At 61.7% G+C, this 57,525-nt stretch carries 51 protein-coding genes, 1 tRNA gene and 2 pseudogenes (2 of these 54 only partly in view); 25 read left to right on the top strand and 29 right to left on the bottom strand.

Annotation, left to right across the window (positions count from 1 at the left end; genetic code table 11):
• A protein-coding gene (locus CP556_RS18865; protein ID WP_098727017.1) for a HalOD1 output domain-containing protein crosses the window boundary here: on the top strand, positions 1 to 163 show its 3' portion. It extends 146 nt beyond the left edge of the window; the window shows 163 of its 309 coding nt (coding positions 147–309); its start codon lies beyond the left edge, outside the window; it ends in the stop codon at positions 161 to 163.
• A gap of 82 nt (positions 164 to 245) precedes the next feature.
• Here the strand turns inward: CP556_RS18865 and CP556_RS18860 are convergent, their stop codons facing one another.
• Positions 246 to 677: a universal stress protein gene (locus tag CP556_RS18860; protein WP_098727016.1), complete on the bottom strand. Its 432-nt coding sequence runs from the start codon at positions 675 to 677 to the stop codon at positions 246 to 248.
• Between the two features lie 285 nt (positions 678 to 962).
• A complete protein-coding gene (locus CP556_RS18855) occupies positions 963 to 1,937 on the bottom strand; it encodes a D-2-hydroxyacid dehydrogenase (protein ID WP_098727481.1) in 975 nt (324 codons plus the stop codon).
• A 210-nt stretch (positions 1,938 to 2,147) separates the two neighbouring features.
• Here CP556_RS18855 and CP556_RS26815 point away from each other — a divergent pair, with 210 nt between their 5' ends.
• From CP556_RS26815 to CP556_RS18845, 3 genes are all read left to right on the top strand, one after another.
• A complete protein-coding gene (locus CP556_RS26815; protein WP_255291504.1) occupies positions 2,148 to 2,276 on the top strand; it encodes a hypothetical protein in 129 nt (42 codons plus the stop codon).
• Between the two features lie 148 nt (positions 2,277 to 2,424).
• Positions 2,425 to 3,816, top strand: a complete 1,392-nt coding sequence (locus CP556_RS18850) for an NAD(P)/FAD-dependent oxidoreductase (protein ID WP_098727015.1) — start codon at positions 2,425 to 2,427, stop codon at positions 3,814 to 3,816.
• 165 nt (positions 3,817 to 3,981) lie between these two features.
• Positions 3,982 to 4,890, top strand: a complete 909-nt coding sequence (locus CP556_RS18845) for a cytochrome c oxidase subunit 3 (protein ID WP_098727014.1) — start codon at positions 3,982 to 3,984, stop codon at positions 4,888 to 4,890.
• Between the two features lie 46 nt (positions 4,891 to 4,936).
• On the opposite strand, the gene CP556_RS18840 is transcribed toward CP556_RS18845, so the two are convergent.
• Positions 4,937 to 5,119, bottom strand: coding sequence for a hypothetical protein (locus tag CP556_RS18840; protein ID WP_098727013.1), 183 nt, complete (start codon positions 5,117 to 5,119; stop codon positions 4,937 to 4,939).
• A 263-nt stretch (positions 5,120 to 5,382) separates the two neighbouring features.
• Between CP556_RS18840 and CP556_RS18835 the strand changes: the two genes are divergently transcribed.
• Positions 5,383 to 6,225 (top strand): manganese catalase, encoded by an 843-nt coding sequence (locus CP556_RS18835; RefSeq protein ID WP_098727012.1) that lies wholly within the window; start codon positions 5,383 to 5,385, stop codon positions 6,223 to 6,225.
• Between the two features lie 102 nt (positions 6,226 to 6,327).
• Here the strand turns inward: CP556_RS18835 and CP556_RS18830 are convergent, their stop codons facing one another.
• Together CP556_RS18830 and CP556_RS18825 are read right to left on the bottom strand one after the other, a co-directional pair.
• Positions 6,328 to 6,948 (bottom strand): DUF7979 domain-containing protein, encoded by a 621-nt coding sequence (locus CP556_RS18830; protein WP_176548245.1) that lies wholly within the window; start codon positions 6,946 to 6,948, stop codon positions 6,328 to 6,330.
• Positions 6,945 to 9,233 carry a DUF6789 family protein gene (locus CP556_RS18825; RefSeq protein WP_098727011.1) on the bottom strand — a complete coding sequence of 763 codons (2,289 nt, stop codon included), beginning with the start codon at positions 9,231 to 9,233 and terminating at the stop codon, positions 6,945 to 6,947. The genes CP556_RS18830 and CP556_RS18825 overlap by 4 nt, the downstream gene beginning before the upstream one ends.
• Positions 9,234 to 9,451: 218 nt before the next feature.
• On the opposite strand from CP556_RS18825, the gene coxB reads away from it, so the two are divergent.
• Positions 9,452 to 10,225 (top strand): cytochrome c oxidase subunit II, encoded by a 774-nt coding sequence (coxB, locus tag CP556_RS18820; protein WP_098727010.1) that lies wholly within the window; start codon positions 9,452 to 9,454, stop codon positions 10,223 to 10,225.
• 506 nt (positions 10,226 to 10,731) lie between these two features.
• On the opposite strand, the gene CP556_RS18815 is transcribed toward coxB, so the two are convergent.
• Positions 10,732 to 11,541 carry an undecaprenyl-diphosphate phosphatase gene (locus CP556_RS18815; RefSeq protein WP_098727009.1) on the bottom strand — a complete coding sequence of 270 codons (810 nt, stop codon included), beginning with the start codon at positions 11,539 to 11,541 and terminating at the stop codon, positions 10,732 to 10,734.
• An 82-nt stretch (positions 11,542 to 11,623) separates the two neighbouring features.
• Positions 11,624 to 12,661 carry a sugar transferase gene (locus tag CP556_RS18810; protein ID WP_255291503.1) on the bottom strand — a complete coding sequence of 346 codons (1,038 nt, stop codon included), beginning with the start codon at positions 12,659 to 12,661 and terminating at the stop codon, positions 11,624 to 11,626.
• Between the two features lie 859 nt (positions 12,662 to 13,520).
• Between CP556_RS18810 and CP556_RS18805 the strand changes: the two genes are divergently transcribed.
• The 3 genes from CP556_RS18805 (at position 13,521) to CP556_RS18795 (ending at position 17,296) form a co-directional block, all read left to right on the top strand.
• Entirely contained in the window at positions 13,521 to 14,939 is a 1,419-nt protein-coding gene (locus CP556_RS18805; protein ID WP_098727008.1) for an O-antigen ligase family protein, read from the top strand.
• Between the two features lie 275 nt (positions 14,940 to 15,214).
• Positions 15,215 to 16,324: a glycosyltransferase gene (locus CP556_RS18800; RefSeq protein ID WP_098727007.1), complete on the top strand. Its 1,110-nt coding sequence runs from the start codon at positions 15,215 to 15,217 to the stop codon at positions 16,322 to 16,324.
• Positions 16,325 to 16,534: 210 nt separating this feature from the next.
• Positions 16,535 to 17,296, top strand: coding sequence for a LamB/YcsF family protein (locus tag CP556_RS18795; RefSeq protein WP_098727478.1), 762 nt, complete (start codon positions 16,535 to 16,537; stop codon positions 17,294 to 17,296).
• Positions 17,297 to 17,354: 58 nt separating this feature from the next.
• Here the strand turns inward: CP556_RS18795 and CP556_RS18790 are convergent, their stop codons facing one another.
• The 3 genes from CP556_RS18790 to CP556_RS18780 are packed head-to-tail and all read right to left on the bottom strand — an operon-like array spanning position 17,355 to position 20,595.
• Entirely contained in the window at positions 17,355 to 18,710 is a 1,356-nt protein-coding gene (locus CP556_RS18790) for an acetyl-CoA carboxylase biotin carboxylase subunit (RefSeq protein ID WP_098727006.1), read from the bottom strand.
• 17 nt (positions 18,711 to 18,727) lie between these two features.
• Positions 18,728 to 19,693 carry a 5-oxoprolinase subunit C family protein gene (locus CP556_RS18785; RefSeq protein WP_098727005.1) on the bottom strand — a complete coding sequence of 322 codons (966 nt, stop codon included), beginning with the start codon at positions 19,691 to 19,693 and terminating at the stop codon, positions 18,728 to 18,730.
• Entirely contained in the window at positions 19,693 to 20,595 is a 903-nt protein-coding gene (locus tag CP556_RS18780) for a 5-oxoprolinase subunit B family protein (protein ID WP_098727004.1), read from the bottom strand. Before CP556_RS18780 ends, CP556_RS18785 begins: the two co-directional genes overlap by 1 nt.
• 186 nt (positions 20,596 to 20,781) lie before the next feature.
• On the opposite strand from CP556_RS18780, the gene CP556_RS18775 reads away from it, so the two are divergent.
• Positions 20,782 to 21,027 carry an acetyl-CoA carboxylase gene (locus tag CP556_RS18775; protein WP_098727003.1) on the top strand — a complete coding sequence of 82 codons (246 nt, stop codon included), beginning with the start codon at positions 20,782 to 20,784 and terminating at the stop codon, positions 21,025 to 21,027.
• Between the two features lie 455 nt (positions 21,028 to 21,482).
• Here the strand turns inward: CP556_RS18775 and CP556_RS18770 are convergent, their stop codons facing one another.
• Positions 21,483 to 23,165 (bottom strand): acetate--CoA ligase, encoded by a 1,683-nt coding sequence (locus tag CP556_RS18770; RefSeq protein WP_098727002.1) that lies wholly within the window; start codon positions 23,163 to 23,165, stop codon positions 21,483 to 21,485.
• Between the two features lie 224 nt (positions 23,166 to 23,389).
• Complete coding sequence (locus CP556_RS25475; protein WP_141551715.1) at positions 23,390 to 23,785, bottom strand: DUF8081 domain-containing protein; 396 nt, start codon at positions 23,783 to 23,785, stop codon at positions 23,390 to 23,392.
• Between the two features lie 151 nt (positions 23,786 to 23,936).
• On the opposite strand from CP556_RS25475, the pseudogene CP556_RS18765 reads away from it, so the two are divergent.
• Positions 23,937 to 24,606: pseudogene (locus CP556_RS18765) on the top strand (ADP-ribosylglycohydrolase family protein).
• 178 nt (positions 24,607 to 24,784) lie between these two features.
• Positions 24,785 to 25,507: a class I SAM-dependent methyltransferase gene (locus tag CP556_RS18760; protein WP_098727001.1), complete on the top strand. Its 723-nt coding sequence runs from the start codon at positions 24,785 to 24,787 to the stop codon at positions 25,505 to 25,507.
• Positions 25,508 to 25,947: 440 nt separating this feature from the next.
• Here the strand turns inward: CP556_RS18760 and CP556_RS18755 are convergent, their stop codons facing one another.
• On the bottom strand, positions 25,948 to 27,279 hold the full coding sequence (locus tag CP556_RS18755) for a hemolysin family protein (protein ID WP_098727000.1): 1,332 nt from the start codon (positions 27,277 to 27,279) through the stop codon (positions 25,948 to 25,950).
• Positions 27,280 to 27,621: 342 nt separating this feature from the next.
• Positions 27,622 to 28,008, bottom strand: a pseudogene (locus CP556_RS18750) (DUF234 domain-containing protein); the annotation flags it as partial.
• A 398-nt stretch (positions 28,009 to 28,406) separates the two neighbouring features.
• Here CP556_RS18750 and CP556_RS18740 point away from each other — a divergent pair.
• On the top strand, positions 28,407 to 29,405 hold the full coding sequence (locus CP556_RS18740; protein WP_098726998.1) for an LLM class flavin-dependent oxidoreductase: 999 nt from the start codon (positions 28,407 to 28,409) through the stop codon (positions 29,403 to 29,405).
• 270 nt (positions 29,406 to 29,675) lie between these two features.
• On the opposite strand, the gene CP556_RS18735 is transcribed toward CP556_RS18740, so the two are convergent.
• From CP556_RS18735 to CP556_RS18720, 3 genes are all read right to left on the bottom strand, one after another.
• A complete protein-coding gene (locus tag CP556_RS18735) occupies positions 29,676 to 30,425 on the bottom strand; it encodes a cyclase family protein (RefSeq protein ID WP_098726997.1) in 750 nt (249 codons plus the stop codon).
• The gene (locus tag CP556_RS18730; protein WP_098726996.1) at positions 30,422 to 30,745 is read right to left on the bottom strand and encodes a hypothetical protein; all 324 of its coding nucleotides are present in this window, start codon (positions 30,743 to 30,745) and stop codon (positions 30,422 to 30,424) included. Before CP556_RS18730 ends, CP556_RS18735 begins: the two co-directional genes overlap by 4 nt.
• Positions 30,746 to 31,197: 452 nt before the next feature.
• Entirely contained in the window at positions 31,198 to 31,827 is a 630-nt protein-coding gene (locus CP556_RS18720; RefSeq protein WP_141551714.1) for an MBL fold metallo-hydrolase, read from the bottom strand.
• Between the two features lie 162 nt (positions 31,828 to 31,989).
• Here CP556_RS18720 and CP556_RS18715 point away from each other — a divergent pair, with 162 nt between their 5' ends.
• Positions 31,990 to 32,592, top strand: coding sequence for a PaaI family thioesterase (locus CP556_RS18715; protein WP_098726993.1), 603 nt, complete (start codon positions 31,990 to 31,992; stop codon positions 32,590 to 32,592).
• A gap of 314 nt (positions 32,593 to 32,906) precedes the next feature.
• Here the strand turns inward: CP556_RS18715 and CP556_RS18710 are convergent.
• Both CP556_RS18710 and CP556_RS18705 read right to left on the bottom strand, forming a co-directional pair.
• A tRNA-Glu gene (locus CP556_RS18710) sits at positions 32,907 to 32,981 on the bottom strand.
• Between the two features lie 175 nt (positions 32,982 to 33,156).
• Positions 33,157 to 34,410 (bottom strand): helix-turn-helix transcriptional regulator, encoded by a 1,254-nt coding sequence (locus tag CP556_RS18705; RefSeq protein WP_098726992.1) that lies wholly within the window; start codon positions 34,408 to 34,410, stop codon positions 33,157 to 33,159.
• A gap of 208 nt (positions 34,411 to 34,618) precedes the next feature.
• Between CP556_RS18705 and CP556_RS18700 the strand changes: the two genes are divergently transcribed.
• Positions 34,619 to 35,197: an MBL fold metallo-hydrolase gene (locus CP556_RS18700; protein WP_098726991.1), complete on the top strand. Its 579-nt coding sequence runs from the start codon at positions 34,619 to 34,621 to the stop codon at positions 35,195 to 35,197.
• A gap of 71 nt (positions 35,198 to 35,268) precedes the next feature.
• Here the strand turns inward: CP556_RS18700 and CP556_RS18695 are convergent, their stop codons facing one another.
• From CP556_RS18695 to CP556_RS18685, 3 genes are read right to left on the bottom strand one after another with little or no spacing between them, the layout of a single operon-like run.
• Positions 35,269 to 36,105: an ATPase gene (locus CP556_RS18695; RefSeq protein WP_098726990.1), complete on the bottom strand. Its 837-nt coding sequence runs from the start codon at positions 36,103 to 36,105 to the stop codon at positions 35,269 to 35,271.
• Complete coding sequence (locus CP556_RS18690) at positions 36,102 to 36,368, bottom strand: DUF5827 family protein (protein ID WP_098726989.1); 267 nt, start codon at positions 36,366 to 36,368, stop codon at positions 36,102 to 36,104. The genes CP556_RS18695 and CP556_RS18690 overlap by 4 nt, the downstream gene beginning before the upstream one ends.
• A gap of 57 nt (positions 36,369 to 36,425) precedes the next feature.
• On the bottom strand, positions 36,426 to 37,061 hold the full coding sequence (locus CP556_RS18685) for an IS6 family transposase (protein WP_098726988.1): 636 nt from the start codon (positions 37,059 to 37,061) through the stop codon (positions 36,426 to 36,428).
• A 197-nt stretch (positions 37,062 to 37,258) separates the two neighbouring features.
• On the opposite strand from CP556_RS18685, the gene CP556_RS18680 reads away from it, so the two are divergent.
• Positions 37,259 to 39,040 carry a sensor histidine kinase gene (locus CP556_RS18680; protein ID WP_098726987.1) on the top strand — a complete coding sequence of 594 codons (1,782 nt, stop codon included), beginning with the start codon at positions 37,259 to 37,261 and terminating at the stop codon, positions 39,038 to 39,040.
• A gap of 85 nt (positions 39,041 to 39,125) precedes the next feature.
• Entirely contained in the window at positions 39,126 to 40,889 is a 1,764-nt protein-coding gene (locus CP556_RS18675) for a sensor histidine kinase (protein ID WP_098726986.1), read from the top strand.
• 96 nt (positions 40,890 to 40,985) lie between these two features.
• Here the strand turns inward: CP556_RS18675 and CP556_RS18670 are convergent, their stop codons facing one another.
• Positions 40,986 to 42,125, bottom strand: a complete 1,140-nt coding sequence (locus tag CP556_RS18670; protein ID WP_098726985.1) for an RNA ligase — start codon at positions 42,123 to 42,125, stop codon at positions 40,986 to 40,988.
• A 127-nt stretch (positions 42,126 to 42,252) separates the two neighbouring features.
• On the opposite strand from CP556_RS18670, the gene CP556_RS18665 reads away from it, so the two are divergent.
• Positions 42,253 to 42,942 (top strand): RNA ligase partner protein, encoded by a 690-nt coding sequence (locus tag CP556_RS18665; protein WP_098726984.1) that lies wholly within the window; start codon positions 42,253 to 42,255, stop codon positions 42,940 to 42,942.
• An 80-nt stretch (positions 42,943 to 43,022) separates the two neighbouring features.
• Here the strand turns inward: CP556_RS18665 and CP556_RS18660 are convergent, their stop codons facing one another.
• Positions 43,023 to 43,895: a UbiA family prenyltransferase gene (locus tag CP556_RS18660; RefSeq protein WP_098726983.1), complete on the bottom strand. Its 873-nt coding sequence runs from the start codon at positions 43,893 to 43,895 to the stop codon at positions 43,023 to 43,025.
• 335 nt (positions 43,896 to 44,230) lie between these two features.
• Between CP556_RS18660 and sucC the strand changes: the two genes are divergently transcribed.
• Both sucC and sucD read left to right on the top strand, forming a co-directional pair.
• Positions 44,231 to 45,382: an ADP-forming succinate--CoA ligase subunit beta gene (gene sucC, locus CP556_RS18655; protein WP_098726982.1), complete on the top strand. Its 1,152-nt coding sequence runs from the start codon at positions 44,231 to 44,233 to the stop codon at positions 45,380 to 45,382.
• Positions 45,379 to 46,251, top strand: coding sequence for a succinate--CoA ligase subunit alpha (gene sucD / locus CP556_RS18650; protein WP_098726981.1), 873 nt, complete (start codon positions 45,379 to 45,381; stop codon positions 46,249 to 46,251). Before sucC ends, sucD begins: the two co-directional genes overlap by 4 nt.
• Positions 46,252 to 46,676: 425 nt before the next feature.
• On the opposite strand, the gene CP556_RS18645 is transcribed toward sucD, so the two are convergent.
• Together CP556_RS18645 and CP556_RS18640 are read right to left on the bottom strand one after the other, a co-directional pair.
• On the bottom strand, positions 46,677 to 47,558 hold the full coding sequence (locus CP556_RS18645; RefSeq protein WP_098726980.1) for a hypothetical protein: 882 nt from the start codon (positions 47,556 to 47,558) through the stop codon (positions 46,677 to 46,679).
• 371 nt (positions 47,559 to 47,929) lie between these two features.
• A complete protein-coding gene (locus CP556_RS18640; protein ID WP_098726979.1) occupies positions 47,930 to 48,829 on the bottom strand; it encodes a haloalkane dehalogenase in 900 nt (299 codons plus the stop codon).
• A gap of 200 nt (positions 48,830 to 49,029) precedes the next feature.
• Here CP556_RS18640 and bioB point away from each other — a divergent pair, with 200 nt between their 5' ends.
• From bioB to bioD, 4 genes are all read left to right on the top strand, one after another.
• Positions 49,030 to 50,133 (top strand): biotin synthase BioB, encoded by a 1,104-nt coding sequence (gene bioB / locus CP556_RS18635; RefSeq protein WP_098726978.1) that lies wholly within the window; start codon positions 49,030 to 49,032, stop codon positions 50,131 to 50,133.
• A 25-nt stretch (positions 50,134 to 50,158) separates the two neighbouring features.
• Positions 50,159 to 51,211, top strand: coding sequence for a (S)-8-amino-7-oxononanoate synthase BioU (gene bioU / locus CP556_RS18630; RefSeq protein ID WP_098727477.1), 1,053 nt, complete (start codon positions 50,159 to 50,161; stop codon positions 51,209 to 51,211).
• Between the two features lie 152 nt (positions 51,212 to 51,363).
• Positions 51,364 to 52,587, top strand: coding sequence for an aminotransferase class I/II-fold pyridoxal phosphate-dependent enzyme (locus CP556_RS18625; RefSeq protein ID WP_098726977.1), 1,224 nt, complete (start codon positions 51,364 to 51,366; stop codon positions 52,585 to 52,587).
• Positions 52,584 to 53,291: a dethiobiotin synthase gene (gene bioD / locus CP556_RS18620; RefSeq protein ID WP_098726976.1), complete on the top strand. Its 708-nt coding sequence runs from the start codon at positions 52,584 to 52,586 to the stop codon at positions 53,289 to 53,291. Before CP556_RS18625 ends, bioD begins: the two co-directional genes overlap by 4 nt.
• 13 nt (positions 53,292 to 53,304) lie before the next feature.
• On the opposite strand, the gene CP556_RS18615 is transcribed toward bioD, so the two are convergent.
• Together CP556_RS18615 and CP556_RS18610 are read right to left on the bottom strand one after the other, a co-directional pair.
• Positions 53,305 to 53,502: a hypothetical protein gene (locus CP556_RS18615; RefSeq protein ID WP_098726975.1), complete on the bottom strand. Its 198-nt coding sequence runs from the start codon at positions 53,500 to 53,502 to the stop codon at positions 53,305 to 53,307.
• A 186-nt stretch (positions 53,503 to 53,688) separates the two neighbouring features.
• Positions 53,689 to 55,188: a replication factor C large subunit gene (locus CP556_RS18610; RefSeq protein ID WP_098726974.1), complete on the bottom strand. Its 1,500-nt coding sequence runs from the start codon at positions 55,186 to 55,188 to the stop codon at positions 53,689 to 53,691.
• Positions 55,189 to 55,360: 172 nt separating this feature from the next.
• On the opposite strand from CP556_RS18610, the gene CP556_RS18605 reads away from it, so the two are divergent.
• Positions 55,361 to 56,875 (top strand): glutamate-cysteine ligase family protein, encoded by a 1,515-nt coding sequence (locus CP556_RS18605; protein WP_098726973.1) that lies wholly within the window; start codon positions 55,361 to 55,363, stop codon positions 56,873 to 56,875.
• A 100-nt stretch (positions 56,876 to 56,975) separates the two neighbouring features.
• Here the strand turns inward: CP556_RS18605 and CP556_RS18600 are convergent, their stop codons facing one another.
• Positions 56,976 to 57,525: the 3' portion of a hypothetical protein gene (locus tag CP556_RS18600; RefSeq protein ID WP_098726972.1), read on the bottom strand. Its footprint extends 452 nt past the window's final position; 550 of the gene's 1,002 nt are visible here — the last part of the coding sequence; its start codon lies beyond the right edge, outside the window; its stop codon occupies positions 56,976 to 56,978.

Genomic DNA, 57,525 nt, shown 5'->3' with positions numbered 1-57,525 from the left:
GTTCGGACCGCTGTACGACGTGGTCGACCCGTCCGCGCTCGATTCGCTGTTCCAGCCGATGGGAACGGCCGACCGATCCGCCTGCTGCGTCACATTCGAGTACGCCGACTATCGAGTTACGGTCGACCAGACCGGCTGGGTCGTCCTCGCCGATCGGCAGTAATCGACTCGAGACGAAGACTGACCGCCGAGAAGAAACGAAGCAGGGTGGTGTGGAGGCGGGAGACGGGGCGGTATAGTAGTCGCTAGTCGTCGGTTCGCGGCAGCGCGACGACGGGAACCGACGCCCGCCTCACTAGCCGACGGGCCACATCGCCGGTGAGCAGTTCCACGAACCGGTTTCCCTTCCGAGGTGCAAAGACCACGGCGTCGACCGCTCGCTCCGACGCCGCGTCCATGATCGTCTCGACGACATCGGTCCCGAAGAGGATCACCGTCTCGACCGTTCCGGCCGACCCCTCGAGCGGCCCCTGAGTGCGCTCGAAAATATCCCGAGCGTACTCCTCGCGCTGTTCGACGGAGGCCTTGTCGGGCGCACCGCCGGCCTTCTCGATTACGTTGACGACGAGCACCGTACTCGAGGGTGAAAGGTGCGGCGCGAGCGCCACAGCCGTTCGCTCCCCGTCGTCCGGATCGGCGACGGGAACCAGAACTGTTCCATCGACTGTCAGTGTCATCGTTTTTCCTCCGCTCGCGTGCGAACGGTCGGTAGTATCAGTTCCATACGTGTACTTCGCAGCAGACGGTGAACTACCCCACCCTACTCGCTCACCGCTGACGCGGTTCGCTCCTTGAGCTGAATTGAGACGCTGTATCCCCTCCCTGCTCGCGCCTTCGGCGCTCGCTGAGGAAGGGGGATTAGCGTCTCAATTCAGCTAAAAAAGTGAATTAGGTCGCGGGGGCGGACGGATGACGGCACCGTTCGAGTTGGGTAGGTGACGGAACCGTTCGGCCGTCACCGATCAGGGGAGAACCTGATTCTCGAGATCGGCGTCGGCCCCGTCGTCGTCGATCCGCGTGACGTTTTCGGCGACGATATCGGCCAGCCGGTCGTAGTACTTCGGCGTGTGACCCGCGTTGTGGGGCGTAATCTGGACGTTTTCGAATGTCCAGAGCGGGTGCTCCTCGGGCAGCGGTTCGGGATCGGTCACGTCAAGCGACGCGCCGCGGATCCAGTTCGACCGCAGGGCCTCGACCAGCGCGTCCGTCTCGACGACCGGGCCGCGAGCCACGTTGACCAGCACGGCGTCGGGATCGATCGTCACGAACGCCTCGTGGTCGAGCAGACCGCGGGTCGTCTCCGTCAGCGGACAGGCGAGCACGAGGTAGTCCGTGCGCGCGAGCGCGTCGTCGAACGCCGCGCCCTCGAATCCGATCACCTCGTCGGTCGGGCCGCCCTTCTCGGGCGTGTAGCGCACGCCGATCGTCTCGACGCCGAACGGCTCGAGCCGATCGCAGACCGCCCGTCCGATCGCGCCCAGTCCGACGACGGTGACCGTCGATCCCTGCAGTTCGCGGGCCCTGTAATGTCGCCACTCGCGGCGGCGCTGGCGGCGCGCACCGACGTGGAACCGTCGGGTGAAGTGCAAAATCGACCCCAGCACGTGCTCGCCGATGTTCGGCCCGTGGACGCCCGAAGCGTTCGTCACCGCGACGCCTCGTTCCTCGAGTTTCTCGAGGGGAAGGTGGCCGGTCCCCGCGTACGCACAGGCGAAGACTGAGAGGTTCTCGGCCGCGTCGAGTAGGTCCGCCTCGAGGGTCATGCCGGTGACGAACGTCGCGTCCCGGATCGCATCGCGCTCCTCGGCCGGCGTGCGCGCGAGCGCGACGGTGTGGTCCGGCAGTCGGTCGCGAATCGCGTCGGCGTACTGTTCGATCGGAATGCCGTGAGTCCCCTTCCGGAGGACGAGCACGTCCGGCGCGGCAGTATCACTCATGTCCGTGGACTCGTCCAGTGCGATCAAAAACGTTCGTCTCGCGGCACCGTGCTCGATGTGAGAGACGGATTTCTCAGCGGTCAGGCGTGGGAAACCCGCGTTCGGTATCGTAGCCACTGCAAGGTCTAGGGCCCTCCAGGCCGGTCTCCGACCGCGAGCCGAGTAATCAGATCATCATGTTTAAGCGGGGGAGATGCGAAGTTGATTGCAATGCCTTCAGACGAGTTCCTCGATGGCGAAACGCTTACCGGACGGCAGGCGGCGATCATCTTCTTCGGGTTCCTCGGTTTCATCATCCTCTCCGGAGTCCTGCTGGTGCTTCTCAGGGGCTTCTTCTAACGTCGACGAACCGATCTAACCGTTCACCGATGCCGCAGTAGTAGTCATCTAATTGGCACCACTGCAGATGGACCGATTCGACAAGCGGTCCACTACGCAGACATTCGCCTCGCAGTTTTTATAATGGCTCACTGAGTCTTCACGGCGTATGGAACGCGTAGACGTCGCGATCGTCGGCGGCGGCCCCGCTGGTGCGTCCGCGGCCGAGCAAGCCGCGGCCCACGGTGCCGAAACGGTGCTCTTCGAGCAGGGAGTGCCTCGAGAGGACCGGGATGGACCGGGGCCGGACTCGACCGACGCCGCCGGGATGCTCGACTACTGGATCGACATCATGGAGTTCGACTACCGGGAGATTCCCGACGAGGTCATTCACCGGGAGCTCGAGGCCACGGAGTTCGTCGGCCCGAACAGCAGCGTCGAGTTGCGAACGACCGGGATGGAGGCCAACTACCCCAAGTTCGGGTACACCTTCCACCGCGCGCGCATGGACGACTGGCTCTACGAGCGCGCGACCGATGCGGGTGCCGACCTACGCGTCGGGACCGGCGTCAAGGATCTCGAGACCGATCTGCGAGCGTCCGGTCCACAGGGGCCGACCCACACGCTGACACTCTCGAACGGCGACGAACTTGAGGCCCAGTACGTCGTCCTCGCGGACGGCCCGCAGCGGCGGATCACGCTCGACGCGCTCGACCAGTTCACGGCCCCCGGCCGGAGCGTCTCCGATTACCTCTCGCCGCCGGACGCGAATCACATCGCCTATCAGGAGTATCGAGAGTTCCCCCCCGAACTGTTCGCGGAGTTCGAGGACCGACTCAAATTCTGGTGGGGGTACATGCCCGGCGAGACCGCCTACCCGTGGGTGTTCCCGAACGACGGCACGGTCGCCCGCGTCGGCCTGACGATGCCCATCGGGATGGACCTCGCCGACGTGGAGAATCCCGGCTCCTACAAGCTCCTGCGACCGGACGACGACCGGATCCCATCTGGTGCCGAGTACATCAACCGCCTCCTCGAGCAGGAGTACGGCGACGAGTACGATATCGAGGAGGACATTCCGCGCGTCGAAGACCGCGGGAAGTCAAAGGGGACCGAGACGTATCCGATCTCCTCGACGCGCCCGATCGAGTCGCCCGTCGGCGCGAACATCGCCGTCGCCGGCGGCGCGATGGGGACGACCTCGGCGTTCCACGAGGGTGGCTACCACGTCGCCGTCCGCACCGGCAAGATCGCCGGCCGACTCGCCGCGACGGACTCGATCGCGAACTACAACGACATCTGGAAGCGCGCGATCGGCGACGAGATCCTGCGGAACGTCGCCTTCGCGGACATCGTCGCGGACTACGGGCCCGACAACTGGGATTGGGCCTTCGACACCGTCAACGATATGCAGGGCAACGGGTCGGACAACGCCCTGATCAACAGGCGCTACACCGCCGGGATCGACGCCGCGAAGATCCTCACAGCGTACAAGCGCCAGAAGTTCAAGTACCGCGACGGTCGCTACGTCCAGCTTTCGGAAGCCGACTACTTCTACTGAGCCTGCCGGTTCCGGTGGTTCCGGATCGGGCCGGGAACGGAGACTCGAGTCCGAGTGCCGACGAACCGTTCGTATGGGAGTCCGAAACCGCGGCCGTGACTCTAACACGTCCCTCATTGATTGTACGCGGTGAGCCTTTTTCGTGGCCGACGTGGAAGCGGGGGTATGGACTCTGGTGGACGCACCGAGACGGCCGATGACGGCCCCCCTCGAGCCGACGGCTCCGGACATCGCGTTCCCGAGGGGCAGGCTCCCGAAGAGTACGGCGACCATCGCGGCCACGGCGACGGCGACGAGCACGACCACCGGAGTCGCTGGCCGCTCGTCGCCGCCGCGGGAGCCGCCGGACTCTACGGCGGCGTCGCGATCACCATCCTGGGGAACGAAACCGGTCTCGTCCCGCCCCTGGCCGGCATCGGTCTGGCCGTGGTCGGGACGATCGTCCTGCTGGCCGGCATCGCGGGCTGGGTCGACCAGGCGTTTCTGTCACCGGCTCGAGACGCACAAGGACCCCTCAAATCGCGCGAATCGTACGTCTCGACGACGCTGCTCTTTCTCGCGACCGACGTCTCGACGTTCGGCGCGCTCTTCGTCTACTACTTCTTCGTCAGGATCGGGTCGTGGCCACCGGAAGAGCTCCCGCCGCTGCTCGGCTCCCTCGTGGTCGTCAACACGGCCATCCTGATCGCGAGCAGCGTCACCTTCCACTACGCGCACGAGGCGCTCGAGGACGACAACCGACAACGGTTCATCGGACTGCTCGGAGCGACGCTCGGACTCGGCCTCGTCTTCCTCGCCGGGCAGGTCTACGAGTACTACGAGTTCGTGGCTCACGAGGGATTTTCGCTCGCAAGTGGCATCTTCGGGAGCGCGTTCTTCGGACTGACCGGGCTCCACGGCCTCCACGTCACGCTGGGCGTCGGTGGCATCGCCGTGCTCTGCTGGCGGGCGCTTCGGGGCCACTACGGCCCGGATCGGGACACGTCCGTCGCGACCGTCTCGCTGTACTGGCACTTCGTCGACGCCGTCTGGATCTTCCTCGTCGTCGTCCTCTACGTGGGCGCGTCGGTGTGACGGAGCTGGTCGTCCGACTGGTTTCGCCCATCCGTTGCAGACGGGGTCACGGTATCTCGTCGTGATCGAGATCCGTCTCGAGGACCTCGAGCGTGGGAGACGCACAGTCGCAGAAATCCGTCTGGCCGAGGGGCTGGAGATTGCCGTCGGGCCAGATCTGGACGATACCGATCTCTCCGCAGTGTTCACACGTCGCCGCCGCTCGTTGTTTGTCGTCGGTGTTACCCACCAGGGTCACCTCAGGGACCGATTTGTACCACAGCCAGCATAGAAAAACCCCCGGTGGCCGATCGAATGCAAGTGACTGGACGGCCTCGGCGGATTCACTACTGTCTCACTGCCCCGTGGCCCACTGATCGACGGGAGCGGAACTGACAGCGTCCGTTCCACGAGATCTGAGTGATCTGTATCAATCAATTACCAGTCGGTAAAAGGTTCAGACGGAGCCGGAACAGTGGTTTATCCCACTGGATGTGGGCAGGAACGAGTGCGATGTTCTTCCAAGAACCGGAGCTCCAGTACGAGGTCACCGTCGAAGAACCGGACCCGCACTTCGCGAAGCTCCTCCAGCAAGCGATCGGCGGCCAGGAAGGTGAGATGCGCGTCGCCATGCAGTACATGTTCCAGGCCTGGGCCCTCCCCGAGGGGTACGAGGAGTATCGAAATTTACTGATGGAGACCGCCGCCGAGGAACTCGGCCATATCGAGATGCTCGCATCGGCCGTCACGAAGAATCTCCGGGGGTCGTCCAAGCAGATGAGCGACGACGCCCAGGAGACCGCGGCAACGGCCGCGGCGATGACCGGCCAGAACCCGCGTCAGTTCCTCTCGGCGGGCGAATCGGCCATGCCCGTCGACAGTAACGGCGCTCCATTCACCGGCAACTACATCGTCGCGTCGGGCAATCTCGCGGGCGACCTCTACGCGAACGTGATGGCCGAGTCGACCGGTCGGACCCTCGCAACGCGGCTCTGGGAGTATACCGACGATCCCGGCATGAAGGACATGCTCTCCTACCTCATCGCTCGGGACACCATGCACCAAAACCAGTGGCTACAGGCCCTCGAGACGCTCGACGACCCGGTTCCGGTGCCCGCGAGCTTTCCGCAGGAACAGGAGAATCAGGAGTTCAACTACACGTTCATGTCGACCAGGCGGGAGGAACAGCCGGATCCCGAGTACCCCTGGACCCAGGACGAAGCCCCCGACGGCAAGGGACAGTTCTCCTACGCCGCCGAACAGCCGGGCGACGGCGAAGTCATCGCTCCCCAGCCCAGTCCGATGACGAACGACACGCCGAACAGGACGGACGAATCGTCCGACTCGAGCGAATAGCATCGGATCGATGCGGCCTGTCGGCCGACCGCTCTGGCCACCAGCCACCCGACTCGTGGATTTCGCTCGAATTCGCCGCTCGGACGTGACTGGGCAGCGCGCTCACTCCGTCCGACCGTTCCGCATGCGCTCCTCGAAACCGGCCATCTTCCGATAGATCGGCGGCGTCAGGACGCCGAGGATTCCCACGACGATTGCGATGGCACCGATCGGGAAGAGCAACGGGGCGACCTCGAGACAGGAGTTCAGGGACGCGATCTGGACGTAGTAGCGATCGCCCTCGTACTCGACGATCGCTCCCTCGAGCAGCGCCTCCCGGTTCGCCAGTTCGCCGGTAACCTTCCCTTCCCGAAGCGGGCTATCGATCGCCTCCTCGAGGGCCGTCCGTTCGGCCGCCGAGAGATTCTCGGCGGGCAACGTCTCGATGGTTGCCAACGCTCCCTCGTATTCGTCGGCCGGTGTCGTCGTGAGCGTGGGTTCCCCACAGAGGCCGACGCCGTCCTGAACGACGACGTAGCCGCCGACGATTGCGAGGGGGAGCCCGACGGCGATCAGGACGACGCCGAGAAAGGGCGCGGCGTAGGTCAACAGTAGCGACTCGGCGGAGGCGGTCGGTTCCACCGGTCCCGTCTCGTCGGTGATGGGTGGGACGTCAGTAGCGGTCGGTTCGTCGGCAGCGGGAGGTTCGTCCGAGCCAGGAGATGCGCCGTTACCGTCGCTCATTCGTTCTCGTCCTCCCCCGTCGACGGGCGGCGTCGACGACCGCCGAGATACGTAATCGTTCCCGCGAGTCCGAGGCCGTAGATCCAGTGCGCGAGCGGGACAAAGATGAGGAACGTCACCAGTTCGAGACCGGTCTGTCCGGTATAGAAGGCGAGCGCGAACCCGGGTGAAATGACCGTCGCATACCACAGTCCGGTGACGAGGGTGAGCTCGCCCGGCAGGTACTCGCCCAGCGAGAGGAACAACAGGGGCCAGACCGTCGTTCCGGCGATGAGGAAGAGCCCGTAGCCGAGAGCGAGATCCGCCGGCAACCCGACGAACGTCGCGAGGGTCGCGAACGACTCGAAATCGAACGCACCGAGAAGAACGGCGACGGCGAGCACGCCCGACATGAGTAGCGTCCCGACGACGCCGCCGACCGCACCGGTACCGGCATCGTTCGCAACGGTCCGGGCGACCGGCTTGATACGGCCGTACAGCGACAGCGGCCGGTCGTCCTGTGCGGGCACGTAGGACGGACGCACCTCCTCCGGTTCGCTCGGCGGGACCCCGCGCTCGCGCTCGAGTCGGTCCTCGAACCACTGCCACTCGGGCGTGAACTGCTCCGTCGCCTTCAGTTCCCAGGGGTCTGCGGTTTCGATCGGTGTCCCCTGGAAATACGACCAGATCATGTTGTAGAGCCACATGAGGACGCTGATCCCGATGAGGAACGCACCGACGGTCGCGACCACCTGCAGCCCCGAGTATCCCGCCGGGTAGGTCGCGTACCGGCGGGGGAGCTCGAGGAAGCCGAGCGCCATCAGCGTCATGAACGTGAGCGCGGAGCCGACGACCAGCAGCGACGACTGGAAGATCGCGAGTCGGCGATCGTACATCCGGCCGGTGAGCATCGGGTACCAGTAGTAGCTCGCGGCGAACATCATGAGGGGAATGATCCCCATGAGAATGAGATGGAAGTGGCCGACCACGTAGTAGGTGCCGTGATAGATGACGTCGACCGGGATGACCGCGAGGAAGATGCCGGTGACGCCACCGATGATGAACAGTCCGATCGAGCCGACACAGAGGATCGTCGGCGCAGCGAGTTTGACGTCGCCGTTCCACATTGTGGTGATCCAGTTGAACACCTTGATCGCGCTGGGAACGGCGATGGCGATCGATGTCGCCATGAAACTCGCCCGAACGCGCGGGTCGACGCCCGTCACGAACATGTGGTGGGCCCAGACGCCGAACGAGAGGACGCCGATGGCGATCGTCGAGTAGACGATGAACTTGAACCCGAACAACTTTCGGCCGACGAACTTTGGCAGTATGAGGCTCATCAGCCCGGTTGCCGGCAGGAAGATAATGTAGACCTCCGGGTGGCCCCAGAACCACAGTAAGTGCTGCCAGAGGATAGGACCACCCCCTTCGACCGCGAAGAACGTCGTCCCGAAATTGCGGTCGAACAGGAGCATGAGCAACGCGGTGCCGAGCAGCGGGAACGCGAAGATGATGATCGCGCTCGTGATGAGCATGTTCCAGGAGAAGATGTCGAGGTTCGCCCACCCGATCGACTCGTCGCGCTCGTAGATGATCGTCGTGATGAAGTTAATCGCGCCGATCGTGGTCGCGATGCCACTCAAGTGGAGGCCGAGCAAGAGGAAATTCGTCTGCGGGTTCGGTGCCAGTGATAAGGGCGGATACATCGTCCACCCGATCGCCGGCTCCTGAAACGCTAACAGGACCGAGATCCAGTCCGTCGGGACGACGACGGCCAGGACCGCTCCCGTTACTTCGGCGACGATCCCCAACCGAGCGAGCAGCAATGAGGGCGGCAACAGCCAGAATCCGATAGCGTTGAGCCGCGGAAACGCCATATCGTCGGCACCGATCAACAGCGGCAGGAAGTAGTTCCCGATTCCGAAAAACACCGGCGTGACGAAGAAGATCAGCATCGTCAGTCCGTGCATCGTGAACAGTTCGTTGTACGTCTGTTCGGTCCAGAGGTTCGCCTCCGGAGTCAACAGATGCGTCCGGATCATCATCGCATCGATCCCGCCCCAGATCGCCGCGACGGTACCGAACGCGATGTAGAGCAGCCCAATCTCGCGGTGGTTCGTCGTCGTCGTCCAGCGAACGGCGGCCGCCTTCGCGTCGCCGAGTCCGAGCCGGCGCTCACGACCCGTCACGTAACCGCCGTCCGGTGACGGCTCGACTCGTAACCGCTGTGCGACGAGGACGACCACTAGACAGCCAACGACGACAGCCCCGAACAACGAGACCTCGACGAGTGCACGGTTCATCGTCGTCCGCCACCTCTGATGGCACGACCACACCGCTCATCGCCGTGCATAGCGGTGGACTCATTATCGACCCTCATAAAGATCAATTAACTATTTCGTGACTTTCTTCTGCTTCTACATTCTCTCGATCGTATTTCACTTGCCGAATAAGTTCGAAGCCGTGAAAGTTTGCTAATTCGTGAATGACGTATTTCAGGCCGGTTATTGAACCACCGCCAATGGGAAGCCGCCGTCGCACGATCGTCGCACTCGCCGTCGCGGCGCTCTCGAGTCTCCTCGCACTCACGGGAACGGCCGCTGCACAGTCGGAGAACCGAGAACTTATCGACGGCCTCGAGTACCAGTTGCTCTACGTGGCCCTGCCACTGACGCTGTTCGTCCTCGTAATCCTGGTTTACGCGGCCGTCAAGTTCCACGACAACGACGATCCCGAACCCACCACGGAGGATCCCGCGCTGGAGATTACCTGGACCGTCGCAACAGCACTCATTCTGTTGTTCGTCGGTCTCTCCGGCTACAGCGTCCTCGTCAACCCGTACGTGTCTCCATCGCAGGCACTCGACAGCGACCACCGCAGTCAGGACGGGTTCGAGTCGTTCGCCGATCTCCCCGAGACCGGCGACGAGGAGGTGTACGTCACCGGGTACCAGTGGGAGTGGCAAGCGACCTATCCCGGCGCAAACGTCACGACCGAAGACGAAATCGTGATACCCGCCGACGAGAACGTAACGCTCTGGCTCACGAGCGACGACGTTATCCACTCACTGTTCGTGTCCGACCTCGGTATCAAGCAGGACGCATTCCCCGGACGCTATACTCGCGCCCGGACGATCGTTTCCGAACCCGGCCGGTACGACGCCGTCTGTGCCGAGTTCTGCGGTGCCGGCCACTCGCGCATGGAGGGCGATGTCGTCGTCGTCGACCCGGAAACGTACGATCAGTGGCTCGAGACGAACGAGGGGAACGCCACCACAGCACCGGAGCCCGGATGATCGCTCGCGATCCGAGTCGATACTCGAGGCGATCTGTATACCGAAGCACCCCTCTGGCTTCTACCTATCGCAGCCACTGACAGTCACTGCGCACTGGATCACACGACGGGAGCGCGGTTCGGAGCGGGTGCGGTTCGGAGCGAACACAGTGAGCGAGAACCGCAGGAATGCGAACGGTGAGCAAAGCGAGCCGTGAGCGAACGTAGTGAGCAAGAACCGCAGGGACGAAAACGGTGAGCGAAGCGAACACCGCGAGTGAGAACCGCGGACTATGCGATCGGTGTGTAAATCGTCTCAGTGGTGCCATATCACACCGCAAACGGCGTCGGCCCCGGAAGTGTTGTGAGCTCGTCATTTCACTACTGGCGACGTAGAAACCTCCGTTCTATCCGAAAAACTGTGTCTCCCCAGCCGCCGGTCGCTCGAGAGACAGGACGAACGTCAATGCGATACGAGAAGAGGTCGTCTTGAACGAGACCATGTCAAGAGATTTGATGAAATTTTGGTCAGACGATCATGAGTCCACTGAGTATCGCTAGCATCCCGAGGCCAATACAGACGCCCCAAAACGGGAGTTCGTCGACGATACGAAGTAGCGTTCCGATAGTTGCGTAGCCGACGACGGCGGCGGCACCGAGCGCAACTGCCGCAGCGAGGATGCTGATGTCAAGCCCGGAATCCGAGTATGCGAGCAGGCCGCCACCGACAGAGGCCGGGATCGAAAGCAAAAACGAAAGGCGGAACGATTGTGTGCCGTCGTGCCCGCGGAGCAAGAGCGTTCCGGTGGTTACGCCCGACCGGGATACGCCCGGCAGAATGGCCGATCCTTGTGCGACGCCGACCAGTACCGCGTCGACCCCGTCCGGTGTCGTCCGTCTGCCACCGGGATCTGCTTGCGAAACGTACTGAAATCCACCAGTGAGGACGAGGAACGCACCGATGAGTGTGACGAGTACACCACCTGTCAGCCTCGAGAACAGATCGATGAGGAGTACGTAGGTCGTGATACCGACGGCACCGGAGACGAGCGTCCCAATGGCGAGAAACGTGAGTACCGCCTGTTCGCCGTCAAAGCGGGTATCCGCCCGCCAGACAGGAAGAAGCGTAAGAAGGTCCCAGAGATCGTGACGGTAGTAGACCGTCGCCGAGAGCGCAGTGCCAAGGTGAAGGAACAATGCAAACGCAACCACCGTTTCGGGAGAACTCCCTAGCACCGAGAGGACGACCGCCACGTTTCCCTCACTCGAGATCGGCAGCCACTCGAAAATCCCCTGAAAAACGCCGGCGATGAGTGCGATGAGGAATTCTCGATCCATACAATGAGGGGGTGATCGAACGGTATGATTGTTCCGTCTGGGGATGCGTTCGGCCGTCGATTCGGAGCTCTACGTCCCAGTTTCACGGTCGACTTGACATCTTCGACGTGAGGAGCGATATCACGTCAACGAATACCATCCAAAGCTGTCGAACGACGATCTTCGAATCGAACCAGAGTGATTGGTTTTTGATATACGTGAGATCGTACTGCAATTTCGCTCGGGGAGTTTCACTCGAGGCGTTGTTAATCTGAGCGAGTCCGGTCAGTCCCGGTTTGACGAACCATCGTTTCTGCCACGTCTGGATTTCGTCTTGAAGCAGTTGCTCCTCTGCAGTCCAGGCTGCCCGTGGTCCGACGACGCTCATCTGACCGATAATGATTGCCCAGAGCTGGGGGAGTTCATCCAGGTGCGTTTTGCGAAGGAGCCGACCAAATCGAGTGATGCGATCGTGATCTTCACCGGGTACCGCCGATTCGCTTTCGGGGATCATACTCCGGAATTTATACACCTGAAACGTCTCTCCGAACTGTGTCGTCCGCTCTTGGGTATAGAAAACGGGTCCAGGGCTGTCTACCTTCACGGCGATAGCAATCCCTATCAGTAGTGGCAGTGTACAGAGGAGTCCGAGACCGGCGAAAACCAGGTCAAACAGGCGCTTGCACACGCGGTTCTGTAGATCCCACGGTTGCAGGTTGATGCCGACGAGGTTCGAGCGATTCTCGGCTGCGACGGCCTGCTCTTCTTTGACGAGAACGCTTTCGTTGTGTTCGTCGAGTATCTCGACGCTAACGTCGTGTCGGTGACACGCCTCGAGAATGCCGAAGAACTCGGCACGATCGGTCTGGGGCAGGGCCGGAACGACTGTGCCGACGTTCGACTGTTTGAGAATCTCGTCTAACACCGAGAGTTCGCCCACCCGCTCGAATTTCGCTAATTTTGGGGCTGTCTTCTCGGTGCCTCCGTCAGTACTGAGTTGGGTCTCACGCCCGTCTTCACTCGAGTGTGTTGACGTGTACGTGTAGCCGACAATCGGCTTCGTCGTTGCCTGAATTGCGGCCTCGATCTGGTTCGGATCGGTTCCAACGATAAGGGTTCCGTCGGTTCGTTTGAGTTGCAACTGTTGTAGACCGACGAACCATAGCGGTAACGCGACAGAGAGACATCCAACCAGTAGCACGAGCGTTGTCTGCGGAAGACGAAATGAGAAGCCGAAGTATCCGATAGTTGCCAAAAATAGGGCAACGATCAACAGCGACCGGAGCGCGGTGATGATCGTATCGAGAATGCGCCGCGATTGCGGTTTACAGAGCGGAAGCACTCCGATGACTGTCACAGCGACCAGTACTGCGAGCGTGAGACGTGGTTCGGTACTGGTGGCCGGCTGTGTCGACGGTCCGCCCAGCGTGATCAAATACTTGTCAAACGATAGCCGAATCACCGGGATATTTACGATGAGAAAACAAGCTACTGTTAGCGTAATCGTTCCTGTGAACGCCAGGAGACGATAGACGGTTTTCGGGTGTATTGTCGCCTTTTTCCCCTGAACCGTTTCCATCAACTGTGACTGTTCGTCCGCGGCCATTGGCGATTTTAGGCACACCTAAAATAAAAGTATAGGGGTTTTGTCGTCACGAGTGAGAGACAAAGACACACTGTGAAATACACACCCATTCGACATTTCAGTCCTCATGGGATGATGTCTTCTTCCGGTTTTCCCGACGTGAACACCAGGGTGGCGAGTCGGTGTAGCTTCGCTGGCAGGGCCGAACCGATGTGCCCCAACGCGACGGTGCCTCAGAGTTACCTGCGATCGAAAGCGTTTCGATGGCTGTCAGTCGCATCGTCGGTATAGGCAGGGTTATCCTTCTGTGAAATAACTCGCATCCAAGGCGGGTATGGCAGATAAGCCACCGATTACACGACGGCTTTCCACGTCTCTCGTTCGGTCTTCGACTACCGGTAGCGATGCCTATGCCGTGTCTGCAGCGCTCTTGATCACCCTGTTCGTTTTCGTTGTCCCGTCAGCGGCGATCGTGACGGACATCTCTGTAACGCGGTTACTCATCGCGGCAGCCACAACGTACGTCCTCGCGATATACTCGATGAAGATCGTCTTTGAGGGGATCTGCGCCGCAACGATCGTACTCGCAGTGTTCAACATCACTGCCGTCGTGACCGGTTCCCATATCGGGGGTCGTCAAATACGCATCGTCGACGTGCTGTTGGTGGGTACGCTGTGTTGTCTCCTCGTCCGGCAGCAGTACGATTCCCTCTCGAACCTGGGCAACAGCGGCCGGCTGACTATCGGCTCGTTCCTGCTCTTCGTGCTCTGGACGTTTCTCGCGGGCGTTGTCGGGAACGGCCCGTCGAGTACTGAGGCATTTCTCTACGCACAAACGCAGCTTCGGTACGGGCTATTGCTCATCACGGCGGCATTGCTCGTCGGAACGACCGACGTTCGGTCCGTTATCTATCCGCTCGTGTATGCACTCGGCGGTGCGCTCGTTTTTGCTGTCGACGAAGTGTTCTCCGGAAAGAGCGGATATCCGAGTCACCTCGGCGTTCTCGGAGTCGAATTGCAACAAATATGGCCAGCACCCTCGCTCACATCGTTCCCGGTCGATTCGACGGTACTCTACGTTGGCCCACCCATTGGCCAGAGTCGTATCATGGTCGGGATGGCTATCTTTTTTATCCCGCTGGTCGTCGCAGCAGTGGCGCAGTCCCGCGTACACACGGCACTCTCAGTAGCCGGTTCGCTCGGCATCGTGAGCGTTCTCGCAAGTAGTTCGCATTCGGGAATGCTCGCTATGTATGCGGTCATCGGTATCGTTCTGCTATACTGGTTCTACCGTGTTCTCGGACGCTACGGACTGTATCGAGCCCGGTCGATGCTCGTCCCCCTCTCGGTACTCATCGGAGCGACCGTGATCGCCTGGACTATTGCTGCAACTGCAGCGGGAAGAGATGAGATACTGTTGATTCGGACGAATAATCTAAACGTCCGTCTGAGACAGTATGCGGCCGCTATCGATATCGCCGCTCGGTATCCGGTGTTCGGTATCGGCGGCGGGGAAAACTTCGAACGAGTAGTTAACAGCCGATGGGGCGTTCACAACCTGTTCCTGGCAAATTTGGTCGCAACGGGCGTTCCGGGCTTTTTGACGTACGTGATCAGCGTGACAACTGCTACCTGGATCGGGATACAACAGCTCGTACGGTGCCCCGTTGACGAGAAATGGATATGGGTTGGGATCCTTGCCGCGATGGTCGGATTTTACACCTATTCGTTCTGGACGATCGCGTTCCAGCGGGAATCGTTGAATGCGATCTACTGGATACTGGCTGGAAGCGTGGTCGGGGCGTCGTGGAGAGCAACCAGTCGCGACCACTGACGCCCGTCTGCAATCCCTACGACCTGTCCGTCACCCCTCGCACAATCGAAGTTTTTTTCACTTTTTCACACACAGCGGAATCATGACTCCTCGAGAGAAACGACCCGTGGGACGAAGCACTCGACGATATCCGGTGAATCCAGTCGGATCGGTCTCTCGGCTCCCCGATCGTCCTGTAGCCAGCGCGGCTTCCAGCCGTCGAAGTAGCTGGTTCACGATTTCTTCGGGGTCTCTCGTCGACTATCGTCGTCAGAACTACCGTTCGATATCGATCAATGCCAGAGACCACAGCAACTGACGACACGGTCAACGTCTTGCAGGTGTGTACGTACTACTACCCGTTTACCGGGGGCATACAGAATATCGTTCGAAGCCTGGTTACCGGGATCGATTCCGTTACGTTTCGCGTTCTCACATCACAGCCTCGCGGACGGGGCAGCGTCGACGAGGATGACGGAACGAAGATCATTCGTACCGGGAGCCTCGGGAACGTCAAATCGACACCGATCAGTCCGACGTTCCCGTATCGACTGCGCCAACAGCTTGCATGGGCAGATATCGTCCACTACCATCTGCCGTTTCCGCTCGGTCCGGTGAGCCATCTTCTCAACCGAACAGGTGACGTTCCGGTCGTCGTGACGTTTCACGACGATATAATCGGAAAGGAACCATTCATTTATCCGTACAATCCGATACTCGATCGGGTCCTCAGTGAGGCGCAAGCCATCATCGTCTCCTCACCGAACATGAGAGAGACGTGTGCTCGGATCTCGAAATTCGAGGAGAAAGCGACGGTCATTCCGCTCGGTATCGACGTTCAGGAGACGGAAATCGAGCCTCGGACACTCGACGGAAACACGCTCCTGTTTGTTGGACGGCTGGTGGAGTTCAAAGGGGTGAGATACCTCATCTCGGCGATGAAAGGCCTCGATGCATCGCTCTCGATCGTCGGAAAAGGGCCCGCCCGATGTTCGCTCGAGCGGCATGCAGCGCTGGAGGGGGTTTCGCACAAGGTGACGTTCGAGGGGTTCGTCTCGGACGATCGGTTGGAACAGCTGTATCGCGACGCAAACGTTTTCGTCCTTCCGTCGGTCGGAGAAAACGAATCGTTCGGCATCGTTCAACTCGAGGCGATGAGTCACGGGCTCCCGGTCATCAACACTGCGCTTCCGACCGGCGTCCCCTTCGTTAGCGTCGACGGGAAAACCGGATTCACCGTTCCCCCCGGAAACCCTGACCGAATCGCCGAGGCTGCGAGAACACTGTTCGAAGATTCCGATCGATATCGGCGCTATTCGATCAATGCACAACGGCGCGTCCGCAGCAAGTTCGACCGTGAGCGGATGCTCGAGAAAACCGTCGAGGTCTATCGCGATGTGCTGTGAGTGTGTCGGCGTGCTCGATCACGACAGCAAGTTGGTCGCCCAACTGGTACTGTTCCCGGGCATCAATCTGCTTGGCCTCGCTGACGTTCGCTGCAATATCGGACTCAGAGCCAGTCGGCTCGAGGGTTCAGTGGAGTGTATTTCCGACAACTCGGCGGCCATACTACCTCAAGTATGAGGACGACGAACGAACAGTATAGGTTCCGGACGATGACTGCAATCGATATTAACTGCGACATGGGTGAGAGCTTCGGCAACTGGACGATGGGGCGCGACGCCGAGGTGATGCCGTACGTCACCTCTGCGAACATCGCTGGCGGCTACCACGCAGGTGACCCACACGTTATGCGTGAAACCGTCGCGCTCGCTGCGGAACACGATGTCGGGATCGGGATCCATCCCGGTCTCCCGGACAAGATGGGGTTCGGTCGCCGGTCGATGGACGCGACGCCCGAAGAAGTGCGCGACTACGTCGTTTATCAGTTGGGCGCGTTGATGGCGTTCGCGAATCGTCACGGGGCGAGCGTCCAACACGTCAAACCGCACGGCGCGATGTACTCGATGCTCTCCGAAAGTGAGGCTCACTGCCGTGCCGTCATGGAAGCGCTTCTCGAGGTCGATCCTACTCTCGTCTATTTGGCAACCGATATGAACATCTACGAGGTCGCCCAGGAGTACGACGAGTTAGATGCCGTCTTCGAAGGGTACGTCGATCTCGACTACAACCCCGACCGCACGCTGATCGTCGAGAAAGAAGTCGAACCGAAAGACCCGGACTTGGTCGCAGATCGGGTCATTTCCATCGCGACGCGGGGCGAGGTTGAGGCCGTCGATGGAACAGTAATCGACGTTCCCGCGTCATCGATCTGTATCCACGGTGACGGGCCGAACTCGGTCGAACTGCTCGAGACGATCCACGAACGACTCGAGGCCGAAGGGATTGAACGAGCTCGTCTCGACGAACTCGTGTGAACGACCGAGATACTGTCTCGTTCGACCGAATACCGTCCCATTGGGCGGTGCCGTCCGCCTACTCGGACTCGGTTACCCCTTCGAACTGTTGATCGAGATATTTCGTCGTGTGATCGCTCTCGACGAACACGTCGTCATCGAGAACTGCGAGATGAAACGGGATTGTTGTCGAGATCCCCTCTATCATTGTCTCCTCGAGGACTCGCTTGCTGCGTTCGAGTACCTCTTGACGGTCCTGTGCGGTAACAATGAATTTTCCGACGAGTGAATCGTAGAACGGACTGATCCTGTCGCCTTCGTTGACACCGTCGTCGACGCGGACTCCCATTCCCGTCGGCGGTCGATACGTTTCGAGCGTTCCCGGTGTCGGATTGAACTCCTCGGAGGGATCTTCGGCGTTGATACGGAACTCCATCGCAACACCTCGAGAGTCGACTTCGGACTGTTCGAACGATAATTCCTCACCTGCAGCGACGCGGAACTGTTCTTTGACGATATCGATGCCCGTCACCGCTTCAGTGATCGTGTGTTCGACTTGGATCCGAGCGTTCACCTCGAGGAAGTAGAAATCACCGTCCTCGTAGAGGAACTCGACGGTGCCGGCGCTGCTGTAACCGGCTTCGGCAACGCCCGATCTGGCGGCTTCACAGAGTTCCTCCCGCGTCTCTTCGTCGAGGACGGGCGAGGGCGTCTCCTCGACGAGTTTCTGCTGACGACGCTGTACCGAGCAGTCGCGTTCGTAGAGATGGCGGACGGTCCCGTGGCTGTCGCCGATGACCTGAACCTCAATATGGCGTGGGTTCTCGAGGAAGCGCTCGACGTAGACAGCGTCGTTGTCGAAGTACGCCTCGCCCTCACGTTTGGCGTTTGTGAACGCCTCCTCGGCCTCCTCGGGACCGGTAACGACTTTCAGCCCGCGACCGCCGCCACCGCCGTCCGCCTTGATCGCGACCGGGTAGCCGTGTTCCTCGGCGAAGTCTTTCACCTGGTCGGGATCGTCGATCGGTTCGTCCGTTCCTGGAACGATCGGGACGCCCGCCGCGTCCATAATGGCTCGTGCTTTCGTCTTTTCACCGAAGTCGGCCATCACGTCCGACGGGGGCCCGATCCAGCTGAACTCGGACTCCTCGACCCGACGGGCGAACGACTCGTTTTCCGCAAGGAACCCGTAGCCCGGATGGATCGCATCGGCCCCAGTTTCGGCTGCTGCGTCCAGCAACGACTCCTGATCGAGATAGCTCTTGCCGGCGACCGAGGATCCCACGTGAGCGGCCTCGTCGGCGCGGCGAACGTGTTTCGCTGTTTCGTCGGCGTCGCTGTAAACGGCGACCGTCTCGATTCCAAGTTCCTTCGCTGCCTGTACCACGCGGACTGCTATTTCGCCTCGGTTCGCGACGAGTACTTTGTCAATCATTTACTGGAGAATCCCCACTACAACGACTCCTGAATGCTTTCGAGACGGGCGTCTCGCTCCTGACGAATCTCGAGCGCTTCTTCGATGTCAACGGCGTTGAAATCGACGGTACTGTGCGTTCGACACTGGGCGAGTGCATCGCGCTCGGGACTCACCACGGTTCCGACGGTCACGTAGCCGCCACCCGTGACGGCGTCTCGCATCAGAATAATTGGTTGGCCGGCCATCTGGATGGAGCCGACGGGATAGCCGAGGTCGACGACGTTGGTGACGTCCGTTCCGGCACCGAAGGGCTGCTCGCGTTCTTCGAACATATCGGTGATATCCGGCCCCTCGAACCGGTAGCCGACCCGGTCGGCCTCGTCGGAAACGTTCCAGTCGGCGTCGAGGAACCGCTGTCGGCCTTCGTCGGTAAGCCGATAGTCACAGAGCCCCATCACGACGTTGATCTCGCTCTGGGAGTAATCCGGCCGATCCGTCTCGTCGATCGAAGTACCGAGTAGTTCGTCGGTGTCCGCTGACGATTCACCGATCGGGAGTTCGTCACCCTCCTCGAGCGACCGACCCTCGTGGCCGCCGATTCCGATCAGGGTGTACGTCGCACGACTTCCCATCACCGGCTCGATATCGATCCCACCGGCGATTGCGAGATACGCGCGTGCGCCTTCCGTAGCGAACTCGAAGCTGAGGGTGTCGCCAGCCTCGCCCTGGACGGCAGTCCACGTCGGGATTGGTTCGTCCTCGAGGGATGGATCCATATCTGCACCGGTGACGGCGAAGACGGTGTCTTCCTCGAACTCGATGTCCGCACCCATATAGGTCATCTCGAGGGTTGCATCCGATTCGTCGTTCCCGACGAGCCAGTTGCCGACTTTGTGGGCGAACTGGTCCATCGCGCCGGAGGGTGGCATTCCGATGTGATAGTGTCCGTAACGGCCAGTATCCTGAACGGTTGTGACGAGTCCACCGTCGAGAATACGCATCAGTCGAGCACCTCCAGAAGCTGCTCGTTGTATCCGTGTGGATCGTCGAAGAACGCCTGTGTCTCGAACTCGACCCGATCGTAGTTGTACTGGTAGGTCCCGTCTTCGACCTCCGAACGGATTGCATCGTACTCATCGCGATCGATCTGCCGAAAGTTGAGGATGTCTCCCGGGTTCGGAAGTACCATCGAGTCTTCGAACGCCGACAGCTCCTGGTCGACGTCTAACACCTCGACGGGAGTTCGACCGTAGAGCTGATAGCCGCCGGCCCCGGGGACGGGATAGATCGCGGTGAACGCGCCACCGAACCCGATCGCGCGGCTCGGTGTCGCCGTCCGCGGCTGCTCGTACTTCGGCACCTCGATCTGCTCGTCGTGTGGAACCATTTGGAAGCAAAAGGGAAGCCCGGGAACGAAGCCGATCATCGTCACCATGTGCGGCGCGCCGGAGTGGTGGTCGATGAACGCCTCGACGGAATCGAAGCCGTTGAGTTCTGCGGAGTACTCGAGATCCGTCACGTCCGGGTCTTGATGGCGTTCTCGGAAGTCCATCAGTGTCTCGTGAGTCCACGGATCGTCGTAAAAAACGGGAATATCGAACACCCGTGCCTCCCACTGGTACTCCGAGACATCGATCTCCTCCTCGAGCGATTTCAGCTCATCGATCAGTTCGTCCGGGTGAAGTACGCTCGGATCGAACTGGATCAGGTAGGAGGCGTTCGACGGTGCGACCTCGATGAGTCCCTCGAGACTGTTCTGCCGAATCTCCTGTGTGATCGCCTGTGCTTTGAAGTTCGCGTCGAAACTCATCGCTTCGGCGAGTTCGACGAACACCCAGTCGTCCCCCCCGTACTCGTATCGCGGAGACTGAAGCTCCTGTCTGGTTATCGTTTTCTCACTCATCCTGCTAAATGAGAGGACGGTTATCACTGTATAGATACCGACTAGATTAGGATAGTGAATATGTACGTGAAAGTGTAGTAACTCGTAAACGAGTCTGTCCGTGCACGTTTACGCCCGTGTGGTCAGGGTATAGCTTTGTCAAGTATTATATGTCTGGAGGATCTATTTAAGCATAAGATTTCATAAATGACGACAGAACACATCGAATCGCCGATGCCCGGCGTCTTCTACACGCGACCGGATCCGGACGAAGCAACGTTTGCCGACGAAGGTGACGAGGTCGCCGAGGGGGATGTCGTCGGATTGGTCGGTGTCATGAAGAACTTCCACGATATCACGGCCCCTGCGGACGGAACGATCATCGAAGTCATCGCGGAAAACGAACAGGAAGTCGACGCCGGTGACGAACTCCTGGTTCTCGAGACCAACTGACGCCGTTTCGATCACCGACCGAGTTCGAGCACTGTTGTCGTCGTATTTTCCGCTGCATGCGAGCGTTCTCGAGCAACTGCAAGAGCGGCGAGAGTGGGAATCACAGACATTGATTTCTAAGGATTACTTCCCTGTCGCTGGCTCGAAGTCGACGATAAAGGTCTCATCGTCTTGCACTCGGAACAGAACACCGAACTGGTTGCCTTCAGGATCAGCTACCGGGTATAGGTGATCCCCTGTATCAAGGGTAAGGACACACGAGTCGAGATCGATCCCTTAGCAGAACTCGTAGCAATGGCTGACAAACAGTCATAACGGACCCACAGGGGCCCTCATTCATCGTTTAACTATCGGCGTGACTGGGGAAATCGTGAGATATCGAAGCGAAAGAAATGGCCGAGAACGCCGGCCACGCGTTTTCCGAACACGATTTGTGACATCCTCACCCGCGTACGTCAGATCCCCTCACGGTCTCGCAGCGAGGCCCGCCGGACTTTGCCGGTGGCGGTCTTGGGAAGTTCGTCGACAACTTCGATTTCGCGCGGGTACTCGTACTTCGCAAGGCGGTCGCGGACATGCTGACGGATCGACTCTCGTAGATCGTCGCTCGGTTCGGCGTCGGTGGTCAGCACCACGAACGCTTTCGGCACCTCCCCGCGCTCGTCGTCGGGAACGCCGATCACCGCGGCGTCAGCGACGGCCTCGTAGCCGGCGACGCTGTCCTCGACTTCTTCCGGGCCGATACGGTAACCCGCGGAGATGATTACGTCGTCTTTCCGTCCTACGAACGCCACGTAGCCGTCCTCGTCCATCTGCCCGAGATCCTCGGTGAGCAGCCAGCCGTTTCGTACTTTTCCTGACGTCTTCTCCGGTTTGTTCCAGTACTCCACGAAACAGACGGGGTTGTTCTCGTACCGAACGGCGATTTCGCCGGTCTCACCAGTCTCGACGGTCGGTTCGGCTGTCTCGGGATCGACAATTGTCACCTCGTGACCGGGGCCAGCGCGGCCGATATAGCCCTCGCGGAACTCCGTCAGGGCGGTGCAGTCGCCGATGAGCATGTTCGCCTCGGTCTGACCGTAGCCCTCGTGGACAGCGGTGTCCCCGAAGGTGTCCTGTGCCCAGTCGACGATGGACTGGCCCAGCGACTCGCCGCCGCTGGCGATGGTTCTGAGCGTCCCAACGTCGAACCGATCGGTGTCCTCGACTTGCATCATCATGCGCAGGGCGGTCGGTGGCGCGAAGAAGTTCGAGACGCCGTACTGTTCGATGATTTGGAAGGCCGCTGCGGGGTCGAACTGCCCCCCGTTGTAGGCGACGACCGGCTTCCCGTAGTAAAGGGCGGGCATTACCACGTCGAACAGGGACGCGATCCAGGCCCACTCGGCGGGCGTCCAGAACACGTCGCCCTCCTGTAGGTCCATGTTTCCGAAGGTCGTGACGAAAAGCGGCAGGTGTCCGAGTATCAGTCGCTGGGCGTGGCGCACGCCCTTCGGATCGCCGGTCGTCCCGGACGTGTAGATGAGAATCGCGTCGTCCTCGGCGTCCGTCTCGACGGTGTCGAACTCTCGAGAGCGGTCGTCGATGGCGTCCCAGAAGGCTGCTTCACCGGCCGCCTTGTCCGGCGTGACGTCACCGACGGTCAGCGTGGTATCGAGGGCTGGCAGCGACTCACGGGCCTCCCGGAAGTTCCCGATATTGGATTCGTCGACGACGGCCGCGACGGCATCGCAGTCGTCGAGTCGGTACTCGATAGCGTCGGGGCCAAAAAGCGTCGAGAGGGGGACCGACATCGCACCGAGTTTCCAGGCGGCGAGATGAGCGAATACCGTCTCCGGCCGCTGCGGTGCGTTCACGCCAACCCGATCGCCCTCTTCGACGCCCTGTGCCCGCAAGTAGTTCGCCAGTCGGTTCGTCACGTTTCGCATCTGCCAGAACGTGTACGTCTCCTCGGTACCCGCCGCATCCGCGGCGAACAGTGCGACGCGGCTCTTGTCGTCGGCCCACCGATCACACAGATACGTCGCCATATTGAATCGATCGGGTACGTCCCACTCGAACGCCTCGTGTAACTGCTCGTAACTGTCCCAGTCGTCCTCGTAGAAGTGGTACGCGTCCAAGCGTTGTCCTCGTGTCATAGGTGGCTATGGTGCCGTGGCATGGTTTTCCAGTACTTACTCGCTCGGTGCGATAACAAATGACACGTTTTCGGCCGGTAACAAAAAGGTAAGGTGAAAATGGACAAATGGTTAACAACGGAAATAGAATTAGTGGATACCAGCGTGTCATAGAATACGTCTCACACCCTCTACCTGACGATTATACAGCTCTCAATTCGCGTATGAGCCTGTAGTTTCGCCAGTCATTGGATTTGTTCAATACACATTTCGTGAATAATACCTGTTGAGAACCATTGTATGACACGCTCAGAAGGGTTGTGCTCTGCGAGAGGATATGCCTGAACATTATCAGGGTCATTCGGAGCAGCTGTCTGAATCCGAAGTTCACCATCCGACGCGGATAGTTTCTTTACATAGTGATTGACTTGGAATCTTGTCCCAAACTCGAGCGTTTGACTGTACTCTTGAACGATATTTCGAAGCCTCGCATTGACATCAATTGCTCCTAATTTCACCGCGACACGATAGCCTGTCTCCTCCCCAGGTTTGATCGGTTCATCTCTGTCGACTGAATCGGTCGGTTGCTCATCCAGAACCAGATTGCCATCATGAAATCGATACTGATCAGAATCATTCATGTGTAGAGATGTGCCTGTGGTCGTGGCTGATTCGGTAGTTCGAACGTAGCATCAAACTCGGCCAATATTTTTCGATCACGACTTCAGAGATACTGACTTGGCAGTTCCTTGGATCACAACCATTAGCAACCAGATATGTGAGTATTACTGTATGGCGCAATCACGAGCACAGGGAATCTTACTGGGGCTGGCATGTGGGGACACACTCGGACGCCCAGTCGAATTCCAGAACCCGAACCGAATCAAGGAAACGCACGGGCGGGTAACCGAAATGCTCGCTCACGGGACTCACGGGCAGCCCGCAGGAACCATCACTGACGATACGGAGATGGCACTCTGTATCGGTCGCAGTCTCGCGGAACACGGCACATTTGAGCCAAAAGACGTTGCCGCGCGATTCGTCGAGTGGAAGCGTTCTGGTCCGTTCGACATCGGGATTATGACCTCGAGTGCACTCCAGCGAATCCAGAACGGCGAACCGTGGGACGAAGCTGGCCACCGTGAGTGGGAAGCGAGTGTTGAACCGATCACTACTGCCCTCCATGGCGAGCCGGTTGATATCTCCCTCGAAAATTCGGGATACGTCGTCACGACGCTACAGGCAGGTCTGTCACGGGCTAACCGCCGAGAGTGCTGCAGATGCGGTTGTCGACGCGGTGATGATGGGCGGCGATACGGATACGATTGGTGCTGTTGCCGGCGCAGTCGCAGGTGCCCGGTTCGGTGCAGATGCTCTTCCGGAACGATGGGTCGTCGAGATTGACGAAGCAGACGAGCTGCGACAGTTAGCATCTGAACTGACCAAGCAACGATCGAAGTAGTCTCAGTTGTAGCTCGGCAATTCTTCTCCGAGACTGTTCGATGACTGGCTTCGCTCTGTTTCGAGTGGCTCTGTAGTTCACATTCCAGGGGTCGTCCCCCTTTTGCAAGTCATTAAGTGGGGGACTACCAACCTGACCGATGGGAATACATATTCCGTCGCCAGTCGTTGCAGAGCGTATGAAGGCCGCCGTCCGGACGAACTTCGACGACAGCGTCTCCGCCTACGACGCCTACGAGCAGCGAACCGGCCGGTTCACCGCCCTCGCAAAACTGTTGGCCACCGAACTGTCGGCTCGAGCGGACAACCCCGTCAACGCCGTCCTTGACGCCGGTGCCGGTACTGGCGTGAGCACGCGCGTCTTCGCCGAGCGGGCACAGCGAACGGTCGCGCTGGACATCAGCCGCGAGATGCTGCGCAAACTCAAGGCTGCGCCGCGGATCGAGGCAGACTTCGATCATTTGCCGTTCGTCGACAACTCATTTGACGGCGTCGCGTTTACCGCGTCGCTCTTTCTCGTCCCCGATCCTGCAGTCGCGGCGCGGGAGGCTGCCCGCGTCCTGCGTCCGGACGGGGTCGTCGGTGCCGTCGCGCCGCTTGGTTGGGTCGATGCCGACGGAACGGACGTTTTCGCGGACCTCGAGCGGGAGTCGCGGTCGCCAACGGGCGCAGATGCGGTCGAAGCGGCGCTCGCCAACGAGGTTACCGTCACCACGGGTACCTGGTGCTTTGCGACGACGGCCGAGGACGTTCGGCGTTTCCACGCGATTCCAGCGATGGCGGCGCGTCTCTATCCGAGACTCACCGTCGACGAGCGCGTCACGAAGGCACGTGCGTTGCTCGCAGGCCTCGAAGGCACCGTCGAACAGCGGTGGCGATGGATCGTCGGCGTCGCGGAGTAGGTCATCTCCGATAATCCATACCCGGTTTCTTTTTGCACTAGCTCTGATGGCGACCGTCCCTATTCACTCGTGAACTCTTGAAGAGCACTCTCCACACGATCTCTGACAGTGTCGTCGAGATTATTCGCTCGAAGGTCGCGGAGTGTCTCAACTGAAACCGGGATGTCGGCGTTCGCAACGAGCGTACAGGCGTTTGCCCGCACCTGGGGGCAGGTATCTCAAGCACCGTTTCCAGCTGCGAGTGTTTGCTCTGGACACTCTCCCAGTTCGCTTTTCCAGCACGAAAGAATACGATCGAGGCGTTGAGCCGGGCTTGAATGTTCGGGTTGATAAACCGTGCTGTGAGTGCATCGGCGTGACGGATCACGACATCAAGTTGGTTGACTGGCTAACTAACAGCGAGAATCCGAACAGACCAACTGATCAAGTCCATACTCCACTCAGTCCACCGCTGGATCATCGAGATCTTTTTCATGGACCCATACCGTCGAAATTCGGGTCCCCTCGACGCTCGTTACCTCAACGACGTGACCGTCGACCTCGACGCGGTCGCCAGGTTCTGGCGCACGATTGAGTTGCCCGAGCACCAGTCCACCGATCGTTTCGACCTCCTCGCTTTCGAAGTCCCCAGCCAGAGCATCGTTAACGTTCGACAATTGGACTCCTCCGTCAATGTCGTATCCCTCATCGTCACGCTGGCGTATCGAGGGTTCGCGCTCATCGAGATCAAACCCGTCTCGAAGGTCTCCGACGAGGGCCTCCACGATGTCTTCAACCGTTGCAATCCCCTCGAATGCTCCCCACTCGTCGATGACCGCCGCCATCTGCTGTCGATCCTCCCTGAACTGTATCAGGAGATCGCTAATTGCCATTGTCTCGGGGACGATGAGAATGTCGCGGGCGATGTCATCGACTATCTCGGCATCCCCATTGTCAACCTCTGCTCGCAGCACGTCCTTGACATCTACGAATCCAACCACTTGGTCACCGTTGTTGGCATCAAGCACCGGATAGCGCGTGTGTCCGGCCTCTAAGACGGTCGAATGAAGTTCGGATAGTGTGGCATCCGCCGGAACGCTCACCACGTCCGGTCGTGGAACCATGACCTCCCGCACCACGGTGTCGTCAAGATCGAAGACGCGCTCGATCATCGTCACTTCTGCCACGTCAATGTCCCCGCCCTCGCCGGATTGTGTTAGCACCCGAAGGAGCTCCCGCTCACCGAGTGTCTCATCCGTTTCGGAAGCGGGTGGCACACCGAGCCACCGCGTGAACGCGTTGGCCGCCCCGTTGAAGATGACAATTCCCGGATAGAGTATGTAATAGAAGGCCTTCATGGGCGGGGCGAGGAACAGTGAGAGTCGCTCGGTCTGGGCAATTGCGAGCGTCTTCGGCGCAAGTTCACCGAAGACGACATGGAGAAACGTGATGATACTAAAGCCGATTGCGAAAGCGACGAGATGGATGAGATTCGCCGGGAGAACCGGTTGCAGTATGGGCTCGAGGAGCGAGGCGATGGCGGGTTCGCCGACCCATCCCAATCCGAGTGAGGCGATGGTGATGCCGAGTTGTGTCGTGGCGAGGTAGTTGTCGAGATTCGTCATCACTTCTTGGAGCGTCCCCGAGCCGGGCCGCCCCTCCTCGACGAGCTGGTCGACCGATGTTCCCCGAATTCGAACGAAGGCGAACTCTGCAGCAACAAAAAAGCCGTTTAATACCACGAGAATCAGTGCTAAGACGAGTTGTGCCGCCGAGAGCGCAACGTCTACCATTGGTGCTCCCACAAAGTACTGCCGTTCGATTGGAGTATGTCCATATCTATTCATCTCGTCCCATTTACTAAAATCCTTTAAATAATTCGCGGATGACCGACTGCTGTCAGTAGTGATCTGGTCCCGTGGATCTAGAGGCCATAGACTGTCCTCCTCGTTCCGCCGACTGTCTGCGAACATGGAGTCTCGACATTCATTAGGCAAATTAGCATCGGGTCCTGCTGAAGAGACTCTCTGTAGTCAGCACCAGGTTTCAGTCGCAATACGAAGAGTCCGCAACTGAGTAAACGATTGATGAAGTCGATAAACTGAGGTACTGACAAGACAACTCAGAAAATCGTCCTAAGCCTTGTTTCCTGTGAGTGCATTCACGACATCTGTGACGGTAAACAAACGGAGGTCATCTCGTTGACTGGCAGCTTCTTCGACTGACTGCTTGAACCCACTTTGAGAGAAGAGTGCGTACTTGACGACCCGGTCGCTCCCGTTTTGTGGCGACCATCGAAGTTCGTCGCCGTGGTCTTGGAGGTTCGACAGCGCGTCGTATCCGAGTGGCGACTGTTGGAATTTGCACTCACCGACGATCAGCGTCTCGCCGGTTGTCAGGCCGACGACGTCGATCTCGTGCTCACCATACCACCATTGTCCTGTGTTTGTGATCATGTGTTCCGGGTAGAGCGTTCGAAGTGCGGAACAGCAGAGGTCTTCAAACGAGTGGCTGACAAAGTCGTGTTCACTCGACTATCGAGAGGAGGATGGAGTTCTATTCACGGTTCCATCACCCGTGTACGGCGGCGGAAGTGTCCACCACTACGCAAAAGACGAGCACCGACCTGTTGTCGCACTCGAAAGTGGTGATATCGTCAAGCCCACGGAGCTGATCCCTGATAACTGCGATCAAAGATAACAGCCCTGGTGTAACTTGATACTTTAATTCGTCTTTGCCAGTCTGATCCCAAATTGACGATGGAAGCAGTTCGAAGAATACCCTGAATGTCGAGAAGCCACCGATCCAGAGAGCGCCGATTGACAACCAAATACTGCTGAGAAATCTGTGAACTGTCTCGAGATCAAGCCCCACCCTCACGGCACGAAAGTTGAAGTCCACGGCGACGAACTGACGACCGATGCCCAAATTCGGACTCGTTCTCCCCGACGAGTTTTCCTCCGTATCGCTCGAGCAGACGCTGGCGTTCGCTAGACACGCCGACGAAGCGGGCCTTCACTCGGTCTGGAAACAGGAGGCCTCCGGAAGCAATGGGGTTGCCACGCTCGCTGCGATCACGCAGTGTACGACCGACGTCCGGATCGGGACGGGCGTTGCCAGCGTTTACTCTCGAACTCCCACGCTGCTCGGGATGAGTGCCGCAACGCTCCAGCGCCTCTCGAGCGGCCGTGCGCTGCTCGGACTCGGCGTAAGTTCGCCGCCGCTCGTCGAACAGTGGCACGGGCTGTCGTTCGACCAACCGCTTCGACGACTCCGAGAGACGATCGAGATCATCCGGCAAACGACTGCCGGCGGGACCGTCGACTACAGCGGGGACGTGTTCGATATTGGCCCGTACACCATGGCACTCGAAACGTCTACCGACGTACCGATATTTAACGCCGCGATCGGCGATGCGAACCGACGGCTCACCGGGGAGTACGCGGACGGTTGGTTGCCGGCGTTCGTCCCTCAGTCATCGTTTTCGGCCACCGTCGCGGACGTTCGCGAGAGTGCGCAAGCGGCCGGCCGAGAGCCGGATGACGTGGTCGTGGCGCCGTGGATCCCGACCGCAGTCGACACCGACCCGGACCGCGCTGAACGGCGAGTACGGTATCTCCTCGCACAGGAGATGGGGATGGGGTACCACGAACAGGTGAATGCGCACGACTTTGGGGACGCCCCGGACAGGGCGCACGACCTGTTCCGCGGGGGAAACCGCAAGGGGGCGGTCGCTGCTATCTCCGACCGGATGGTCTCGGAACTGACCGTCGCCGGAACCGAATCGGATGTTCGCGACCAGTTTCGGCGGTACTTCGAGGCCGGGGCCGACGTGGTCATCGTGATGCCCTCGATGGACGCGTCCGCCACTGAAATCGAGAATCTGATTGAGGTACTCGGCGCTAGTTCGAGCAAGTGATTAGCAGGCGACCAATATCTGACCAAAGTAGCTGTCGGTCGAACGCGGATTCGTTGCTTGTCACCCGAACGGTTACTGCAGTCACCCGCGACCGCGCTCCTCGACGAACAACGTTTGCTTCTCCGGGCGGTCGATTATCACGTCTGCGCGCTGTCCATCGCTCTCGATGCGAATTAGCCGGTTTTGGTTTCAGACACACGACGCGCTCATCCGGACACGTCAAAAGCATTTTTCTCGCCTCCATCCAAGCGATAAGTCAGTTTCTGGGACTTACTGCGGTGAGGCTGATCGGGCTGCTACGAACCGCGTCGGCGCTCCGTCGCCTCGCCTGAGGGCCAGCGGAAATCCGAAGACGGTCGGACGAGCGCCGACCAGCGAATGCGGGATTCTGAGGTGTTCCGCGATGAGGACGCCCTCAGACAGCAGCGTCTGATGGATAGGGTAGTCGTCCCAGTCGTCAGGTCGCGTCGCCCGGGGTCGGTCGGGACTCGGGACGTCCACGGCCAACAGCGACACGTCCTGCTCGAGCAGCCAATCGCCGACACCGGCCGCGAACCACGGATAGCGCTCGTAGTCCTCGTCGCCGTACCGCTCGCCCCATCCTGTCCGGACGAGGAGAATATCGCCGGATCGAACGTCGCCCGCTGCCGCTGCCAGTTCGTCCGCAGGGATCGCTTCGGACTTGTCACGGCTCACGTCCACGACCGTCGCGTCGCCGACGAACCGAGCAAGCGGAATCTCGTCGATCGTCGCACCGTCAGGGATCATGTGTCGGGGCGCGTCGACGTGTGTCCCGACGTGAGTCGGAGTTCCGATCCATTGGGCGTTGGCTCCGTCGCGATCGACGTCACTGAGCGTCTCAAACTCGGGCGCGGGGAGCGCCGCCGAGTGCGGTACGTCGGCGTCGAACGGCTGGGTGAGATCCACCCAGTCCACGGTATCTTCGTCGATGGCAACTGTCTCTCGGCCATTCGAATCGATCCCGTCGTCGTTCCCTGCAGCGCCATCTCGAGCAGTCATCGTTCCGGAGCGGTCTCACGAACGAACTCGATCGTTTCTTCGGCCGACGTGATCGGGCCGAAGATCGCCGCAACACCCTCTTTGAGGCCGTCCGTGATTTTCGGGACGAGCGTGTCGTGGGTGCCAAAGAGGCCCGCGACCTCCTCCTGGACTGCCGCCCGAACGATCTCGCCGAGGGATTTGTGCAACCTGGAGTAGATGGCCTCGAAGCCCGTATCGTGGAACGCACGCGCGATGACGTGTGCGCCGCGGTCGTGGCCGTTGAGTCCGACTTTCGCCGTGAGACATCGAATCGATTGCTGTTTGTTCTCAATATTCATAGAACGAGCTATTCTTGGCGATCCTATTGTTCTATCGGACGGGCAGATAATTATCGCGCAACTCAACGCTGAGCAGATGCGCGGTCAAACGGGTCCTATCCCGTGATCTGTGGGTCGAACGCTACCGGGCGCGATTTCTTCCTGATAGCTATCGTGGTGTTCTACGAAGACTGTCATGATCTTGTTCATCGTCGCGTAGGTCTTTACCGAAACAGCGTCGTCGGTACCGAGTACATAGAAGAGATCGTCGAGCGTTTCGAAACTCTGTTCGATGAAAGTCTGTTCCTCCTGCAGTGTTCACTCTTGCACCTTGTACTCAGAGGCGTCCCGTTAGAAGCCGACTTGACATCCTCCCCTCCCTAACGCCCGAATGGCTGCAGGTAGTCCGTTTCCGTGCCGGCCCCAACCGCCGGACACCAGAGCGGTTCGGATTGACTTTGTGCTGTTTGCGGTCACTCGAGGTCCGCGATGAGCGTCTCGACCGGGTCGTGTCCGATCTCCGTGACGTTGCCACCGTGGCTGAGCAGGACCGTCTCAAACCCGTACTCGGTAAGGACCGAGACGCTGTTGCGCGTCTGCTCGTCGTCGGCATTGTAGTCTGCGGCGATGACTGCGAACGGCCCGCTCCAGTCCCCCGCCGCAGCGAACGGCGAGTCAGCGGAAACAACTGTATCCCCGGCCACGAGAATCTCCTCGTAGAGATAGGCCATATTGTCCGGCGTGTGGCCGGGCGCTGCAATCGGGGTGATGCCCCAATAGATGTTGTCGGTTGTGAGCGGATCGTCAACCTCGAGCCCGGCCGCTTCGAGAGCCGTAACATCGCCGGCCGGGGCGGCAATGTCGAGGTCGTCGATGGCCGCGCGCAACGCCGGGACGCCCCCGTAGTGGTCGGTATCGCCGTGTTCGACGATAGCGACATCGATACCGTGTGCAGTCGCGATTTCGGTCAGTTGGTCGGCAGTATCCTCGCTTCCGGCGCCGAACAGGACCGTAGCGCGCTCGGTGTCGAGTACGTGGACCCCAAGCGGTTCATCGTACGCCCATTCCAATTCGTAGCTGTACACTCCGGGTCGGATTTCCATGCTACTCCACATCTCACTATTGGCATTGTTACTAACCCTCATATAGTGTGAGGGGGTGACGGCAGTCGACTCTCGTCACAGCAGCGCTCGACAGTTTTGGATAGCTCAGTCTGCCTGCCGGAGGCACAACCTCCACATAGTAATCTATCGTATCGGGTGACTATGGTCGACAACGGGGATGAAACGCGGACGGTCGAGTTGTCGCTATCAGCGTCCGAGTACGACCGATTACAAGCGGTAAGTAACGATCCAGACGAGATCCTCGAGGATGCCCTTCGCCGGGAGTTGCGTGTCCGGGAGGGGATGGCAGCCGTCGAGGCACGGCGGCGTGGGGAAGCCGATGATGACTTCGACCTCCCCTCACCGGGACCACCCTCGGACTCTCCCATCGGAAACCTGCTTGGCTGGGAGGTCGAGTCACTCGGCGACGGCGAAGCCGTCCTCTCGATGGAGGCGACTAGCCGGCACGCGAACCGGGGCGGTCCCGTTCAGGGCGGCGTCATCACCGCGCTGGCGGACACGACGACTGCGGTCGCGTTCATGACGACGCTCGAGGAGGGCGAATCGACGACGAACATCGAACTCAAGATTAACTTCCTTCGGCCGGTGTTCGAGGACCGCCTCGAGGCGACGGCCACGGTCGTCAACCGAGGCCGGACCCTCGGTCTCGTCCAGTGTGATGTACAGACATCTGAGGGAAAACTCGTCGCACGGCTCTCGACCACTTACATGGTCTTGCGTGGCGATCGAGCCGAGGGGCGCTGACTCGAGCGCTGTAGGCCTCCCCTGGGCATGTAGCGGTTCGGCAGCGGACGGAGTCTGAGACTGCGCTAGCAGATCGGATAGCCCGGCAAAACGGGAAAACCGCAAGACGGCGTGGCTATGTGTGGATCCTTCGAATTTACTTGACCTAGGCGTTGAGTCGAACATGGATGACCTCTGCAGGCCAAAACCGCAAGAAGGGAACCGGATTGGGATGCTCCGACTGGGATTTGAACCCGATGCAAATCCTCGCTCCGCTCGGATTTCCGTGCTTCGAATCCCACCCGTGCGCGCTTCGCTCACTACGTTCGCTACAGTGCTCCGACTGGGATTCGAACCCAGGTCATTGCCGTGAGAGGGCAATATGATTGGCCGGACTACACCATCGGAGCGCGACGCGCCGTCTCGTTCCGGGCCCTGCGCCGCGTGGTACACAGGACATCGGAGCGGGCGTCGTCTCTATCCAATCGTTGCGCAGTACGATGTTTAAGGATTCCGTTTCATTTCGGGGCTGTCGATCCCTGCCATGCGAGAGCGGGTCAGTGGCCGACGTTTCGTCGGTGATCGCTACTCGTCGAACGGCGACTTGGTCGCTTCCGGTTCGAATCCCTCGAGGCTGATGATGTTTTCGCGGCCAACGCGGAGCTTGCTGATGGTGCCGTCGTCTTCCATATCGGAGAGCAGCATGCTGACCTTGGACTTCGACCAGCCGGTTTCCTCGACGATGTTGACCTGTTTCATCCGGCCGCCGTTCTCCTGGATGAGCGTGACGACGCGGTCCTCGTCCGTCATGAGTTCCTCGTCGGAGAGTGGTTCGGGCTCACCGTCGGACTCACCATTTGTGTCTGCCGCTGCTGGCGGCGGCGCCGAACCGTCGGTAGAATCGGACGCTGTAGCGGCGACTTCCTCGCTACCGGGCCCGCGTCGTCGGTACCAGACCACTGCTGCAACGCCGATGCCTACACAGAGGAGGGCACCGACGAGATACCAGCCCAGACTGAGATCACTCATCGTTTCGAGGAGTCCGGTTTCGGCACTCCCGGCGCCGGGTCGATCGAACACTGCTCGGGGCCGGCCATCGATAAACTCTCGCTGGCCGCTCCACCGAACCGACGTCGCGTCCTCGAGCGAGGTGCCGGCGTACTGTCCGTCGTCGGGTTCGATGGACCGGAAGGTGAGATCGCCGCCCGCCTCGATCACGATCGCCTGATTCGACGCGAGCGGGAGACGTTCGAAGACATCGCCGACGACGATCCGGTCCGCTTCGACGACGCCGAATCCCGTCCAGGTAAACGACATTTCGACGACGCCCGTCGCGGTGGATTCGTTCCCGGCAGCGCCCGTGGCGGTGAACTGTTCTTCGACCTGCGCTGAGCGACGGAAGTTCGTCGCGTCCATCTCTCGACCGGTCGTCTGTGCACCGATTTCGGTCAGGGTACGCGATTGATTGGTGAACCCGTCGTACAGATCCGTCTCGTTGGCTTCGAACTCCTCGGCGAAGGCCTCGAAGTTCTCCCTGGCAGCGGTCGCGTTGTCGTCGTTCGCGAACAGCCGTTCGTATCTGAACGTCCACGTCGCGCTGCCGTTCTCGTGGACGGTGATCTCGAACGTCGTCTCGTCGAAGTCCTGCGTTTCCTGCGTGACGAGCGGGCTCCCGTCTGTCTGGGCGACCATCGTGGCGGATCGCGTCTCGGCCGGAGCCGGCTCCGTCACTGATGGCGAAGCGGACCCAGTGTCGGCCAACGCGAACGGTCCGCAGACCCCGGTCACGAGCGCGAGGATAAGGAGAACGACGAATCCGACGGAGCCCGGCCGGTTCATTCGTCTACTCAGTGCGTGCCGGAGCTAAAAATCCTTGTGAATAGCGGGATAGATGCAAATCGGATCACAGACCGGATGATCGGTGGAGCATTTCCGAGAGCCATGTGCTCGGGACTATCCAGACACTGGACTGGATCGTGGTGTCTTTGCTATCGCCGCTCAGGCCCGTGTCGATAGCCACAAATCACTCGACCGAGTAGCGCCAGCCATGATCACGAACCTCGCGGAAGGCGTACAGGCGTTTACCAGCAACGTCTTTCTCGTCCCCGGCGACCGGCCCGTGCTCGTCGATACGGGTGCGAACTTCGACCTCGTCGACGCCGTTCACGATCGAATCGACGACATCGACGCCGTCATCCTGACGCATACGCACCGCGATCACGTCGGAAACCTCCCGGCGGTGAAAGATGCCTTTGATGTCGACGCCTGGGGGTATGACACCTCGATCGACGGCGTCGACCACGCGATCGCGGATGAGGAGACGATTCAACTGGGCGACCACGAGTACGTCGCGCTCCACACGCCGGGACACAAGGACGATCACCTCTGTTTTCACTCGAGCGACGCGAGCGTGCTGTTCGCGGGAGATCTCGTCTTCCAGAACGGGAGCTTCGGCCGAACCGATCTCGAGGAGGGCGACCGAGACGCCCTGATCGAGAGCATCGATCGGGTGCTCGAGCGGATCGATCCGGAACTCGAAGCGATGCACACCGGTCACGGACCGAGCGTGACGAGCGACCCCTACGATCACGTCGAACTGTCGGCGCAGATGGCGCGACAGATGTAGACTCGGCTCGTCCGGCCTCGAGTTTGCGGGCTGGCTCCTCGCGGAGAGCCGTTAGAGCGGTCGGAAATCGGTTAGATCGATACTCGTCCGGCGGCGTCGAGTAACTCGTCATAGGCGTGATCGTACGCGCGGGCGATCCGTGCGGGATCGTCCCGTGTGTCGCTGTCGAGCGGTGGCAGCCGAACGCGCTCGAACGGATCGAGATAGTCGAGTGCGTCGGGGACGCGCTTCTCGAGCGTTCCGTCTCTGGGGCTCGAGCTTGCGACCTCGCAGGCCCGACAGTAGCGATCGCCGTCGTATATCCGAACGCGACCGGGTTCGACGGCCGCGACTGCGGCGATCGACGCGGGATCCAGCGACGCGAGCGGGAGCGCAATGTCGCTGTAGGATTCGACGACGGCGACTTCGGCTGCCTCGATCTCGTCGGCCAGCCGTTCGAACGCGGGGACGTACTCCCGCTCGGCGAGGTCGTTGAACTCCTCGACGGTCTCGACGGGGATCGCGTCCGCGAGCGGAAGGGCGTCGGCGACAGCGTTCGGAATCTCGGCGGTCGCGTTGCGGACGAATAACGACTCGTCGACCCCGTGACCGATCCGGTCGACGACGAACTCCCGATCGGTCCGTCCGAGTAGGCCGCTTCCGCCATCAGGGGTGGGCCGCCAGAGCCGGTGGACGGGATTGAGTCGTTCGGGCGGTCGGCCCCGGCCGTCTGCTGCCGTGAGCCGCATTGCATCTTTGCCATAGAGCCGCCCGCCGTCGAGGGCGCGACGGCAGTCGTCGTGGTCGAACCAGAAGTCGTTGCCGGCGCGGGGCTTGTAGCCGGCCGCGCCGGTTCGATCGAGCAGACCGGCCGAGAACGTGGTCTTGCCGGCGTCGACGCGATCGGCACCGACCACGAGGAGGATCATTCGCTCAGGCCGTAGTAGCCGGGTTCGTCTTCGTCGCGGGGCTCGGCGACCACGAGGTCGTCGGCGTTGGTCATGACCCACGGAATCGCCCAGTCGAGCAGGATGTCCTCGGTCTCGGGCTCGAGTTCGGCGTCGGGTTCGACGCCCTGCAACAATCGAGCGATCTCGTAGACGGTGTACATCTGGTCGTCTTCGAGGAGCTCCGCCGGCGTGTAGAAGTCACACGGCGGGAGGTTCTCGAATTCCGATTTGGGGACGGGCATACACCACCGTACCGTCGGCCAGTGCCTAAATGGTTCGTTCCCGATCGACCATCGTGTTCAGATAAGCTGATTCCATGCGAAGGCGAACGATCTGAGCCACTGATCAGCAGTGTCTGCGTGAGCGTTACTAAAGCAGTTTGAGAAGGATGAGGTTCGGCGTTTTATCTCACGAAAAACACGTTCGATACTGTTCCGATTTCCATGTCGTTCGTATCTGAAATCGAGGCCATGTCGTTGACAAGCGTAGTTCAGCGATTTATCGCCATCGACGAGAAACACGGCGTCATCGACGTCGTGTTTCTCACGTAATTCCGTGAAGAACGTACTGGCTATGACCTTGGTTCTAGTCGGTTCAATCTTTGTATGCAGTAATTCGTTTGACTCTGGATCGACAGCGGCGTACAGCCAATACTGTTCATCGCCGAGCCGGATCACCGTCTCGTCAACCGCAACGTGATCCGGACTTCGACAGGGATCGGGCTGTAAATCTGCCTTGTGAACCCAATTATGAACCGTCGATCGAGCCCGTTCAATACCAAATATCTCGAGAACTCGAACAGTATTCGAAAGCGAGAGTCCAGCAAGATGGAGTTGAATACTGAGCTTCATCAACAGCCGCGGTGTTGCTTCTCGCTCCACAAAATCCAAGTCGAACTGGCCGATACTAGGACTGAGGCGTGCGTTTTCGGGCATGAATCACTTTGAAAACGCCACGCCTCACTCCTTCAGCCTTATCTGAACAGCACCCGATCGACCGATCGAGACGGGAGCGGACCACCGACCGCGATCTTCACGCGTTTGTGATGAGCGCCGCTTTCGGACCGGTGCAAGCGTTGGAAGCGTGCGAAATGGCCATTGCACTTTATATACTCGGTACTCGAGTACGAACGATGACACAGGGACTTGACCCCATCCTCTTGATTTACATCCTTTCGGCGCTGTTGAGCGGTGCACTCGCGGTGATTCTCTGGCAGCACCACGGTAAGACCGGTGTGATCCCGCTTCTCGGGACCGTCCTCGCGGTGGGGTTGTGGGACGTGTCGCTAGTGTTGCTATCCGTTATCGGTCATCCCCTTGCAACTACCGTACTGACCGGAACGTTATTCCTGGGCGTCGGATTCGCGACGATGACGTTTCTCGTCTTTACCCTCGTGTACACCGGACGGGAGCAGTTCCTCACGACGCCGATACTCGCCGTCCTGTCGGCCGAACCAATATTGTTGGCCGTCCTCGCCGTCGTCAATCCGTCTCATCTCTTCTTCGAATCGTTCAACGGGACCCTTGAGCCCGGCCCGCTGCTCTGGATTCACCTCGGCTACGCGTACCTCGTTTTGGGACTGGTAACGGTCCTCATACTCGGATTTCTCTACCGGTCCCGATCGCTGTACAAGGGCCAGAGTGCAGCACTCCTCTTCGGAACGCTCGCGACCTGGATCGCAAACGGCGTCTACGTCGCCGGTTTCGTCGAGTTCGATACGTCACCGATCGGATTCGTCGTGGCCGGATCGTTGTACGCGGTCGCCATCGTTCGCTACCGACTGGCCGACGTCGTCCCGATCGCCCGCGATCGCGTCATCGATACCGTCACTGACGGCGTCTTCGTCATCGACACGGACGACCGGATCATCGATATCAACCCCGCCGCGCGGGACCTGTTCGAGGGCGCCGACAGCTCCGTGATCGGGACCGACGTCCACTCGTTGATCGCCGGCTATCCCGTGCTGGAAGAGCAGTACGACGAGATTACGACTGCCCCCGTCGAGTCGGAGCGGGAGTTTTCGCTCGGTACCGTCGCCTACCACGTCCGGTCGACGCCGATCGAGGACAGCCGAGATCGCCACGTCGGCTGGCTGCTCATCATCCGTGACATTACCGAACGGAAACGCCACGAAGAACGCCTCGAGCAACAGAATGACCGTCTGGAACAGTTCGCGAACATCGTTTCCCACGACCTTCGAAACCCGCTGAACGTCGCGGACGGCTACCTCGATCTCGCTCGCGAGGCCGACGATCCGGCCCAGTATTTCGACGAGATCGACCGATCACACGACCGAATGGAGACGATCATCGAGGACGTGCTCGCGCTCGCCCGGGAGGGCTCGGCGGTCACCGATCCCGAACCGGTCTCACTCGCCGATCTCGCCGAGCAAGCCTGGGAGAGCGTCGACACCGGCGATGCCACTCTCTCCGTGACGTCCGATCTGACGATTCTCGCCGACCCGAAGCGGATTACCCGCCTGTTCGAGAACCTGTTTCGGAACAGCGTCGAACACGGGACACCGGACGCAACGGACGACGGCGCGGACCCGATCGGGTCGCCGCTCGAGGTCGAGGTGGGCACTATCGGCGCGGACGATGGCGGTGGATCGGTGGGATTCTACGTCTCCGACGATGGTCTGGGACTGCCCGACGAGGGCGAAGATGTCTTCGAGGACGGCTACACGACCAACGCGGAGGGAACCGGGTTCGGCCTGAGCATCGTCCAGGGAATCGCGACCGCTCACGGCTGGACCGTCACTGCCGGTGAGGGCGAGCGCGGCGGTGCCAGATTTGACTTTACCGGTGTCGATTCCGACGGTGCCAACGAGTCCAGCGCGGACGGTTCAGTTGGGACGCTCGGGTCTCCCGTGCCAGCCTCCGATGGACAGCCATCGGATACGACGCCGTCCTGAACCGACGCCGTCGGGCAGTCGATTGGTCGCTTGACCAACACTATCGGCCGGTGCCTATTACTTGATTCGGGCTACCTATCAGGCGATGGCGGATCTCCTGTCGATCACTCAGACGATCTATCTGCTCGCCACGCTCACGGCCGTCGTGGCGAGCGCCTTCCTCTGGCAGTATCGGAATCGAACCGGCGCGGTGACACTCCTGTCGCTGCTGGGCGGGCTCGCGATCTGGAACGGATCGGTCTCGCTCGTTCTCGTCACTGATAGCGTCACGGTCGCCTCGCTTTCGCTCCGAACGGTGTCGGTCGGTGTCGCACTCGTCTCGCTGATGAAACTCCTGTTCGTCCTTGAGTACACCGGGCGGGAACGCTTGCTTCGGCCGCGGATCGTCGGTGCGCTCGCGATTCCGTCGATGGCTCTCGTGCTCTTGGTGTACACCAATCCGGGCAATCTCCTGTATACGACGCTGGAGCCGGCCACGGCGGGAGCGATACCGATCACCTACGAGTTCGGCCCCGCAGTCGCGCTCTACCTCGGGTACGCGTACGCAGTGAACGCCGCTACTACCGCGATGATCCTCAAGTTCCTGTATCGATCGCGGGCGGTGTATCGCGGACAGAGTTTCGTCCTGCTCGGTGCGGCTGTGGCACCCTGGCTCGCACACGGAATCTACGTGCTCGACCTCGTCGCGATCGATCTGATGCCGATCGGTGGTATCACGTCGGGCATCCTGTTTACGGTCGCCGTCGTTCGGTACCGACTGTTGGACCTCATGCCAATCGCCCGCGATCGAGTGTTCGACAGCGTCTCCGCCGCGATCTTCGTCATCGATGATACCGACCGCCTCATCGATATCAACCCCGAAGGCCACCGGCTGCTCGATCGCGTCGGTGACGATACCGCATCCCCCATCGGTCGACCGTTCCAACCGTTGTTCGCCGGAACGGAGTTCTGTGACCGCTACGAGACCCTCACCGACGGCAGGGAACGGACGGCCGTACGAGCGACGATCGACTCGTCCCATTTCCTGCTGACGGGGGCGCCGATCGACGACGACCGAAATCAACACGTCGGCTGGCTGCTGATCGCCCGCGACATCACCGATCGGACGAACCGCGAATCGAAACTCGAGGAATCGAATGCCCGTCTCGAGGAGTTCGCCACCATCGTCTCGCACGATCTCCGGAACCCGCTAACCGTCGCCAGGGGCTATCTCGAACTCGCGTCCGAAACGGGCGACAACGACGGGTATTTCGACGAAATCGAACGCTCTCACGAGCGGATGGAAACGATCATCGAGGACGTCCTCACGCTCGCCCGCGAGGGGGCGGCCGTCACCGATCCGGAGCCCGTTGCGCTCGCTACGGTCGCCGAAACGGCCTGGAACGGCGTCGATACCGGATCGGCATCGCTCGCTATCGACGCGGACGTCTCGATCTTCGCGGACCGGACGCGGTTGACGCGGTTGCTCGAGAACCTGTTTCGCAATTCGATCGACCACGGGACGGAGAGCACGGACGGTGCCGGCCTCGAGATTCGAGTGGGAACGATCGACGACTCCGCAGACGACTCTTTCGGCGGGTTTTACGTCGAGGACGATGGCATCGGTATTCCGGCCTGCCGACGGGAGAGGGTCTTCGAAGGCGGGTACACGACGGACGAGGAGGGAACGGGGTTCGGGCTCTCGATCGTCGACCGGATTTCGACGGCCCACGGCTGGACGAGCGGTAGTACCGAAAGCGAGACCGGCGGTGCCAGATTCGAATTCCGTGGGGTCGATTCGGCCCCCGATTCGAGCCCGACGGAGTCCGCTTCCGGGGCCGATATCGAGGCCGAGTTGCCGCGGGACTGAACCGCTCGTTCGGCTCGCGACTATCGGACAGAACTCGTGATTCTTCCTTTTCTCCGGCAATTCGCCAGTTACTCCTCCATTCATCCAGTTTTCCGGTCATTCGTCCCGCGTCCCACCGTCCAGATAGTACCGGATCCGGTCCCGACTCGATTCGGCCACCTTCACGAACTCGACGACGCGCTCACCGTCTTCCCGGCGATCGGCCTCGAACTCGAGCGTCAGTGATTGCTCGTGCAGGTGCTCGAGAAGCGCGTCGATCGAGTCGGGATCGCCCCTGACCGTGTGTCGTTCCCCGACGGTTTCGCCGTCCGCCACGTCCCGAATAGTCGAGACCATCGGCTCGAGGATCGATTCGCCGAGCGCATGCGCCCGCGCCCTGAGCCGAGCATCGGTTCCGTCCAACTCGGCCGCCTGAAACGCGTCCCGAACGATTCGGGAAAAGACGAAGTCGCGGCCGTGATCGAAGGGAAGCGAAAACGCGTACGCGAGTTCCTCGTGGTGCTGTGATTCGGTCGTGTACTTGACCATCGACTGCCCGTCTGCCGACTTCAGGACGACGCCCTCCCGTCCCGCCGCATCGAGTTCGTCGATCGTCTCTTCGACCGTCTCACGTGCGGTCGACGGCTCCATCCGACCGAAGTGTCGCGGTTGTCCGAACCCGTACTCCTCGCAGCGGGACCGTCGATCGGCGACGGAAAGTGGCTCACCGGACTCGCGGTCACGGATGTCGATCACCCTGAACTCGTGGGTGTCGACACCTTCGTAGTCGTGGGTCGTGTACGGCGTTTCCGATCCAATCAATTCGGCACAGAGGACTGTCTCCGGATGGCTCGAAAAGAACGTCTCGAGCGGGAGGCGCTCGCGCGCCCGTGCCGTCGTAAACGGGCAGACGTAACCGCTTCTGGTAAACGCGAGGGGCTCCCCGGAGCCGGCTCCAACAGCTGCGATCCGGACGTTGAAACCGTCGAGTTTCTCCTCGATTGCGACCGTCTCGTTCGCCTCGAAAAACGAGGGAATACCGGGATCGAGAACGAGGATCCGCGGAACGCTCGGATAGCCGCGAACGACGACGTCACTTTCCTCGACGATGACGGTTCCACGCTCCACGCCGTGGCGAGTTGCGGTGAGCACGTGGTGTGTTCGGCCGGCAGCCGACCGCTGCTCGAAGTGCTCGAAGAGGTCGGCGGCCTCCTCCGTGGTCGCACCGAGCCGCTCGAGGTACTCGTCGCGGTCCATACGTCGTCGACCACGTTCCCGGTGAAAAACACCCGGTCGATCACCGATCGTCGATCGCTTCGGCCGTCCGCCGCGCCAAAGCGATCGCGGGATGAGGTCTATGTGGATTCCCGTCCAACTGAGGACTATGCCCGGTGAACTGCCGCGTCAACGGTTCGTCCTCGACACGTCGCTGTTCATCACCGAGGAGATCCGCCGCGACGACGAATCGCTCGAGGACGCCGTGGTCCGCCTGCTCGATCTCGTCGCGACCGCGCGGCTCGAACTCAACATCTCCTGTTACGTGCCGCCGTCGATCCACGACGAACTCGCGACGATGCTGCGCGAACGGGACGTCGACGACGCCGTCTTCTCGCGGCTCGACACGTGGGTCGTCCGCAAGAGTCCCGACCGGTACGGCGTCACGATTCCGGCGAACATCGTCTACAACTTCATCGACGAGATGAGCGATCGCGTGGACCGCGGCCTCCGCGTCTCGGAGAAGGCGATCCGCGAGGTCGAACAGCTCGATCCCGAAGCGCTCGCCGGTGGCTCGAACGCCGACGACGGGCGCGAGGCGTACATGACCGACGCCGATCGCATTCTCTCGGACATGCGCGACAAGTACCGTCGGGCGCTCCGGCGGGGCGTGCTCGACTCTCGCGAGGACTTCGACCTGCTGGTTCTCGCTCGAGAGTTAGACGCCGGCGTCGTCACCGAAGATCGGGGCATCATCTCCTGGGCCGACGAGTTCGGCCTCCGGTACGTCCGCGGGGGGCAGTTCCCGACGCTGCTCGAGGAGTACCTGCGGGCGACCGGCGTCGCAGACGACGACTGAGACGTGGTGTGAGTCACCAGACCAGCCACTCGAGCGCGCAGACGACGGCGGCGCAGACGACGACTGAGACGTGGTGTGAGTCACCAGACCAGCCACTCGAGCGCGCAGACGACGGCGGCCAGAAAGACGTGTTCGCCGTCGACGACGAAGCCGTAGTAGAGCGGGCCGCGATCGGGGGTCGCGAAGGGCACGTAGGCGCAGACGTAGGCGTTCATCGCGAGCACGACGAGGAACTCGCGCGGTATCGTGCCCGTCGCCGCGAGGGCGACGACCGCGGCGGCGACGGCGACCGTCGCCACCAGCGACCCCACCCGCGTCGCTCGCGGACCGAACAGGTTCGGAACCGTCGGGATGTCTTCCTCCCGGTCGCCCTCGATGTCCTTGATGTCGAAGACCACCGCGGCGATGGTGATCATGACCGTCACGTAGACGAACAGAAACAGGATCTCAAGCGAGCCGAGCCGATCGTAGTAGTAGCCGACGCCCAGCGGGATCGCGCCCCACGCGAGGCCGACGACGAGGTTCTTCACGAGGAAGGTTCGTTTGACGCCGCCGAGGGAGTAGATCAGTGCGACCGCGAGCGGGAGGAACAGGTACGCGGCCCCCGAGAGGCCGAGCGCGACGGCGATCCCGATCGCGGCGACGTAGAGGACGATCCCCGCCGTCAGCCAGAGGCGGCCGTACCGCTTCGTAAACGCCGCGCGCCGCGGGACGTTCTGCTCGTCTTCCTCGAGGTCGGTGAACCGGTTGACGGTGTAGACGAACATCGTCGCCGCGAAGACGATGAACAGCGGCAGGGGCTCGAGCGGGAGGTCCGCAAGGAGTATCGTCGTGACGGCCACGCTGACCGTCGCCAGCGAGATAAAGAGGTTGCTGTGAACCAGAAACCGCAGCACGGCCGTTATCGACGACAGCCACCCCGACTGTCGCCGAGTTGCGGTAGGGTTGGTCACGGGGCGGCCTCTACGCGTCGGTAGGGAGAGGCGAGCATTGAATGCTCTGCTGGCGGTCGGCGCTCGAGTCCGAGACGTTCCGTAGTCTCTCTCGCTCTCGAACGGACGGTCGATGATGGCATTGAAGATCGACCACTCGTGACACCGCTGCGGCGTCGGGTTCGGACGCGTGATTGTCTCTTCCCCACTTCACTTGAAAATCCACACAAACGTAGCGAACGAGAACACGCTACGGGACTAACATCGGTCGTGTCGTTGATACACGTCGATGGATACCCGGTGCCGAGTGGAAACTGGCAGGATTTAAGCAAGGTCGGAACGCCCGTTCGAATGGTATGAAATTACACGAGTACCAGGCGAAGCAGGTCTTCGCCGATGCCGGGGTACCGACGCCGGACTCGCAGCTCGCGTCCGACGTCGACGGCGTCGTCGCCGCGGCCGAGGAAATCGGCTATCCAGTCGCGGTCAAGGCACAGGTACAGGTCGGCGGCCGGGGGAAAGCCGGCGGGATCAAACTCGTCGACGACGCGGACGAGGCCCGCGAGGCGGCCGAGTCCATCCTCGGAATGGATCTGAAGGGGTATCACGTGGATCGCGTCCTCGTCGAGGAAGCGGTCGACTTCACGAACGAACTCTACGTCGGGATCACGATGGACCGCGGCGAGGGCAAACCCGTCGCGATGGTCTCGACCAAGGGCGGGGTCAATATCGAGGAGGTCGCCGAGGAGGATCCCGAGGCGATCGCCCGCGAACACATCGATCCCGCTTTCGGGATGCATCCCTACCAGGCCCGGAAGGCGGTCTACGACGCCGGCGTCGATCAGTCTATCGCGCGCGACGTCTCGAGCGTTCTCACGACTCTCTATCAGCTCTGGGACGACAAGGACGGCGCTGACGCCGAGATCAACCCGCTGATGGTCACCAGCGACAACGAGGTCATTGCGGCCGACGCCGTGATGAACATCGACGAGGACGCGCTGTTCCGCCAGCCCGAACTCGCCGAGATGGAGGAGGCGGCCGCCGGCGGCGACGAACTCGAGCAGAAGGCCGACGAGTACGGCTTCGACTACGTCCGCCTCGACGGCAACGTCGGCATCATCGGCAACGGCGCGGGTCTCGTGATGACGACGCTGGATCTGGTCGACCACTACGGCGGGAAGCCCGCGAACTTCCTGGACGTCGGCGGCGGCGCGAAGGCCGCCCGCATCGCGAACGCGCTCGACATGGTGTTCTCCGACGACAACGTCGATTCGGTCGTCTTCAACATCTTCGGCGGGATCACGCGCGGCGACGAGGTCGCCCGCGGGATCAACGAAGCGCTCGAGCAGTTCGACGAGATCCCCAAGCCGGTCGTCGTCCGACTGGCCGGGACCAACTGGGAGGAAGGCATGGAGATTCTGAACGAGGACCTCGTGACGGTCGAACAGACCCTCGAGGACGCGGTCCAACGTGCTGTCGAGTACGCTGGGGAGGTGAACGACCAATGAGTGTACTAGTCGACGACGACACGCGCGTCGTGGTACAGGGCATCACCGGCGGGGAAGGCAAGTTCCACGCCGAACAGATGATGGAGTACGGCACCAACGTCGTCGCCGGCGCGGTCCCCGGCAAGGGCGGCCAGGAGACCGCAGGCGTGCCGGTCTACGACACGGTCCACGAAGCGGTCGACGAGGAGAACGCGGACACGTCCGTCATCTTCGTCCCGCCGGCGTTCGCCGGCGACGCCGTCTTCGAGTCGCTCGATTCGGGGCTCGACCTCGCGGTCGCGATCACGGAAGGCATCCCGACGCAGGACATGGCGCGAGTCAACAAGCGCCTCTCCGAGACGGATACCCGCCTCATCGGTCCGAACTGTCCCGGCCTCATCACGCCCGGCGAAGCCAAACTCGGCATTCTCCCCGGCAACATCTTCTCCGAGGGGAACGTCGGGCTGGTCTCCCGCTCGGGCACCCTGACCTACCAGGTCGTCGACAGTCTGACCAATCGCGGCATCGGCCAGACCACCGCCATCGGTATCGGCGGCGACCCGATTATCGGGACGGACTTCGTCGACGCCCTCGAACTCTTCGAGGACGATCCCGAGACCGACGCCATCGTCATGTGCGGCGAGATCGGCGGCGAGGACGAAGAGGAAGCCGCCGCGTTCATCGACGACTACGTCGACACGCCGGTCGCCGGCTTCATCGCCGGCCGCACCGCCCCACCGGGCAAGCGAATGGGCCACGCCGGTGCGATCGTCTCCGGCTCCGGGACCGGGACCGCCGAGAGCAAGATCAACGCGCTCAACGACGCCGGGGTCCCCGTCGGCGACACCCCCGAGGAAGTCGCCGACCACATCGAAGGCTTCCTCGACTAACGCCGTCTCGCTCTCGAGGCGGCCCGTGACCGACGCTGCGGGCCGTTTCTCTCCTATTTCTCTCCCATTTCGGCGACTCGAGCGTACTCGCTTCTCGAGTGACGAGTAGCGTCGCCGTTACCGGCTTAATACGGTCGCCCCGTCGCTCTCCCGCAGCATGATCATAAGTGCGTCACCCGTCAGTGTCTCGTATGCCGGTCTGGCTGGAGTGCGACAGCTGCGGAAACGAGCATACGATTCCGGAGCGGGTCGACGATCCTGGCGGCGGAACGTGCTGTCCCGAGTGCGGCGAGCGTCCGTATACGGTTCGGCGGGCGGATATTGCGTGGCATCCCGACCCGTAACGCCCTGCCTACACACAGTCGAGAGCGGCGAACGAACGCGTCCCGGTCGCCCGGGAGTCGCCGTGACAGATCTCACGACGATCAGAAGAGTCCGCCCAGCGTCGCACGGACTTTGGAGAGGGGGCCGGAGGGTGCGTCGTCCGCGTCCGCTCGCTCCGGCTCCTCCTCGGCGTCGTCTCCGTCGGCGGCGGATTCTGGCGCAGTTTCGTCTTCCTCGAGACCGGACCCACCGTCGTCGCTCGAGTCCGATATCGTCTCGGAACCGTCGTCGGAGATGATCTCGGGTGCCGACGATGTGGCGGATTCGGGTTTCGTCTCGGTATCGTTCGGGGAGGCGGATTCGTCGACGTCGACGTCGCCGTCAGTGTGGTCCGTGATCGGCTCGGCCGCGTCGGATTGCTCGACAGCAGCCGTATCGTCGGTCGCGTTGTCGGTCACGTCAGCAGCCGTATCATCGGCCACGTCGTCGGTTGCGTCGGTTGATTCCCAGTCAGGTGTCGCGTCTGCACTCTCCTCGAGTCGGCCTTCGTCGCCTTTCTCGACGCCGTCCGTCCCCGCGTCGTCTGCGGGGTCGATCCAGAGGAACTCCCCGTCGGTCTCCTTCGACCGGCCAGTGAGCAGGAGATCCGCGAGCTCGTCGTCGTCGGCCAGCAGGTCCGCATCGACCGTCGCGTCGGGCTCGGGGTCCGGCTCGTCCGCGCTTGCGATGATCTCGTCCGGGCTCTCGTCCGCGAGAATGTCGTCGGCCCCGTTCTCATCGCCGGCGTCCGTCCGAAGCTGGTCGAAGACGTCGGCGGCCGTCTGATCTTCGACGACGTCGGACCCGTCCCCGTCGTCGGTCTCGGCTCGCTGGCCGCCCTCTGAATCCCCGTCCGACTCGATCTCCCCGAAGAGATCGTCGACGCTCGAGCCCACCTCGAACCCGCCGTCGGCCGACTGCGTGTCTGTCGTACTATCAGTCATGAAATCCTTCTGTGCTAGTCGATTATCACGCGACTTTAATTTTTGGAATTTTTTCAGTCACGCGAATTGAGATTGATGACGTATTAGTGTGCTGGCCATCGACGCGGGTCGACGCCCGTGGATGTTGACAAACGACCAGTTGAACGCCGTCGAAGCCGTTGATTCGGCAAACTGTCGCTTGAGGGGGCTGGTGCGCGGCTCCACCGCCCGTCGACGGTCGGGGGATTCCGGTACGAGTCCGTCTCGCCGCCCGCGATCGCGCACAGGAGGGGACGGACGAGTGCGAGGATTCCCTCGTGAACGTGACTGCAGAGATATCCGAGAAGTGGGATGCGGAGACACCCCGGTAGCAGTCGGTTCTGCGCCTCGAGTCAGGTTCGGTCAACGAAGTCGACGATGTGCTCGGCGATCTCTTCGCCGGCGTCCTCCTGCAGGAAGTGGGCCGCCTCGTCGATCCAGACATCGGGCTGTTCGGTCGCAGTCGGGATGTGATGTCGGAGTGGATCGCGGTCGTGGGACGTGATCGGATCCTCCTTCGCGAACAGGACGAACGCCGGTTTCTCCCACTCGCCGAGGAGTTCCTGAGTTTCGGCCATCAGGTCAGCTCCGGGATCGTCGGGCGACGTGGGAACGAGGCCGGGGAACGTCCGCGCGGCGGCCATGTATCGCTCGTCGGGGAACGGCGCGCGGTAGGCGTCGACCACGTCATCGGAGAGGTCGCTGTAGCAACCGTTTTCGACCAGTCTGCCGATGTCGAGGTCGTCAGCTGTCGCCACCATCTCGGCGAACTCGTGCCACCTGTCGCTCATCTCCTGTGACCCGTTCGGGACGCCGGTGTTCATCGGTACCAGACGCGCGAACCGTTCGGGCTCGTGGGTCGCAAGCGGGAGTCCGAGGACGCCACCCCAGTCCTGACAGACGAGCGTGATGTTCGTCAGGTCGAGTTCCTCGACGAACGTCTTCAGCGCGTCGTAGTGCATCTCGACGGAGTACTCGTCGCGGTCCTCGTACCGGTCGGAGCGTCCGCAACCGATCAGATCGGGGACGATTACGCGGCCGCGCTCGGCCAGCGTGGGCATCATCTTCCGATACAGGAACGACCACGTGGGTTCGCCGTGCAGACAGAGGAACGTTTCCTCGGCTTCGTCGCCGTCTGCACTGCCGCCGGTTTCCACGTACGCCATCCGTAACTCGCCGACGTCGACGTACTGCGGTTCGTAGTCGAAATCTGGCACGTCCTCGAATCGCTCCGTTGGAACACGAACGACCATACGCTGTGATATTACATACCACTATTCAAAGGTTGGGGAACCGATGTGAACGCTGTAAGCATTGTTCAAAACAACAGTTTCGGCCGTAAACCCCACTCGGCGATGCGCCGGATTCACCCGAAGCTAACCGATCGAGGAGTACCCGACAACAGCCACGACTATCCAAAACCATTATAATCCCGTCAACCGCGTCTAGAGTTGTGGTTTACGAGACTGGAAACGAGACGGTCGACGACGCACTCGAGCGGGTGCTTGCCGGCGAGCGCCTCGACCGGACCGACGGGCTTGCGCTGATCGCCCAGCCGGTCGAGGCGCTCGCGGAGGCCGGCGCGGCCGTGCGCGATCACTTCGGCGACGGCACGGTCGACGCCTGCTCGATCGTCAACGCGAAGGCGGGCAACTGCGCCGAGGATTGCGGCTTCTGTGCGCAGTCGGTCCACTTCGACACCGGCATCGACACCTACGGCTTCCTCGGCCCCGAGAAGATCCTCGAGGCGGCCAAACGAGCCGAACGCGACGGTGCCCAGCGCTTCGGGATCGTGGTCGCCGAGAAGGGCGTCTCGAAGGAACACCGCCCCGAAGAGTGGGCGGAGGTCCTCGAGTCGATCCGACTCGTCCGCGACGAGTGCGACCTCGAGGTCGACGCCTCCCTCGGTATCCTGACCGAGGAGGAGGCCGCAATCCTCGCCGCGGAGGGAATCAATCACTACAATCACAACATCGAGACCTCCCCGAACTACTTCCCCGAAATCGTCGGCTCCCACAGCTTCGAGGACCGCGTGAAGACCCTCGAGGTCGCCAAGGCGGCCGGAATGGACCTCTGTGCCGGCGTCATCCTCGGCATGGGCGAGACGCCGACCGACAGGGTCGAAGCGGCTATCGCCCTGCAGGACATCGGCGTCTCCTCGCTCCCGGTGAACGTTCTCAACCCCGTTGCGGGAACGCCGCTGGCCGAACAGGGTGTCGACATCAGCACGTCGGAGATCGTCGAGACGGTCGCGGTGTACAAGCTGCTCCACCCCCGCTCGCGGGTTCGCCTGACCGGCGGCCGCGAGGTAAATCTCGAGCCGGACGAACAGCACCTGCCTCTCGAGGCCGGCGCCGACGGCATCCTCACGGGCGACTACCTCACGACCGAGGGCCAATCGCCCGGCGACGACATCGAAATTATCGAGCGCGCGGGGCTCGAGCCTAACCGGGACACGAACGATTTCGACCCAGAGGAGGTAAAGGCACGCCACAGCGGGGCCGCCGAATCGTCGACTGAAACGGCGAGTCCAGGCACAGAACCGAGCGATGACTGACGACACACGATTCAAGATCAAACCTATGGACGACATCACGTTTGCGGTACTCGGAACCGGTGGTATCGGCCGACGAGCACTCGAAGTGAGCCAGCACAAGGACGCGCTGACGCCCGTTGCGGCGTGTGATCGCCACGGCGTCGCGTTCGACTTCGACGGCCTCGACGTTGACGAACTGCTGGCGGCGACGGAGGGCAATATTGACAACGAAGTCGCAACCGACGGTGGCGCAGCTACTGCCGAAGGCGGCGTCAAACAACACGGCGAGGACAAGGGCGTCGTCGCCTCGAGCCAGGCCCGACCCAGCGAGGATCCGATTCAGGAGAGTATCGATCACGGTGACCGGATCGACGCCGTCCTGCTCGCGCTGCCGAACTACGAACACGACTTCATCCCGCGGACGGCCGACCGCTTCGCCGAGGGCGGCTACTCCGGGGTTATGATCGACGTGCTCAAGCGTTCCCGCGTGATCGACATGCTCGACGACCGCAGCGATGAGTTCGCCGAGGCCGGCATCACGTTCATCTGTGGCGCCGGCGCGACGCCCGGCCTCTTGACCAGCGCGGCCGCACTCGCCGCCCAGTCGTTCGTCGAGGTCACTGATGTCGACATCCACTGGGGCGTCGGCCTCAAATCGGGCTACGAGGATAACCGCGGCACCGTCCGCGAGGACATCGCCCACCTTCCCGAGTACGATATCGAGACCGCCCGGACCCTCTCCGACGAGGAGATCGAGGCGATCATCGACGACCACGACGGCGTCATCGAGTTCGAAGACATGGAACACGCCGACGACGTGTTGCTCGAGCGCGCCGGCGTCTGCGACGCCGCGGACGTCACCGTTGGCGGGATCCTCGACGCGCGAAACGACGAGAAGCCGACGACGACGACGGTTCGCGTGACCGGGACGACCTTCGACGGCGAGACGGCAACCAACACCTTCCAGCTCGGCGACGAGACGAGCATGGAGGCGAACGTTAACGGACCCGCGCTTGGCTACCTGAAAGCCGGCGTGCGACGGAACCGTGCGGGCGAGTACGGCGTCCTCGGTCCCGCCGAACTGATGCCGGGGTTCTGATCGATAGCGAGTGAATCGTCTTTTCATGGGATACGAGTCATGATGATCCGGAGCCCGTCACGTATCGGCCGTCTCGAGGACCGTCTCGGCCGAATTCACCGACCGATCGGAACCGTGAGAGTCAAACCGTGGCGCTGAGTTCGTTTAGCCGAATGGCCGACCGCGGGTTCGACCTCGAGGACCGACTCGAGACGCTCGAAACAAACGATTTGAAACGCGCCCTCTCGCCCGTCGATCGGGTCGCCGAGCGAGGCTATTTCGCCCAACCGTCGGGCGACGAGTTGCCCGTGCTCGAGGCGGGTGAGGCGCTGGTCTTCGCCTCCAACAACTACCTCGGGCTGACCGACGACCAGCGCGTCCAGGACGCGGCCCGGCAGGCCGCCGCGACCGTCGGCACGGGTGCCGGCGCGAGCCGGCTTGTCACCGGCGACACGATGGTCCATCGCGATCTCGAGCGGTTGCTCGCCGAGACCAAGCGCACCGACCGCGCGCTCGCCTTTTCCTCGGGCTACGCCGCGAACGTCGGGACGATCACCGCGCTCGAGCCGGATGTCGTCTTTTCGGACGAGTTAAACCATGCAAGTATCATCGACGCCTGTCGGCTCGCGGACGCCGAGACAGTCGTTTACGACCACTGCGACGCTGGGAGCCTGCGATCGATGCTCGAGGAGCGAGCCGATCGAGCGAGCCGTGACGGCCGCAAACCGGCGGACGAGTCGTGGCTGATCGTCACCGATTCGGTGTTCAGCATGGACGGCACCGTCGCGCCGCTACGGGCGATCTGTGACGCTGCCGAGGCGGTCGGCGCGTGGGTGATGGTCGACGAGGCCCACGCGACCGGGCTGTACGCACACGGCGGTGGCGTCGTGCAGGCCGAAGGGCTCGAGGACCGGGTCCAGATCCAGATGGGGACGCTCTCCAAGGCGTTGGCCAGCCAGGGCGGGTACGTCGCCGGGAGCGAGGAACTGATCGAGTGTCTGTGCAACGACGCGCGCTCGTTCGTTTTCTCGACCGGTCTCACGCCGCCGGCCGCCGCGGCCGCGAGCGAGGCGCTGCACGTCGCTCGACACGGCGACGCACGCGAGCGGCTCTGGGAGAACGTCGCCCACCTTCGCGACGGCCTTGAGTCGATGGGGTTCGCGGTCCGGGGTGACTCCCAGATCCTCCCGGTGGTCGTCGGCGACCGCGCGGACGCGATGGCCCTCGCCGAGGGAATTCGCGAACGTGACGTCGTCGCGCCGGCGATCCGCCCACCCACGGTTCCGGAAGGGACCAGTCGTATCCGCGTTGCTCCGATGGCGACCCACGACCGTGACGATATCATCGACTGCCTCGAGGCGTTCCGCGCGGCGGGCGAGGAGGTGGGGCTGCTGTGACCGCGACGAAGCCGATCGCTGTCGTCGGAACCGGGACGGGGGTCGGGAAGACGGTTATTACGGCCGGACTCACACGCCTGCTCCGTGCGGCGGGACACGATGCGCGGGCCATCAAACCCGCCCAGACCGGCCACCCGCCGGACGACGACGCGGGGTTCGTCGCCGCGGCCTGTGGGGATTCCGAAGCCGCGACATGCCCCCGCTATCTCGAGCCGGCACTGGCGCCCAGAGTCGCCGCCGACGTCGCCGACGAGGAACTCGAGTACGAGACGATTCGGGCGGCGTGCGAGCGCGAGATCGAGGAAACGCCGGTCCCGATCGTCGAAGGAATCGGCGGCCTGCGGGTTCCGCTGGCCGGTGATCGGGAAGTGATCGATCTGGTCGCCGACCTCGAGGCCGCGGCGGTCGTCGTCACGCGCTCGGGGCTTGGGACACTGAATCATACCGCGCTCTCGATCGACGCCCTCGAGGCCCGCGGAATCGACGTCTGCGGTGTTATCGTCAACGAATACGGCGGCGAGACGATGGCGGAGCGGACGAATCCCGCCGAACTCGAGCGGATGACCGACTATCCGGTGGAGACGGTCCCGTCGCTCGACGCGGATGCGAGCGACGGCGATAGCGAACCAGGGATCCTCGCTGCCGGCGTCGGCGATGCACTGTCACCGGCGTTCCGCAATCGGCTGCCGATAGAAGACTGCTGATCGAACCGTGCGGTCAGGGCGACGGTGCCGGTCGCTCCTCGTTGACCGTCGTTGACTCGTAGTCGGACGAAATATCGGTGCTCGCCCCGTCGAGTTCGACCAAGTGGGAGACCACTTCGGATTTCCGGTGCTCCACCTCGAGTTGGACCTGGAGACCGGTTTTGTCGTCGTACGTTTCCGCACAGAGCGGGCAGCTGTGTGGTTTTGTCACTCGTGGGTCACCATGAGGAACTCTCGTCGTTCACCACTGTAATAGTGTCGATCAATTTATGTATAGATATATTCGCGGCGAATAAAACCGATTCATGAGCATCCGTCGTGCTGTCTTCCGTGCCACAGTACGACTTCCGCCCGTCAGAACCAGCGTTGCCGACGAGCGTCGAGAGACGAGCCCCGGTCAGAAGAAATCATTCAATCCCGACTGATCGTCGTCCGGTTCGTCGTCCGCTGACGCGGGATCCGATGCCGACTCGGTGTCGGTTCCGTCGTCCGACTCCGTCGCTGCGAGCGCCCGTTGCTCGTTCGACTCGTCGCCGTCGGCCTCGGTGTCGGCAGTGGCCGCAGTACTCCCGTCGCTCGAGCGCTCGGCCTCGAAGAAGGCGTTACCCGAGTGTTCGACCGCGGCGTCAGCTTTTAGCTCCGCGGCGTCCTCCACGATCGATTGGACCTTGTTGGTGTCCTTCCCGCTGCCGGTAACGAACGAGACCTCCGACTCGTCGAGATCGTAGGCCGCCGCCATCCGAACGGTCAGATCGCGGTTCTTGCAGTGGTGGGTCATCGCCGAGAGGAAGGGAAGGACTTCCCGGCGGACCGTCGCGACGCTCGCGCCCTCCCGTTCGGCGATGCGTTCGGCGATCGAATCGCGGGTGTTTCGCGTTCCTTTGGTTCGACCGAGTTTCGACCAGTAGCTCGGCGGGCCGTATCGGGTCCACCCGCCTTTGTCGCCGCGCCTCGAGGCGGCGACGCCCGCGGTCATGTTGTCGGTCGCGTAGCGCCAGTAGGAGTAGTCCTGCGTCGCGCGCACCCGACCGAGCCACCGGTCGGCGTTCGTGAGGTATCCGTAGGCGTCGGCCAGTTCCGCACCCTCGTAGTCCTTCGGAACGTTGTCCTCGATCCAGTTGAGCAGTTCGTCGGGCGTCTCGTCAACATCGTAAGAGGCTCGCAGCGCTCCCTCCGCGTCTTTTTCCTTGATGAGTTCGTCGAGGAAGTCGAAGATGCCCTCGGTGGTGTCTCGCTCGCTTGTCACCACGTCGTCGACGGTCAGTCGCTCGGCCTCCTCGGCGACCGCCTGCAAGTCGTTGACCGCCGAGCGAAGGTCGCCGCTCGTCGATTCGGCGATCTTCTCGAGGGCCTCCTCCTCGAACTCGACGCCTTCGCGCCGGCAGATGTCCCGTAGCACGGGGACAATCGAGCGCTTCGAGACGTCCCGGAACTCGATCGTCTCGCAGGCGTTGCGCAACGACTGGCTCATGTCGTAGAACTCGTTGGCCACGAGGACGATCGGCTGGTTCGCGTCCTTGACGACGCGCGTGACTTCTCGAGAGCCGCCGTAGTCGGCGTTGCCGTGGAAGTTGTCCGCCTCGTCGAGGATGACGAGCCGTCGACCCGCCTCGCCAGCGGTGAGCGTCCCGCTCTTGGCGGCTTCGCCGGCTATTTTCTCGATGACGTCGGCTCCCCGGCTGTCGCTGGCGTTGAGTTCCATGACGGGCCAGCCCATATCGGCGGCCAGCGCGTGCGCGGCGGAGGTCTTCCCGACGCCCGGGCTGCCGTGAACGATCACCGACTTACGGTGGTCGTCCCAGCTCTCGGCCCACTCCTCGAGTTTGTCGCGGGCCTTGTTGTTGCCGCGTACCTCCGACAGCGTCGTCGGGCGGTACGTCTCCGTCCAGTCGGTCATTGGATACCGGTTGGTGCGAGTCGCGTTTAGGGATTGCGGAGCGTCACTCCCCGTCGACCGTTTTCAGGTCGAGATGAAGTGCGGATAACCCGCGTTTACCCTCGAGAACCACTACTCGAGCAGACAGTCCCGCACCCCACCTCTAAGCGACTGGCCCCGCTGTGTTTCGATGATGGCGGCGTTCATTGACCTCGTCACGCGGTCGCTCCGCGAGGAGACGCGAGCCGAGTTCGACCGGCGCGTCGACGAGCAGGCCGCTCGTCTCACCGACGCCCTTCGAGCGGGGCGACTCGACAACCCCAGTTTCGGGCTCGGCATCGAACTCGAGGCCTACGTGATCGACGAGGAACACCGACTCGCTCGCGTTCCGTCCTCCCTGTTCGAGAGCCGCTGTGAGAAGGAGCTCGGCCGACACAACGTCGAGCTCCACACCGATCCGAACTCGTTCGACGGCGACGGAATCGAAACGCAGGCGGCGACGCTCCGGCGTGACTATCGAGCCGTTCGACGCGCCGCGGACCGCGACGGGCTCGAGATCGTGCTGGATGCGATGTGGACGACTCCGCCGCCGGATGGCAGTGACGACTACCTCACGGCCGCTCGCGAGAGCGAGGGGATGACGATCGCCGACAACATGACGCGGTCGCCGCGTTACTGTGCGATCGATAACGACATTCTGGCGCGAGCCGGCGGAGCGGTCACCCTCTCGGTTCCGGGCGTCGAGCGTGCGTTTCCGTCGATCCTCTTCGAGTCGTTGGCGACCTCGATCCAGCCCCACGTCCAGATTCCCGACGTCGAGGCGTTTCCGCGCTACTACAACACCGCGATCCGGACGCTCGGTCCGGTGCTCGCGCTCGCGACGAACTCGCCGCTGCTTCCGCCGGATCTGTACGAGATCGACGATCCGCCCCGCTTGCTCGAGGAAACCTATCACGAACTCCGGATTTCGGTGTTCGAGCAGTCCGTCAATCACGGCTGGGAGAAAGTTCGCTTCCCGAACGGAATACGGCGGACGGTCGACACCGTCGACCGGCTCGTCGCCGACGAGACGTGTGCGCCGTTTCTCCGCGAGTGGCTCGAAGACGGGGCTCGCGAGACGTTCGCGGACCAGTTCTGGGAACTCGATCACAAGCGGGGAACGTACTGGCGGTGGCTCCGCGCCGTCATCGGCGGGCAACCGGTCGAGCGGGGAGACCACTGGTCGGTTCGCATCGAATACCGACCGCTTCCCACGCAGCCGACCATCGCGGAGAACATCGGCTTCCAGGTCCTAGTCGCGGGGCTCGTCCACGGGCTGTGTACGGCCGACCATCCGCTCTCGAGCCTCGATCGAGACATCGCCGAACGAAGCTTTTACGCCGCCGTCGAGGACGGGATCGATGCCGAGATGGCGTGGGTTACTGCGGACGGTGATCGAACGACCGATCCGACTGTAATCTACGACGAACTCTTCGAGTTCGCTCGTCGCGGCCTCCGCGAGCAGGGAGTTTCGTCGGCAACTATCGAGGACTACGTCGGGCCGATCGAGGCACGCTGGACCGATCGGACGACTCCGAGTCGATGGAAACTGGCCCGCGTCGCGGACTATCTCGACGCTGGCGAACGATTTGACGACGCCGTGTACGAAATGCAAGCCGACTACATCCGCCGAGCCGCGACCGACGAGCCGCTCGTCCGGTGGTCCTGAATCGAGAGACGACCAGCGCTTCAGCCCTGCAAATTTTGTCGGTGCGTACTGCAAGCGAACGCGTCGCAATCGGATGGCGTCTCACTCCGCCTCCGCCCTGTCACCCCCTCCCGTAGACGAGAACGGACCGCTCGGACGTATCGTCGTCGGATTCGATCCGAATAGGGAACTCGTGATCGTTCGCAATGACGGGCGTTTCGTACCCCGTCGAGAGGACCGTCCGCTCGCCGGCGTCGAGTGACACCGACCGCCGTTCGACCAGTTCCGCGCTGGTACCGACGAGGAGCTCGAGTTCCTGCGTGCCGGCGGCCCCACCGGTGTTTTCGACCGTCACGCTCACCTCGAGGAACTCGCCGGAGTCGATGGGCGTGTTCGTCTCGAGCGGACCGATCGTGAACGTCGCGTCGCCGCTGGTATCGCCGTCGTCGCTGCTTCTATCGTCGCCGCCGTCGGGCTCGATCTCGCTGAGACACTCGCTGGCGCGCGGATTCTCGTGGGTCGCGGACACCCGCTGGTAGTCCGCTTTCCGTGTCGTCAGCGACGAGAGGACGGTGCCGGTACTGCCGTAGTCCGGCACCTCGACGGTAATCTCGTCGGCCCCGGCGTGCACGTTCGATCCGTCCGCAATCTCGAAAACGACCGTTCCCGAG

Origin of the sequence: Natrinema sp. CBA1119 (assembly GCF_002572525.1) — an archaeon.
In the GTDB taxonomy this organism is placed as follows: Archaea; Halobacteriota; Halobacteria; order Halobacteriales; family Natrialbaceae; genus Natrinema.
This window is presented reverse-complemented; position numbering and strand designations above follow the sequence as displayed.

Bases quoted from the DNA above. Each gene is read 5' to 3' on its own strand.
- CP556_RS18860 (WP_098727016.1), bottom strand. From the start codon at position 677: ATGACACTGACAGTCGATGGAACAGTTCTGGTTCCCGTCGCCGATCCG.
- CP556_RS18855 (WP_098727481.1), bottom strand. From the start codon at position 1,937: ATGAGTGATACTGCCGCGCCGGACGTGCTCGTCCTCCGGAAGGGGACT.
- CP556_RS26815 (WP_255291504.1), top strand. From the start codon at position 2,148: ATGCCTTCAGACGAGTTCCTCGATGGCGAAACGCTTACCGGACGGCAG.
- CP556_RS18850 (WP_098727015.1), top strand. From the start codon at position 2,425: ATGGAACGCGTAGACGTCGCGATCGTCGGCGGCGGCCCCGCTGGTGCG.
- CP556_RS18845 (WP_098727014.1), top strand. From the start codon at position 3,982: ATGGACTCTGGTGGACGCACCGAGACGGCCGATGACGGCCCCCCTCGA.
- CP556_RS18835 (WP_098727012.1), top strand. From the start codon at position 5,383: ATGTTCTTCCAAGAACCGGAGCTCCAGTACGAGGTCACCGTCGAAGAA.
- CP556_RS18830 (WP_176548245.1), bottom strand. From the start codon at position 6,948: ATGAGCGACGGTAACGGCGCATCTCCTGGCTCGGACGAACCTCCCGCT.
- CP556_RS18825 (WP_098727011.1), bottom strand. From the start codon at position 9,233: ATGAACCGTGCACTCGTCGAGGTCTCGTTGTTCGGGGCTGTCGTCGTT.
- coxB (WP_098727010.1), top strand. From the start codon at position 9,452: ATGGGAAGCCGCCGTCGCACGATCGTCGCACTCGCCGTCGCGGCGCTC.
- CP556_RS18815 (WP_098727009.1), bottom strand. From the start codon at position 11,541: ATGGATCGAGAATTCCTCATCGCACTCATCGCCGGCGTTTTTCAGGGG.
- CP556_RS18800 (WP_098727007.1), top strand. From the start codon at position 15,215: ATGCCAGAGACCACAGCAACTGACGACACGGTCAACGTCTTGCAGGTG.
- CP556_RS18795 (WP_098727478.1), top strand. From the start codon at position 16,535: ATGACTGCAATCGATATTAACTGCGACATGGGTGAGAGCTTCGGCAAC.
- CP556_RS18790 (WP_098727006.1), bottom strand. From the start codon at position 18,710: ATGATTGACAAAGTACTCGTCGCGAACCGAGGCGAAATAGCAGTCCGC.
- CP556_RS18785 (WP_098727005.1), bottom strand. From the start codon at position 19,693: ATGCGTATTCTCGACGGTGGACTCGTCACAACCGTTCAGGATACTGGC.
- CP556_RS18780 (WP_098727004.1), bottom strand. From the start codon at position 20,595: ATGAGTGAGAAAACGATAACCAGACAGGAGCTTCAGTCTCCGCGATAC.
- CP556_RS18775 (WP_098727003.1), top strand. From the start codon at position 20,782: ATGACGACAGAACACATCGAATCGCCGATGCCCGGCGTCTTCTACACG.
- CP556_RS18770 (WP_098727002.1), bottom strand. From the start codon at position 23,165: ATGACACGAGGACAACGCTTGGACGCGTACCACTTCTACGAGGACGAC.
- CP556_RS25475 (WP_141551715.1), bottom strand. From the start codon at position 23,785: ATGAATGATTCTGATCAGTATCGATTTCATGATGGCAATCTGGTTCTG.
- CP556_RS18760 (WP_098727001.1), top strand. From the start codon at position 24,785: ATGAAGGCCGCCGTCCGGACGAACTTCGACGACAGCGTCTCCGCCTAC.
- CP556_RS18755 (WP_098727000.1), bottom strand. From the start codon at position 27,279: ATGGTAGACGTTGCGCTCTCGGCGGCACAACTCGTCTTAGCACTGATT.
- CP556_RS18740 (WP_098726998.1), top strand. From the start codon at position 28,407: ATGCCCAAATTCGGACTCGTTCTCCCCGACGAGTTTTCCTCCGTATCG.
- CP556_RS18735 (WP_098726997.1), bottom strand. From the start codon at position 30,425: ATGACTGCTCGAGATGGCGCTGCAGGGAACGACGACGGGATCGATTCG.
- CP556_RS18730 (WP_098726996.1), bottom strand. From the start codon at position 30,745: ATGAATATTGAGAACAAACAGCAATCGATTCGATGTCTCACGGCGAAA.
- CP556_RS18720 (WP_141551714.1), bottom strand. From the start codon at position 31,827: ATGGAAATCCGACCCGGAGTGTACAGCTACGAATTGGAATGGGCGTAC.
- CP556_RS18715 (WP_098726993.1), top strand. From the start codon at position 31,990: ATGGTCGACAACGGGGATGAAACGCGGACGGTCGAGTTGTCGCTATCA.
- CP556_RS18705 (WP_098726992.1), bottom strand. From the start codon at position 34,410: ATGAACCGGCCGGGCTCCGTCGGATTCGTCGTTCTCCTTATCCTCGCG.
- CP556_RS18700 (WP_098726991.1), top strand. From the start codon at position 34,619: ATGATCACGAACCTCGCGGAAGGCGTACAGGCGTTTACCAGCAACGTC.
- CP556_RS18695 (WP_098726990.1), bottom strand. From the start codon at position 36,105: ATGATCCTCCTCGTGGTCGGTGCCGATCGCGTCGACGCCGGCAAGACC.
- CP556_RS18690 (WP_098726989.1), bottom strand. From the start codon at position 36,368: ATGCCCGTCCCCAAATCGGAATTCGAGAACCTCCCGCCGTGTGACTTC.
- CP556_RS18685 (WP_098726988.1), bottom strand. From the start codon at position 37,061: ATGCCCGAAAACGCACGCCTCAGTCCTAGTATCGGCCAGTTCGACTTG.
- CP556_RS18680 (WP_098726987.1), top strand. From the start codon at position 37,259: ATGACACAGGGACTTGACCCCATCCTCTTGATTTACATCCTTTCGGCG.
- CP556_RS18675 (WP_098726986.1), top strand. From the start codon at position 39,126: ATGGCGGATCTCCTGTCGATCACTCAGACGATCTATCTGCTCGCCACG.
- CP556_RS18670 (WP_098726985.1), bottom strand. From the start codon at position 42,125: ATGGACCGCGACGAGTACCTCGAGCGGCTCGGTGCGACCACGGAGGAG.
- CP556_RS18665 (WP_098726984.1), top strand. From the start codon at position 42,253: ATGCCCGGTGAACTGCCGCGTCAACGGTTCGTCCTCGACACGTCGCTG.
- sucC (WP_098726982.1), top strand. From the start codon at position 44,231: ATGAAATTACACGAGTACCAGGCGAAGCAGGTCTTCGCCGATGCCGGG.
- sucD (WP_098726981.1), top strand. From the start codon at position 45,379: ATGAGTGTACTAGTCGACGACGACACGCGCGTCGTGGTACAGGGCATC.
- CP556_RS18645 (WP_098726980.1), bottom strand. From the start codon at position 47,558: ATGACTGATAGTACGACAGACACGCAGTCGGCCGACGGCGGGTTCGAG.
- CP556_RS18640 (WP_098726979.1), bottom strand. From the start codon at position 48,829: ATGGTCGTTCGTGTTCCAACGGAGCGATTCGAGGACGTGCCAGATTTC.
- bioU (WP_098727477.1), top strand. From the start codon at position 50,159: ATGGACGACATCACGTTTGCGGTACTCGGAACCGGTGGTATCGGCCGA.
- CP556_RS18625 (WP_098726977.1), top strand. From the start codon at position 51,364: ATGGCCGACCGCGGGTTCGACCTCGAGGACCGACTCGAGACGCTCGAA.
- CP556_RS18610 (WP_098726974.1), bottom strand. From the start codon at position 55,188: ATGACCGACTGGACGGAGACGTACCGCCCGACGACGCTGTCGGAGGTA.
- CP556_RS18605 (WP_098726973.1), top strand. From the start codon at position 55,361: ATGGCGGCGTTCATTGACCTCGTCACGCGGTCGCTCCGCGAGGAGACG.